The organism is Mycolicibacterium elephantis DSM 44368 (assembly GCF_004014805.1).
Lineage (GTDB): Bacteria > Actinomycetota > Actinomycetes > Mycobacteriales > Mycobacteriaceae > Mycobacterium > Mycobacterium elephantis.
In genome coordinates this window covers 56411-111116 of record NZ_ATDN01000056.1, presented here as the reverse complement: position 1 = coordinate 111116, position 54706 = coordinate 56411, and the positions used below count along the sequence as shown (strand labels likewise).

General features: G+C 68.4%; 61 protein-coding genes, 1 tRNA gene and 1 pseudogene (2 of these 63 cut by a window edge). 27 read left to right on the top strand and 36 right to left on the bottom strand.

Annotated features, from left to right (window positions below; translation table 11 throughout):
- Positions 1-559, bottom strand: partial view of an aminodeoxychorismate lyase gene (locus tag MELE44368_RS23390; RefSeq protein ID WP_128110670.1) — the 5' portion only. The gene continues 323 nt to the left of window position 1, outside the view; 559 of the gene's 882 nt are visible here — the first part of the coding sequence; the start codon lies at positions 557-559; its stop codon lies off the left edge, out of view.
- Between the two features lie 33 nt (positions 560-592).
- Between MELE44368_RS23390 and ygfZ the strand changes: the two genes are divergently transcribed.
- Together ygfZ and MELE44368_RS23380 are read left to right on the top strand one after the other, a co-directional pair.
- Positions 593-1666 carry a CAF17-like 4Fe-4S cluster assembly/insertion protein YgfZ gene (gene ygfZ, locus MELE44368_RS23385; RefSeq protein ID WP_128110669.1) on the top strand — a complete coding sequence of 358 codons (1074 nt, stop codon included), beginning with the start codon at positions 593-595 and terminating at the stop codon, positions 1664-1666.
- Between the two features lie 126 nt (positions 1667-1792).
- Complete coding sequence (locus MELE44368_RS23380; protein ID WP_082933132.1) at positions 1793-1960, top strand: DUF3073 domain-containing protein; 168 nt, start codon at positions 1793-1795, stop codon at positions 1958-1960.
- A 4-nt stretch (positions 1961-1964) separates the two neighbouring features.
- Here MELE44368_RS23380 and purM read toward each other — a convergent pair whose 3' ends face one another.
- The gene (gene purM, locus MELE44368_RS23375; protein WP_046754394.1) at positions 1965-3038 is read right to left on the bottom strand and encodes a phosphoribosylformylglycinamidine cyclo-ligase; all 1074 of its coding nucleotides are present in this window, start codon (positions 3036-3038) and stop codon (positions 1965-1967) included.
- 93 nt (positions 3039-3131) lie between these two features.
- On the opposite strand from purM, the gene MELE44368_RS23370 reads away from it, so the two are divergent.
- The gene (locus MELE44368_RS23370; protein WP_128110668.1) at positions 3132-3575 is read left to right on the top strand and encodes a cupin domain-containing protein; all 444 of its coding nucleotides are present in this window, start codon (positions 3132-3134) and stop codon (positions 3573-3575) included.
- 25 nt (positions 3576-3600) lie between these two features.
- A complete protein-coding gene (locus tag MELE44368_RS23365; protein ID WP_128110667.1) occupies positions 3601-4557 on the top strand; it encodes an NAD(P)H-binding protein in 957 nt (318 codons plus the stop codon).
- On the opposite strand, the gene purF is transcribed toward MELE44368_RS23365, so the two are convergent.
- Together purF and MELE44368_RS23355 are read right to left on the bottom strand one after the other, a co-directional pair.
- Positions 4558-6075 (bottom strand): amidophosphoribosyltransferase, encoded by a 1518-nt coding sequence (purF, locus tag MELE44368_RS23360; RefSeq protein WP_128110666.1) that lies wholly within the window; start codon positions 6073-6075, stop codon positions 4558-4560.
- 168 nt (positions 6076-6243) lie between these two features.
- Complete coding sequence (locus MELE44368_RS23355) at positions 6244-6630, bottom strand: sterol carrier family protein (RefSeq protein ID WP_128110665.1); 387 nt, start codon at positions 6628-6630, stop codon at positions 6244-6246.
- 16 nt (positions 6631-6646) lie between these two features.
- Between MELE44368_RS23355 and MELE44368_RS23350 the strand changes: the two genes are divergently transcribed.
- The gene (locus tag MELE44368_RS23350; protein WP_128110664.1) at positions 6647-7852 is read left to right on the top strand and encodes an MCE family protein; all 1206 of its coding nucleotides are present in this window, start codon (positions 6647-6649) and stop codon (positions 7850-7852) included.
- A gap of 38 nt (positions 7853-7890) precedes the next feature.
- On the opposite strand, the gene MELE44368_RS23345 is transcribed toward MELE44368_RS23350, so the two are convergent.
- The 3 genes from MELE44368_RS23345 to purL are packed head-to-tail and all read right to left on the bottom strand — an operon-like array spanning position 7891 to position 12574.
- Positions 7891-8556: an Rv0804 family intramembrane glutamic endopeptidase gene (locus MELE44368_RS23345; RefSeq protein WP_206613843.1), complete on the bottom strand. Its 666-nt coding sequence runs from the start codon at positions 8554-8556 to the stop codon at positions 7891-7893.
- Positions 8553-10283, bottom strand: a complete 1731-nt coding sequence (locus MELE44368_RS23340) for an alpha/beta hydrolase (RefSeq protein WP_206613842.1) — start codon at positions 10281-10283, stop codon at positions 8553-8555. Before MELE44368_RS23340 ends, MELE44368_RS23345 begins: the two co-directional genes overlap by 4 nt.
- Positions 10280-12574 carry a phosphoribosylformylglycinamidine synthase subunit PurL gene (purL, locus tag MELE44368_RS23335; RefSeq protein WP_128110663.1) on the bottom strand — a complete coding sequence of 765 codons (2295 nt, stop codon included), beginning with the start codon at positions 12572-12574 and terminating at the stop codon, positions 10280-10282. The genes MELE44368_RS23340 and purL overlap by 4 nt, the downstream gene beginning before the upstream one ends.
- Before the next feature lie 107 nt (positions 12575-12681).
- On the opposite strand from purL, the gene MELE44368_RS23330 reads away from it, so the two are divergent.
- Entirely contained in the window at positions 12682-12912 is a 231-nt protein-coding gene (locus MELE44368_RS23330; RefSeq protein WP_128110662.1) for a hypothetical protein, read from the top strand.
- 6 nt (positions 12913-12918) lie between these two features.
- Here MELE44368_RS23330 and MELE44368_RS23325 read toward each other — a convergent pair whose 3' ends face one another.
- Positions 12919-13269 (bottom strand): VOC family protein, encoded by a 351-nt coding sequence (locus tag MELE44368_RS23325; RefSeq protein WP_128110661.1) that lies wholly within the window; start codon positions 13267-13269, stop codon positions 12919-12921.
- Positions 13270-13335: 66 nt separating this feature from the next.
- Here MELE44368_RS23325 and MELE44368_RS23320 point away from each other — a divergent pair, with 66 nt between their 5' ends.
- Entirely contained in the window at positions 13336-13725 is a 390-nt protein-coding gene (locus MELE44368_RS23320) for a nuclear transport factor 2 family protein (protein ID WP_128110660.1), read from the top strand.
- Between the two features lie 6 nt (positions 13726-13731).
- Here the strand turns inward: MELE44368_RS23320 and MELE44368_RS23315 are convergent, their stop codons facing one another.
- The gene (locus tag MELE44368_RS23315) at positions 13732-14994 is read right to left on the bottom strand and encodes a M18 family aminopeptidase (RefSeq protein ID WP_128110659.1); all 1263 of its coding nucleotides are present in this window, start codon (positions 14992-14994) and stop codon (positions 13732-13734) included.
- A gap of 43 nt (positions 14995-15037) precedes the next feature.
- On the opposite strand from MELE44368_RS23315, the gene MELE44368_RS23310 reads away from it, so the two are divergent.
- Together MELE44368_RS23310 and MELE44368_RS23305 are read left to right on the top strand one after the other, a co-directional pair.
- Positions 15038-16069, top strand: coding sequence for a Dyp-type peroxidase (locus MELE44368_RS23310; protein ID WP_128110658.1), 1032 nt, complete (start codon positions 15038-15040; stop codon positions 16067-16069).
- Positions 16066-16869, top strand: coding sequence for a family 1 encapsulin nanocompartment shell protein (locus MELE44368_RS23305; protein WP_128110657.1), 804 nt, complete (start codon positions 16066-16068; stop codon positions 16867-16869). The genes MELE44368_RS23310 and MELE44368_RS23305 overlap by 4 nt, the downstream gene beginning before the upstream one ends.
- Before the next feature lie 80 nt (positions 16870-16949).
- Here MELE44368_RS23305 and purQ read toward each other — a convergent pair whose 3' ends face one another.
- The 3 genes from purQ to MELE44368_RS23290 are packed head-to-tail and all read right to left on the bottom strand — an operon-like array spanning position 16950 to position 18562.
- Entirely contained in the window at positions 16950-17624 is a 675-nt protein-coding gene (purQ, locus tag MELE44368_RS23300; RefSeq protein WP_128110656.1) for a phosphoribosylformylglycinamidine synthase subunit PurQ, read from the bottom strand.
- Positions 17621-17860, bottom strand: coding sequence for a phosphoribosylformylglycinamidine synthase subunit PurS (gene purS, locus MELE44368_RS23295; RefSeq protein ID WP_128110655.1), 240 nt, complete (start codon positions 17858-17860; stop codon positions 17621-17623). The genes purQ and purS overlap by 4 nt, the downstream gene beginning before the upstream one ends.
- A 36-nt stretch (positions 17861-17896) precedes the next feature.
- On the bottom strand, positions 17897-18562 hold the full coding sequence (locus MELE44368_RS23290; RefSeq protein WP_128110654.1) for an ATPase: 666 nt from the start codon (positions 18560-18562) through the stop codon (positions 17897-17899).
- A 30-nt stretch (positions 18563-18592) separates the two neighbouring features.
- On the opposite strand from MELE44368_RS23290, the gene MELE44368_RS23285 reads away from it, so the two are divergent.
- Entirely contained in the window at positions 18593-19246 is a 654-nt protein-coding gene (locus tag MELE44368_RS23285; RefSeq protein WP_128110653.1) for an MBL fold metallo-hydrolase, read from the top strand.
- On the opposite strand, the gene MELE44368_RS23280 is transcribed toward MELE44368_RS23285, so the two are convergent.
- The 3 genes from MELE44368_RS23280 to MELE44368_RS23270 are packed head-to-tail and all read right to left on the bottom strand — an operon-like array spanning position 19243 to position 21997.
- Positions 19243-20877: an FAD-binding dehydrogenase gene (locus MELE44368_RS23280; protein ID WP_128110652.1), complete on the bottom strand. Its 1635-nt coding sequence runs from the start codon at positions 20875-20877 to the stop codon at positions 19243-19245. The two genes, MELE44368_RS23285 and MELE44368_RS23280, sit on opposite strands and share 4 nt — an antisense overlap.
- Before the next feature lie 54 nt (positions 20878-20931).
- Positions 20932-21429 (bottom strand): glutathione peroxidase, encoded by a 498-nt coding sequence (locus tag MELE44368_RS23275; RefSeq protein ID WP_128110651.1) that lies wholly within the window; start codon positions 21427-21429, stop codon positions 20932-20934.
- Positions 21430-21439: 10 nt separating this feature from the next.
- Positions 21440-21997, bottom strand: a complete 558-nt coding sequence (locus MELE44368_RS23270; protein WP_128110650.1) for a TetR/AcrR family transcriptional regulator — start codon at positions 21995-21997, stop codon at positions 21440-21442.
- Between the two features lie 84 nt (positions 21998-22081).
- Here MELE44368_RS23270 and MELE44368_RS23265 point away from each other — a divergent pair, with 84 nt between their 5' ends.
- Positions 22082-22534 carry a DoxX family protein gene (locus tag MELE44368_RS23265; RefSeq protein WP_128110649.1) on the top strand — a complete coding sequence of 151 codons (453 nt, stop codon included), beginning with the start codon at positions 22082-22084 and terminating at the stop codon, positions 22532-22534.
- Here MELE44368_RS23265 and MELE44368_RS23260 read toward each other — a convergent pair.
- Both MELE44368_RS23260 and MELE44368_RS23255 read right to left on the bottom strand, forming a co-directional pair.
- Positions 22490-24598, bottom strand: coding sequence for a S9 family peptidase (locus MELE44368_RS23260; protein WP_164890207.1), 2109 nt, complete (start codon positions 24596-24598; stop codon positions 22490-22492). The genes MELE44368_RS23265 and MELE44368_RS23260 overlap by 45 nt on opposite strands.
- Positions 24595-25500: a phosphoribosylaminoimidazolesuccinocarboxamide synthase gene (locus tag MELE44368_RS23255; protein ID WP_128110647.1), complete on the bottom strand. Its 906-nt coding sequence runs from the start codon at positions 25498-25500 to the stop codon at positions 24595-24597. Before MELE44368_RS23255 ends, MELE44368_RS23260 begins: the two co-directional genes overlap by 4 nt.
- 30 nt (positions 25501-25530) lie before the next feature.
- Here MELE44368_RS23255 and MELE44368_RS23250 point away from each other — a divergent pair, with 30 nt between their 5' ends.
- Complete coding sequence (locus MELE44368_RS23250) at positions 25531-26154, top strand: hypothetical protein (RefSeq protein ID WP_128110646.1); 624 nt, start codon at positions 25531-25533, stop codon at positions 26152-26154.
- Between the two features lie 8 nt (positions 26155-26162).
- On the opposite strand, the gene MELE44368_RS23245 is transcribed toward MELE44368_RS23250, so the two are convergent.
- Genes MELE44368_RS23245 through MELE44368_RS23220 form a run of 6 tightly spaced genes read right to left on the bottom strand, consistent with a single transcriptional unit; the run spans position 26163 to position 32469 of the window.
- A complete protein-coding gene (locus tag MELE44368_RS23245; RefSeq protein WP_128110645.1) occupies positions 26163-26753 on the bottom strand; it encodes a DUF1707 SHOCT-like domain-containing protein in 591 nt (196 codons plus the stop codon).
- On the bottom strand, positions 26740-27717 hold the full coding sequence (locus tag MELE44368_RS23240) for a tellurite resistance/C4-dicarboxylate transporter family protein (protein ID WP_128110644.1): 978 nt from the start codon (positions 27715-27717) through the stop codon (positions 26740-26742). Before MELE44368_RS23240 ends, MELE44368_RS23245 begins: the two co-directional genes overlap by 14 nt.
- Complete coding sequence (locus MELE44368_RS23235) at positions 27714-28952, bottom strand: cytochrome P450 (protein WP_128110643.1); 1239 nt, start codon at positions 28950-28952, stop codon at positions 27714-27716. Before MELE44368_RS23235 ends, MELE44368_RS23240 begins: the two co-directional genes overlap by 4 nt.
- Positions 28949-30367, bottom strand: a complete 1419-nt coding sequence (purB, locus tag MELE44368_RS23230) for an adenylosuccinate lyase (protein ID WP_128110642.1) — start codon at positions 30365-30367, stop codon at positions 28949-28951. The genes MELE44368_RS23235 and purB overlap by 4 nt, the downstream gene beginning before the upstream one ends.
- 39 nt (positions 30368-30406) lie before the next feature.
- Positions 30407-31828, bottom strand: coding sequence for an APC family permease (locus tag MELE44368_RS23225; RefSeq protein WP_128110641.1), 1422 nt, complete (start codon positions 31826-31828; stop codon positions 30407-30409).
- Between the two features lie 17 nt (positions 31829-31845).
- On the bottom strand, positions 31846-32469 hold the full coding sequence (locus tag MELE44368_RS23220) for a TetR/AcrR family transcriptional regulator (RefSeq protein WP_046754573.1): 624 nt from the start codon (positions 32467-32469) through the stop codon (positions 31846-31848).
- A 96-nt stretch (positions 32470-32565) separates the two neighbouring features.
- Here MELE44368_RS23220 and MELE44368_RS23215 point away from each other — a divergent pair, with 96 nt between their 5' ends.
- Positions 32566-33387 (top strand): alpha/beta hydrolase, encoded by an 822-nt coding sequence (locus MELE44368_RS23215; protein WP_128110640.1) that lies wholly within the window; start codon positions 32566-32568, stop codon positions 33385-33387.
- 105 nt (positions 33388-33492) lie between these two features.
- Here MELE44368_RS23215 and purD read toward each other — a convergent pair whose 3' ends face one another.
- Entirely contained in the window at positions 33493-34761 is a 1269-nt protein-coding gene (gene purD / locus MELE44368_RS23210) for a phosphoribosylamine--glycine ligase (RefSeq protein ID WP_128110739.1), read from the bottom strand.
- 63 nt (positions 34762-34824) lie between these two features.
- Here purD and MELE44368_RS23205 point away from each other — a divergent pair, with 63 nt between their 5' ends.
- Genes MELE44368_RS23205 through MELE44368_RS23195 form a run of 3 tightly spaced genes read left to right on the top strand, consistent with a single transcriptional unit; the run spans position 34825 to position 37216 of the window.
- Entirely contained in the window at positions 34825-36054 is a 1230-nt protein-coding gene (locus MELE44368_RS23205) for a cytochrome P450 (RefSeq protein WP_128110639.1), read from the top strand.
- A gap of 14 nt (positions 36055-36068) precedes the next feature.
- Complete coding sequence (locus MELE44368_RS23200; protein WP_128110638.1) at positions 36069-36665, top strand: TetR/AcrR family transcriptional regulator; 597 nt, start codon at positions 36069-36071, stop codon at positions 36663-36665.
- Between the two features lie 44 nt (positions 36666-36709).
- The gene (locus tag MELE44368_RS23195) at positions 36710-37216 is read left to right on the top strand and encodes an EspA/EspE family type VII secretion system effector (protein ID WP_128110637.1); all 507 of its coding nucleotides are present in this window, start codon (positions 36710-36712) and stop codon (positions 37214-37216) included.
- Here the strand turns inward: MELE44368_RS23195 and MELE44368_RS23190 are convergent.
- The 5 genes from MELE44368_RS23190 to MELE44368_RS23170 form a co-directional block, all read right to left on the bottom strand.
- Positions 37213-38439: a hypothetical protein gene (locus tag MELE44368_RS23190; RefSeq protein WP_128110636.1), complete on the bottom strand. Its 1227-nt coding sequence runs from the start codon at positions 38437-38439 to the stop codon at positions 37213-37215. The genes MELE44368_RS23195 and MELE44368_RS23190 overlap by 4 nt on opposite strands.
- The gene (locus MELE44368_RS23185) at positions 38429-38881 is read right to left on the bottom strand and encodes a carboxymuconolactone decarboxylase family protein (RefSeq protein ID WP_128110635.1); all 453 of its coding nucleotides are present in this window, start codon (positions 38879-38881) and stop codon (positions 38429-38431) included. The genes MELE44368_RS23190 and MELE44368_RS23185 overlap by 11 nt, the downstream gene beginning before the upstream one ends.
- A 5-nt stretch (positions 38882-38886) precedes the next feature.
- Entirely contained in the window at positions 38887-39738 is an 852-nt protein-coding gene (locus tag MELE44368_RS23180; RefSeq protein ID WP_128110634.1) for an NAD(P)-dependent oxidoreductase, read from the bottom strand.
- Positions 39735-40487 carry an SDR family oxidoreductase gene (locus MELE44368_RS23175; protein ID WP_128110633.1) on the bottom strand — a complete coding sequence of 251 codons (753 nt, stop codon included), beginning with the start codon at positions 40485-40487 and terminating at the stop codon, positions 39735-39737. Before MELE44368_RS23175 ends, MELE44368_RS23180 begins: the two co-directional genes overlap by 4 nt.
- 89 nt (positions 40488-40576) lie before the next feature.
- Positions 40577-42043 carry an aldehyde dehydrogenase gene (locus MELE44368_RS23170; RefSeq protein WP_128110632.1) on the bottom strand — a complete coding sequence of 489 codons (1467 nt, stop codon included), beginning with the start codon at positions 42041-42043 and terminating at the stop codon, positions 40577-40579.
- Between the two features lie 141 nt (positions 42044-42184).
- Between MELE44368_RS23170 and MELE44368_RS23165 the strand changes: the two genes are divergently transcribed.
- The 10 genes from MELE44368_RS23165 to MELE44368_RS23120 all read left to right on the top strand — a co-directional run bounded on the left by MELE44368_RS23165 (position 42185) and on the right by MELE44368_RS23120 (position 49901).
- On the top strand, positions 42185-42793 hold the full coding sequence (locus MELE44368_RS23165; protein WP_241566745.1) for a TetR/AcrR family transcriptional regulator: 609 nt from the start codon (positions 42185-42187) through the stop codon (positions 42791-42793).
- A complete protein-coding gene (locus tag MELE44368_RS23160; protein ID WP_409366150.1) occupies positions 42790-44001 on the top strand; it encodes a cytochrome P450 in 1212 nt (403 codons plus the stop codon). Before MELE44368_RS23165 ends, MELE44368_RS23160 begins: the two co-directional genes overlap by 4 nt.
- A gap of 13 nt (positions 44002-44014) precedes the next feature.
- On the top strand, positions 44015-44839 hold the full coding sequence (locus tag MELE44368_RS23155; RefSeq protein ID WP_128110631.1) for an SDR family oxidoreductase: 825 nt from the start codon (positions 44015-44017) through the stop codon (positions 44837-44839).
- Complete coding sequence (locus tag MELE44368_RS23150; RefSeq protein ID WP_128110630.1) at positions 44836-46188, top strand: lanosterol 14-alpha demethylase; 1353 nt, start codon at positions 44836-44838, stop codon at positions 46186-46188. Before MELE44368_RS23155 ends, MELE44368_RS23150 begins: the two co-directional genes overlap by 4 nt.
- 9 nt (positions 46189-46197) lie before the next feature.
- Positions 46198-46407: a ferredoxin Fdx gene (locus MELE44368_RS23145; protein ID WP_128110629.1), complete on the top strand. Its 210-nt coding sequence runs from the start codon at positions 46198-46200 to the stop codon at positions 46405-46407.
- 3 nt (positions 46408-46410) lie between these two features.
- The gene (locus MELE44368_RS23140) at positions 46411-46956 is read left to right on the top strand and encodes a nuclear transport factor 2-like protein (RefSeq protein ID WP_128110628.1); all 546 of its coding nucleotides are present in this window, start codon (positions 46411-46413) and stop codon (positions 46954-46956) included.
- 92 nt (positions 46957-47048) lie between these two features.
- The gene (locus MELE44368_RS23135; RefSeq protein ID WP_128110627.1) at positions 47049-48176 is read left to right on the top strand and encodes an NDMA-dependent alcohol dehydrogenase; all 1128 of its coding nucleotides are present in this window, start codon (positions 47049-47051) and stop codon (positions 48174-48176) included.
- A gap of 4 nt (positions 48177-48180) precedes the next feature.
- Positions 48181-48612, top strand: a complete 432-nt coding sequence (locus tag MELE44368_RS23130; RefSeq protein WP_128110626.1) for a nuclear transport factor 2 family protein — start codon at positions 48181-48183, stop codon at positions 48610-48612.
- 7 nt (positions 48613-48619) lie between these two features.
- Positions 48620-49468 (top strand): SDR family NAD(P)-dependent oxidoreductase, encoded by an 849-nt coding sequence (locus MELE44368_RS23125; RefSeq protein ID WP_241566744.1) that lies wholly within the window; start codon positions 48620-48622, stop codon positions 49466-49468.
- A gap of 28 nt (positions 49469-49496) precedes the next feature.
- Positions 49497-49901 carry an HIT family protein gene (locus MELE44368_RS23120; protein ID WP_128110624.1) on the top strand — a complete coding sequence of 135 codons (405 nt, stop codon included), beginning with the start codon at positions 49497-49499 and terminating at the stop codon, positions 49899-49901.
- Between the two features lie 51 nt (positions 49902-49952).
- On the opposite strand, the pseudogene MELE44368_RS23115 reads toward MELE44368_RS23120, so the two are convergent.
- Positions 49953-50180 (bottom strand): annotated as a pseudogene (locus MELE44368_RS23115) (response regulator); the annotation flags it as partial.
- A 92-nt stretch (positions 50181-50272) separates the two neighbouring features.
- Between MELE44368_RS23115 and MELE44368_RS23110 the strand changes: the two are divergent.
- Complete coding sequence (locus MELE44368_RS23110; protein ID WP_128110623.1) at positions 50273-51091, top strand: hypothetical protein; 819 nt, start codon at positions 50273-50275, stop codon at positions 51089-51091.
- An 85-nt stretch (positions 51092-51176) separates the two neighbouring features.
- Here the strand turns inward: MELE44368_RS23110 and MELE44368_RS23105 are convergent, their stop codons facing one another.
- The 6 genes from MELE44368_RS23105 to MELE44368_RS23080 all read right to left on the bottom strand — a co-directional run.
- The gene (locus MELE44368_RS23105; protein ID WP_128110622.1) at positions 51177-51584 is read right to left on the bottom strand and encodes an HNH endonuclease; all 408 of its coding nucleotides are present in this window, start codon (positions 51582-51584) and stop codon (positions 51177-51179) included.
- Positions 51585-51616: 32 nt separating this feature from the next.
- Positions 51617-51692: transfer RNA gene (locus MELE44368_RS23100), tRNA-Thr, on the bottom strand.
- Positions 51693-51791: 99 nt separating this feature from the next.
- Entirely contained in the window at positions 51792-52055 is a 264-nt protein-coding gene (locus MELE44368_RS23095) for a hypothetical protein (protein ID WP_241566743.1), read from the bottom strand.
- A gap of 26 nt (positions 52056-52081) precedes the next feature.
- Entirely contained in the window at positions 52082-53308 is a 1227-nt protein-coding gene (locus MELE44368_RS23090) for a Dyp-type peroxidase (protein WP_128110621.1), read from the bottom strand.
- Entirely contained in the window at positions 53301-53822 is a 522-nt protein-coding gene (locus tag MELE44368_RS23085; protein WP_128110620.1) for a copper chaperone PCu(A)C, read from the bottom strand. The genes MELE44368_RS23090 and MELE44368_RS23085 overlap by 8 nt, the downstream gene beginning before the upstream one ends.
- On the bottom strand, positions 53815-54706 hold the 3' portion of the coding sequence (locus MELE44368_RS23080) for a PepSY-associated TM helix domain-containing protein (protein WP_128110619.1). 485 nt of this gene lie beyond the right edge of the window; the window shows 892 of its 1377 coding nt (coding positions 486-1377); the start codon falls outside the window, past its right edge; the stop codon is at positions 53815-53817. The genes MELE44368_RS23085 and MELE44368_RS23080 overlap by 8 nt, the downstream gene beginning before the upstream one ends.

Below are 54706 nucleotides of genomic sequence, written 5' to 3'. Positions count from 1 at the left end.
CCTCCAGCACCAGCCCGTCGGAGCCGACGAAGATCACGTCGCCGGCGCCGTTGCGTTCGGCGTGCCGCAGTGCGGCCATGTTCACCGCATACGACAGCGTCTTGGCCCCGGCCAGCAGCCACGGCATCTCGGCGGTGCCCTCGGCGGGCAGCCCGCGCGCGAGCGTCAGCGCGGCCAGCCCACGTGCCCGCACCTCGGCGACCCGGGCGGGCAGCGGGGCGATCGTGGCGAACGCCGTCGGCGCCGAACCGCTCTCCCGGCCGCGGGTGTACACCAGGCGCAGCGCGGCCTCGCCGCCGTCCCACGCGTCGACGGCGACCGCGACGGCGTCGCGCCAGCGCGCCAGATCGGGTTCGGGCAGATCGGTCATCCGCGCGGACTGGGTCAGCCGGGCCAGGTGCGCCTCCAGCAGGCACGGATGGCCGTCGCGCACGAGCAGCGTCTCGAAGATCCCGTCGCCCCGCACCGCGGCCAGGTCGTCGGCGTACAGCAGCGGTTCGGCCGGGTCGTGCAGCTCGCCGTCCAGCGTCACGACGACGGCGGCGTTTTGGCTCGCCATGGCCAAGAAGCGTAGCGCCGTAAAGTTGAAGACATGTCAGCCGTTTCCGCACCCGAGACCGGACCCGACGCAGGCGCCGTCTGGCACTACGGCGATCCGTTGGGCGAACAACGTGCCGCGGCGACCGAGGCCGTGGTCATCGACCGCTCGCACCGGGCCGTGATCACGCTCACCGGGGCGGAGCGCAAGACCTGGCTGCACAGCCTTTCGACGCAGCACGTCAGCGACCTGCCCGACGGAGCGGTCACCGAGAACCTGAGCCTGGACGGTCAGGGCCGTGTGGAAGATCACTGGGTCCAGACCGAACTCGACGGCGTCACCTATCTGGACACCGAGGCCGCGCGCGGCGAGCCGCTGCTGACGTACCTGCGCAAGATGGTGTTCTTGGCCGACGTCACCGTCGACACCGCCGACCTCGCGGTGCTCTCACTGCTCGGGCCCCGGCTGGCCGATCCCGCGGTGCTCACCGCGTTGGGCGTGGGTTCGCTACCGGCTGAAGCCACCGCGACGGCCCTTCCCGAGGGCGGTTTCCTGCGCAGGCTGCGCGGGCCGGGGCTGGAACTGGACCTGGTGGTGCCGCGCGAGCAGGCCGCCGCGTGGCGGCAGCGGCTCGTCGACGCCGGGGTCCGGCCTGCCGGGGTGTGGGCCTTCGAGGCGCACCGGGTGGCCGCGCGCCGCCCCCGGCTCGGTGTGGACACCGACGAGCGGACCATCCCCCACGAGGTCGGCTGGATCGGCCCGGCGGTGCACCTGGACAAGGGCTGCTATCGCGGGCAGGAAACCGTCGCTCGGGTCCACAACCTGGGTAAACCGCCCCGCATGCTGGTGTTGCTGCACCTCGACGGCTCCTCGGACCGACCCGCCACCGGCGACCCGGTACTGGCCGGTGGCCGTCCCGTCGGGCGCATCGGCACCGTGGTCGAGCACGTCGACGAGGGCCCGATCGCTCTTGCGCTGCTGAAGCGCGGCGTGCCCGCCGACACCGAGTTGGTCACCGGAGGGGAGTCGGCCGTCGCGGCGGTGATCGACCCGGATTCGATGCCGCCCGCCGATACCGTCGGCGCGGGCCGACGCGCCGTCGAACGGTTACGCAGCGGGAACCGTTGACCGGATGACACCCTGCCAGCACGTCGCAGCCAGGCACGGTAAAGTGTGGGCAGGACGATAAACGACATTCAGACCGGAGCCGCCTCAAAATTGGGCCGCTCCGTTATTGCGCGAGGGGGTTCCCCCATGGGCCGCGGCCGGGCTAAGGCAAAGCAGACCAAGGTTGCTCGTGAGCTCAAGTACAGCTCTCCACAAACCGACTTCGAACGGCTTCAGCGAGAGCTGTCGGGAGCACCCGACGACGACCACCTCAACGGTGACGACTGGGCCGACGAGGACGAATGGCGCCCGTAGCCGCCTAAAAGCGCGGGTGACGCCCGACGAGCTTGGCTCGCGGAGCGTCCTTCCCACCCTTCTTGATGGTTCCTAGCGTCCAGCAGGTCAGGTGGCGGGCGGTCAGAACCGCCAGCGCGCGGTCGGTGTCCTCCGGCGCGACGATGGCGGCCATGCCGACACCCATGTTGAACGTCTTCTCCATCTCGGCCCGCTCGATGCGGCCGCGCTGAGCGATCATCCCGAACACGGGCGCGGGCGTCCAAGTGCCCCGGTCGATTTCGGCGACCAGCCCGTGCGGGATGACCCGTTCCAGGTTTCCCGCCAGCCCGCCACCGGTGACGTGGCAGAACGTGCGGACCTGGGTTTCGGCGGCCAATGCCAGGCAGTCCTTGGCGTAGATGCGGGTCGGCTCGAGCAGCTCCTCACCGAGCGTGCGGCCGAACTCCTCGACGTGGCCGGCCAGGTTCATCCGGTCGATCTCCAGCAGCACCTTGCGGGCCAGCGAGTAACCGTTGGAGTGCAGCCCGGTGGAGGCCATCGCGATGATCACGTCGCCCGGTTTGACCCGGTCGGGGCCCAGCACGTCGTCGGCCTCCACCACGCCGACGCCGGTGGCGGAGACGTCGTAGTGGTCGGGGGCCATCAACCCGGGATGTTCGGCGGTCTCGCCGCCCAGCAGCGCGCAGCCGGCCATCACGCACCCGTTGGCGATGCCGGTGACCAGCTCGCTGATCCGCTCGGGCACCGTGCGGCCGACGGCGATGTAGTCCTGCAGGAACAGCGGTTCGGCGCCGCACACCACGAGGTCGTCGACCACCATCGCGACCAGGTCGATGCCCACGGTGTCGTGCTTGTCCATCGCCTGCGCGACGGCGAGCTTGGTGCCGACCCCGTCGGTTGAGCAGGCCAGCACCGGTTCGCGGTAGCCGCCGCGCAGGGCGAAGAGCCCGGCGAAACCGCCCAGCCCGCCCCGGACCTCGGGTCTGGTGGCCTTTTTGGCCAAGGGTTTGAGAAGTTCGACGGCGCGCTCCCCGGCTTCGATATCCACCCCGGCAGACGCGTAAGAGATGCCGACAGGTTCGGCGCGTTCGGTCATCGAGAGCAAGGCTACCGTCGCGGCCCGCGGCGCGGTAACCGCCTTCACAGATCGCCTCGCCCGCGTCCGACCGGCGAAACCACCTGACTGTTCATGACAAGAGTTCGCTCGGGCGTGGTCTCCGCAGCCCTCCTCTCGGCGGCGACCCTGGCGCCGTTGCCCAGCGCCCCCGCGGCTGTCGCCACCCCGTCGGTCGGCGTCGAGGCGATGACCATCTCCGAGGCCACCGTCGACGGCGTCGATTACGTCACCCGCGAGATCACCATCGCCCCCGGCGGCAGCACCGGCTGGCACTACCACGACGGCCAGGTCTTCGGCGTGATCCGGGAAGGCACGCTCACCCACGACACGGCGCACTGCACCGTCGACGGGATCTATCCGCCGGGTGCGCCGATCAGCGAGGCCCGCGGCCCCGGCCACGTCCACATCGGCCGCAACCTGGGCCCGGACCCGTTGGTGATGGTGGTGGTCTACATCCAGCCGCCGGGCACTCCGCTGTCGGAGGACGCCCCCGATCCCGGTTGCGGGTTTGCCTGACGCCGAAAGCGGCGATCCCGCAGGGGTGTCTGACTCGATTCACTGCCTGGTGACCGGGGCTACCGGCTACATCGGTGGCCGCCTGGTTCCCCGATTGCTCGACCGCGGATGCGCCGTGCGGGCGTTGGCGCGCAACCCCGACAAACTCACCGGCGTCGGCTGGCGCGCTGACGTCGACGTGGCCCGTGGGGACCTCGACGACGCCGAGTCGTTGCGCGCCGCATTCGACGGCATGGACGTCGTGTACTACCTCGTGCACTCGATGGGCACCTCGTCCGACTTCGTGGCCGCCGAATCCCGCGCGGCCCGCAACGTGGTGGACGCGGCGCGACGGGCCGGGGTGCGGCGCCTGATCTACCTGGGCGGCCTGCACCCGGCCGGAGTCGAGCTCTCCCCCCATCTGCGCTCGCGCACCGCGGTCGGCGACATCCTCATCGAGTCCGGTATCGAGACGGTGGTGTTGCAGGCCGGCGTCGTAATCGGTTCCGGCTCGGCATCCTTCGAGATGATTCGTCATCTCACCAACCGCCTGCCCGCGATGACCACGCCGAAATGGGTGCACAACAAGGTGCAACCGATCGCCCTCGACGACGTGCTGCACTACCTGGCCGAAGCGGCCGACGCCGAGGTGCCGACGTCACGCACCTGGGACATCGGCGGCCCGGACGTCCTCGAATACGGCGAGGCGATGCAGGTGTACGCCGCTGTGGCCGGGCTGCGACGGCGGCTGATCGTGGTGCTGCCCTGGCTCACCCCGTCGATCGCGAGCTGGTGGATCGGGCTGGTCACCCCGATGCCCGCCGGGCTGGCGCGCCCGCTCGTCGAATCGCTCGAGTGCGACGCCACCATGTCCGAGCACGACATCGACAGCGTGATCGAACCCCCGGCGGGAGGTCTCACCGGCTACCGCGAGGCGGTGGCACGCGCGTTGGAGATCGGTCCACTGCCCAGCGATCCGCGCTGGGCCCACGTCGGCCGGTAGTCAGGGCCTGCGCAGCGCCGAGGCGTTGTCGTTCTCGGCTTGCACCGGCACCCCGGTACGCGCCGCGGTGGCCAACATGTGCTCGATGACGTTCTTGCCCAACGCCGTCTCGCCGGGCAACTCGATCGGATAGTTGCCGTCGAAGCATGCGCTGCACAGCCGCGAGGCGGGTTGTTCGGTGGCGGCGATCATGCCTTGTTGGCTCACGTAGCCCAGGGTGTCCGCGCCGACGGCGTGACGCACCGCCTCGAGCATCTCCTCCTCGGACTCGACCGCGTTGGCGATCAACTCGGCCGGGGTGGCGAAGTCGATCCCGTAGAAGCACGGCCACTTCACCGGTGGCGAGGCGATGCGCACGTGCACCTCGACGGCGCCGGCCTCGCGCAGCATGCGGACCAACGCCCGCTGGGTGTTGCCGCGCACGATCGAGTCGTCGACGACCACCAACCGCTTGCCGCGGATCACTTCCTTCAACGGGTTGAGTTTGAGCCGGATTCCGAGCTGACGGATGGTCTGCGACGGCTGGATGAACGTGCGCCCGACGTAGGCGTTCTTGGTCAGCCCTTGGCCGAACGGAATGCCGGACTCCTGCGCGTAGCCGACCGCCGCCGGGGTGCCCGACTCCGGCACGCCGATGACCAGGTCGGCGTCGACGGGATGCTCGCGGGCCAACGCTCGGCCGATGTCGACCCGGGTCTTGTGCACCGAGCGGCCGACCAGCGTGCTGTCCGGGCGGGCCAGGTAGACGTACTCGAAGACGCAACCCTTGGGTTCGGGGTTGGCGAACCGGGTGGAGCGCACCCCGTCGGCGTCGATGGCCAGCAGCTCGCCGGGTTCGATGTCGCGGACGAACGAGGCGCCGACGATGTCGAGGGCCGCGGTCTCGGACGCGACCACCCACCCGCGGTCCAGCCGGCCCAGCACCAGCGGCCGCACCCCGTACGGGTCACGGGCCGCGTACAGGGTGTTCTCGTCGAGGAACGTCAGGCAGAACGCGCCGCGCACCGTCGGCAGCAGCTCGAGCGCGGCCTGCTCCAGCGTCGCGTCGGCCGCGCCGTGCGCCAACAGCGCGCCGAGGATGTCGGAGTCGGTGGTGGCGGTGGGCGCCCCGCGGGTGTCCAGCAGCCCGGCCTCGCGGGCGCGGCCCGCCAGCTCGGTGGCGTTGACCAGGTTGCCGTTGTGCCCGAGCGCGACGCCGGTGCCCGCCGAGGTGTTGCGGAACACCGGCTGGGCGTTTTCCCAGGTCGTGGACCCGGTGGTGGAGTAGCGGCAGTGCCCGATCGCGACGTGGCCTTCCATCGCGGCCAGCGTCTGCTCGTCGAAAACCTGGCTGACCAGCCCGAGATCCTTGAACACCAGCACCTGCGAGCCGTCGGCGACGGCGATTCCCGCAGCTTCCTGGCCGCGGTGCTGAAGCGCGTACAGCCCGTAGTAGGTCAGCTTGGCGACCTCTTCACCGGGCGCCCAGACACCGAATACGCCGCACTCTTCTCTTGGCTCGGGTTCTGGGCCAGTCACGATAGGGCTGCTCCATCGGGGCGTGGGGTGACATCACCAGCTTACGGGCTACTTCGGCCAAAATCGGCATCGCGGCCGAGTGTCACCGGACACATCGCGCCCTCCGAGGGGCCCAGCGCTCATCCTGGTCCGTCTTTGCGGCCCGAAACCGCACGACGATGCGCGCGCTCACGAGGGGGCCAGCGGCAGCCACTGCCCGATCTCGGCGGCCCGCGCCCCCGACAATCGCAGCGTCCCGCTCGCGACGGCGTCGGCGACGCCGAGCATCCCGGTGGCCAACAGCAGCCAGGTGCGCGGATCGGTCTCCACGACGTTGGGCGGGTTGCCTCGCCGGTGGGCGGGGCCCGGAATGCACTGCACCGCAACGAACGGCGGCACTCGGACTTCCACGCTCGACCCCGGCGCCGTCGCCGCCAGCGTGCGGGCGGTCAACCGCACCGCCTCCGCGAGCTCGCCGCGCGCCGGCGCCGGTCGGGATTCGTCGCGCAGCCAGTCCAGTACCGCCGCCACGGCGGCACGCGTCTTCGCAGGATCCACACCACGACGGCCGGCCATACCCTAGATTCTCAAAGTGTCCATCGACCGCCACAATCGGCCGTACAAGGTGGCGGGTGCAGGTCTGTTGGTGGTCGCCGCGATCGCGGCAAGCTTCATCTATCTGCAGTTTCGTGGCGACCTGACGCCGAAGGCCGAGTTGACCCTGGTCTCGGACCGGGCGGGCCTCGTGGTCGAGCGTGGCGCGAAGGTGACCTACAACGGGGTCGAGATCGGCCGGGTCGGTCGCATCGGCCTGGTCGACGACGGCGGCGCACGCGCAGCCGGCCTCACGCTCGACGTCGACCCCCGCTACCTCGACGTGATTCCGGTCAACGTGCACGCCGAGATCCGCGCGACAACGGTGTTCGGCAACAAGTACGTGTCGTTGGCAGCACCGAAAAACCCTTCCAGCGAACGGCTTTCGGACCACGACGTGATCGCGGCCGCCGCGGTGACCACCGAGTTCAACACGCTGTTCGAAACGGTGACCGAGATCTCCCAGCAGGTCGATCCGGTCAAGCTGAACCAGACGCTGGCCGCGACGGCCGGGGCGCTCACCGGCCTCGGTCAGCGGTTCGGCGAGTCCCTTCTCGACGGCAACGACATCTTGGCCGACCTGAACGCCCGGATGCCGCAGATCCGCGACGACGCCCGCCTGCTCGCCGACCTCGGCGAGGTGTATGCCGACGCGTCGCCGGATCTGTGGGACGGCCTGGAGCACGCCGCGACGTCGGCGGCGACGGTCAACGCCCATCGCAACGACCTGGACGCTGCGCTGATGGCCACCCTTGGGTTCGGTGACGTCGGCGCGAACACCTTCGAACGCGGCGGGCCGTACCTCGTGCGCGGCGCCGCCGATCTGGTGCCGACCACCAAACTGCTCGACGACTACCGCGGCATGCTGCTGTGCACCATCCGCACCTTCAACGAGATGCAGGGGGTGGTGGCCAGAACGCTGGGCGGCAACGGCTACTCGTTGGCGACCTCCTCGGGCACCATCGCCGGCGGGGCGAACCCCTACATCTATCCCGACAACCTGCCGCGGGTGAACGCGCGCGGCGGGCCCGAAGGGCGGCCCGGTTGCTGGCAGAAGATCTCGCGGGAGCTGTGGCCGGCGCCGTATCTGGTGATGGACACCGGCGCCAGCATCGCCCCCTACAACCACCTCGAGCTCGGCCAGCCGATGTACATCGAGTATGTGTGGGGCCGCCAGGTCGGCGAACTCACCATCAACCCGTAGCCCTTCCCTCCGGCGAGCAGACGTGAAAACCCCCTTTTTCACCGGTTTTTGGGGGTGTTGGCGTCTGCTCGCGCCCGCCGGGCACGCGCCGAACGCTGCACCGACAACGCCGCCACCGCGCCGGCCTCGTTGATCGCCAGGTGCGCGAGCATTGGCGCCAGCAGGCTGCCCGTTCGGTCGTGCAGCCACCCGAACAGCCAGCCGGCGGCACCGGTCACCAGCGCGGTGGGCAGCACGGGCATGCCGGTGCTGCGCGCGTCGGCGATGTGGGACAGCCCGAACGCGGCCGACTGCAGCAGACTCCCGCCGGTCGGCCCGAACGCGCCGGCGGCCACGGTGCCGAGCGTCCCCCGAAAAGCCGCCTCCTCCGACCACACCGTGCCCAGCGGTATGCCCAGCAGCAGCCAGCGCAGCACCCCGGCGGGCAACTCGCGGCCGTCAAGCTCGTTTCGCGCCCTCGGCAGCGCGGTGGTCACGGCGACACCCGCGGCGACCGACGAGGCCGTGGCCGCGCCCAACCGCAGCCCCGACCACACCTGCGGCGGCCTCAGCCCCAGCGGGGCGCGGCTGAGCAGCGCGAGCGCGGTCGAGACGACGGCCTGCGGCACGGGATGCCAGCGCGACGGGAACCGGGGCACCACCAGACTCCACCCGACCAGCCCGGCGGCCAGACCGAGCGCTGCGGCGCGCTTGTCGGCACTCACTTCACGAGATCTTCGGCCCTCGCGATGGCCTTGCGCAACGCGATGCGGAGTCGTTCGGTGTCCTCGGACGTCCAGCCCTCCGGCGGGGCCACCGCCACCCAACCGTCGAGGATGTCCTCGCCGTAGTTGTGGCCGTGCCCTTCCGGTACCGAACTCGCGTTGGTCATATCGGCGGCGACCTGCCAGAACGTCACGATCGGATACCACCGCATGGATGGGCTGCGGCCGATGCCCGGCGGCTCCTTGAGCCAGTCCGGCCGGGTGAACAGCAGGTCCTCGGACCACCACACGATCGGGTCGGAGGGATGCTGCAGGAACAGCACCCTGGTGCCCTCCCACGGTTCCTCGGTGACCTTGGCGATCTGAGCGGTGTCGGTGGCCTGCGAGAACCGCACGGTGCGGGCGTTGTCATAGCGCGGCTGCACCTCGGGTGTACCGGGATCGCGCCGTTCGATCAGCGCCTTCCACAACGGGCTGGCGTTCGGCGGTCCCACCCACAGCACCGACGAGAAACCGATTCGCGAGATGTCGGGCAGCCAGCCGAACGCGCCCTGGCCCGCCATCGAACCCAGGCTCTCCCCGTACAGCATGAGTTTCGGCCGCCGGTCCGGTGGCAGCTGCGCCCACCGCTTGTGCACGGCGTCGATCATCATGCGTCCGGACTCGACGGACTTCTGCTGGTCGCCGAGAAACGAGATCCAGCTCGGCAGAAAGGAATACTGCGACGCGACCAGCGCGGTGTCGCCGTTGTACATCATCTCCACCGCCCGCGCGGCGATGGGGTTCACCCAGCCGGTGCCGGTGGTGGGGATGATCACCAGCACTTCGCGGTCGAAGGCGCCGGTGCGTTCGAGTTCGCTCATCAGCACCGCCATCCGCTGCTCGTCGGTGTCGGCGGTCTGCAGCCCGACGTAGACCCGGATCGGCACTTGGGCCGGGGCGCCGTTGAGCTGCGTCAGCTCATCGACGTCCGGTCCGGTGCCCACGAAGTTGCGGCCCTGATACCCCAACGTGTCCCACGGGGCGAAAGAATCTGGGCTGCCTGACCTTTCGGGTTCCAGCGGCTGGGTGATGCCCTCCCTGGTGGTGGTGTTCTGCGGCTGGAACACCCGGTTGGCCCCGGCCAGGAAGCCGCGGATGAGCACGCCGTTGACCAGCAGGATGATCAGCACGACGACGATGGCGGTACCGATGAACAGCGCGACTTCGTCGTTGAGGCGCCAGCGCCGGATGAAGAACCGCGCCATGGTCTTGATCACGTCGAGCACCACCCGGGACGCGGCCACCAGCACGGCGCTGGCGAGCACCGCCGCCGTCAGCGTGCGCAGGTAGGCCGGTGTCTCGGGTCCTTCGATCCCCATCACCGCCGAGATCTGTCGCTGCCACGCCGCCGCGGGAATCAGCATCAGCAGGCAGGCGGCTGCCGAACCGACCACGACCACGGTCTTGAGCGCCCACAGCACCCGCTTGGGCGGCGGCCACCACGATCGGCGCCGCAAGAAGAAGCGCCGCACCATGCTTCCGATGAACACCCCGATGCCGTAGCCGATCGCGGCGTTGAGGCCACCGATCAGACCCTGAAACAGCCAGTCGCGCGGCAGCAACGACGGCGTCAGCGACAGGCAGAAGAAAAGCGCACCGAACGCGATGCCGACGAAGTCGAGCCGGACCAGACGCCAGGCCCAGACGTATACCGGATGTCGTTCGCGATCGGTGCGCGATGTCACCCGAACAACCCGGGAAGCACACTTTCCGAGGTGCTCCGCAGGTCCTCCAGACTGACTGTGAACAGGCCCTGCACGTCCACGTCCTGGCTGCCCTGGTCGACGACCCCGATCCGGGTGGCGGGCAACCCGCGGGCCTCACACATCGCCCGGAATCGGCTCTCCTCGGTGCGCGGCACCGCGACCAGCACCCGTCCCGCCGACTCGGAGAACAGCGTGACGAAGGGATCTGCGCCTTCGGGAAGCACGATGCGGCAACCGGTTTCCCCGGCCAGCGCGGACTCCACCACGGCCTGGATCAGCCCGCCTTCGGACAGGTCGTGGGCGGCCGACACCAGCCCGTCGCGCGACGCGGCGGTGAGCACCTCGGCGAGCAGCTTCTCGCGTTCCAGGTCGATGCGCGGCGGCCGTCCGCCGAGGTGGTCGGCGGTGACCTGCGCCCAGATCGACCCGTCGAACTCGTCGTAGGTGTCGCCGAGCAGGATCAGCGTTTCACCGGGCTCGGCGCCGAATGCAGTCGGAAGACGTCGGCTCACATCTTCAATGACGCCGAGCACGCCGACCACGGGCGTCGGCAAGATCGCCGTCGAGCCGGTCTGGTTGTAGAAGCTGACATTGCCTCCGGTGACCGGAATCCCAAGCGCGACACAGCCGTCGGCCAGACCGCGTACCGCCTCGCTGAACTGCCACATGACGCCGGGGTCCTCCGGCGAGCCGAAGTTGAGGCAGTTGGTCACCGCGATGGGGGTGGCGCCGGTGACGGCGACGTTGCGGTACGCCTCGGCCAGCGCGAGCTGCGCACCGGTGTAGGGGTCGAGCGCGGTGTAGCGGCCCGACGCGTCGGTCGACACCGCGATGCCGCGACCGGTCGCCTCGTCGACGCGCAGCATGCCACCGTCGGCGTTCTCGGCGAGCACGGTGTTGCCCCGCACGTAACGGTCGTACTGCTCGGTGATGAACGCGCGGCTGCACAGATGTGGACTGCCCAGCAGCGCAAGCAAAGTCGCCTTCAGCTCCTCACCCGTGGACGGGCGCGGCAGCTTCGCGGTGGTGTCGGCGTTCAGCGCGTCCTGGGTGTCGGGGCGCTGTACCGGGCGTTCGTAGACCGGGCCCTGGTGGGCCACCGTGCGTGGGGGCACGTCGACGACGGTGTGGCCGTGCCAGGTGATCTTGAGCCGGTCGCCCTCGGTCACCTCGCCGATGACGGTGGCCAGCACCTCCCACTTGCGGCAGACCTCGAGGAACTTCTCCACGTTCTCCGGCGCGACGACAGCGCACATCCGTTCCTGCGACTCGCTGGACAGGATCTCCGCCGGGGTCATGTTGGCCGTGCGCAGCGGCACCTTGTCCAACTCGACAGTCATCCCGCCGTCGCCGGCTGACGCGAGTTCAGAAGTGGCGCAGGACAATCCGGCGCCCCCGAGGTCTTGGATGCCGACCACCAGGTCGTTGGCGTACAGCTCCAGGCAGCACTCGATGAGCACCTTCTCCATGAACGGGTCGCCCACCTGGACGCTGGGCAGCTTCTTGCGGCCGGGACCGCTCTCGTCGCCGCCGAAGGTCTCGGAGGCCAGCACCGACACCCCGCCGATTCCGTCGAGGCCGGTACGCGCGCCGAACAGGATGATCTTGTTTCCGGTGCCGGAGGCGAACGCCAGGTGCAGGTCCTCCTTGCGCAGCACCCCGACGCACAGCGCGTTGACCAACGGGTTGCCCGCGTAGGAGGCGTCGAACACCGTTTCACCGCCGATGTTGGGCAGGCCCAGCGAATTTCCGTAACCTCCGATGCCGCGCACGACGCCGTCCAGCACGCGGCGGGTGTCGGGCGCGTCGGCGGGACCGAACCGGAGCTGGTCCATCACCGCGACCGGCCGCGCGCCCATCGCCATGATGTCGCGGACGATGCCGCCGACGCCGGTGGCCGCACCCTGGTACGGCTCGATGTAGGAGGGGTGGTTGTGCGATTCGACCTTGAAGGTGGCCGCCCAGCCGTCGCCGATGTCCACCACGCCGGCGTTCTCCCCGATCCCGGCCAGCATCGCCGCGCGCATGTCCTCGGTGGTGGTCTCGCCGAAGTAGCGCAGATGCACCTTCGAGGACTTGTAGGAGCAGTGTTCGCTCCACATCACCGAGTACATCGCCAGTTCGGCGTCGGTCGGCCGACGGCCCAAAATCTCGCGGATCCGCTGATATTCGTCGTCTTTGAGGCCGAGTTCGCGGAACGGCTGCGGGTGTTCTGGGGTGGCGGCGGCGTGGTCGACGGTGTCGACCTCAGGAGAGAGCCCGGACGTCACGCCACCAGTCTAGTTTGGGGCGCCACCGGCAGCCTTCCGACATGGGTTTCCGCACGGGCTCGGCGGGTAGCCCCATCACGTCACGGAAAAAGGAAGGAAGGTGACACATGACCACGATGTCCGAGTCCGGCCACGTGACCGGCACCAAAGACAAGGACTACAACCTCATCTGGTTCACCGAGCAGTGCCTGCGCAACGCGTTGAAGATGGAGACGTTCATCGAAGACGCCAAGCGCGACGGCGACAACGCGGTGGTGGAGCTGTTCTTGAAGGCCCAAGCCGACAGCCGCAAGGGCGCCGCGATGGCCAAGGAACTGCTCGCACAGCGGCTCGGCTGACCTGGGTCAGCCTGCCGCGCCGATACAGAACGCGTTGCCCGCGGGATCGGCGAGCACCACCCAGCTGAAGTCTTCACCGAAGCTGTGCCTGCCGGTTTCGCGGGCACCCAACCCGACCAGCCGCTTCACCTCCGCTTCCACGTCGGCCGCGGTGAAGTCGATGTGCATCTTGTTCTTGCCCGGCGTCGGATCGGGCACCCGCTGAAAGCCCAACACCGGCGCGCCGGCGCGGGTGACCGCCACGAATTCGCCTGGCGCGAAAGCCGTTACTTCGCCATCCACCGCCTGCGCCCACCACCGGGCCAGCTCGTCGGGATCGTCGCAGTCCAGCGTGATCATCTCCACGTTGAGGGCCATGCGCGAAACCCTACGATTACCTGCCGCGTAATTGAAACGCCCCCGGCGCGCCCGCAGGCTGATGCCATGACAGCTACACACACTCCACCGAAGTTCAGCGCCGACATGTGGGCGGCCTTCTGGGCCGCGCCGAACCCGTCGGCGATCCAGGACATCCTGGCCGACGACATCGTCGGGTACTGGCAAGGCGACCCGACACCGGTGCGGGGCCGGGAGGCCTACGCCGGCAAGATCGCCGAGCTGGTGGCCGCCATTCCCGATCTGCGGCTGCAGCTCGTCGACAGCGCGACCGTGCCGGGCGCCGCCGATGGCGAACAGCTGGTGTTCCTGCACTACACCGGCCAGGGCACCGGACCCGACGGCCCGTTCGTGATCCGGGGACTGGACCGGGTACGCACCCGCGACGGGATCGTGGTGGAAAACGTCATCCGCTACGACGAGGTCGACGCCGCCTGACCCGGATCAGGCCGGCGCCAGAAACGCCTGCAGCGCCGCGGAGTAGGCCGCGACGTCCTCGGCGCCCATCACCTCGCGCGCCGAATGCATGGCCAGCTGCGGTGCGCCCACGTCGACGGTCGGGATGCCGGTGCGCGCCGAGGTCATCGGCCCGATCGTCGATCCGCACGGCAGATCCGCGCGGTGTTCGTACCGCTGCAGCGGCACGCCGGCCTGTGCGCACGCCAGCGCGAACGCCGCGGCCGTGCGCCCGTCGGTGGCGTAGCGCAGGTTCGGCTGCACCTTGAGCACCGGTCCGGCGTTCACCTCGATGAGGTGCCCGGGCTCGTGGCGTTCGGGGTAGTTGGGGTGCGTGGCGTGGGCCATGTCGCCGGAGGCCACCAACGACCCCGGCAGCCGCCGCAGGAACTCCTCGCGTCCGCCGCCCTCGCTCAGCGTGATGCGCTCCAGCACGGTGAGCAGCAGATCGGACTGGGCGCCGTGCGCGGACTGCGAGCCGACCTCCTCGTGGTCGAACAACACCAGCACCGGCAGGTATCCGTTCGGCCCCGCCTCCGCCGCGGCCAGAAGCGCCTCCAGCCCGGCGTAGCAGGACGCCTGGTTGTCCAGCCGCGGCGCGCTGAGCAGCTCGCCGTCGGCGCCGATCAGCCGTGACGGCGTCAGATCGTGGGTCATCAGGTCCGCGCCGAGCACATCGGCCGGGTCGACGCCGGCGCGCTGCGCGACATAGCCGAGGAACGACCGCGGCTCCCCGCCCACGCCCCAGACCGCGTTGACGTGGCGCTGCGGGTCCAGCGCGACGGCCTTGCGGTCCTCGGCCAGGTGGATGGCCAGCTGCGGCACCCGCAGGATCGGCTCGTCGATCCGGACCAGCGAGTGCACCAGCCGGTCCCCGTCGTACACCGACAGCCGGCCGCTGATGCCGAGGTCGCGGTCCAGCCACGAGTTCAGCCACGCGCCGCCGTAGGGCTGCAGCGCGACCACCTGCCAGCCCGCGACGACCCGGTCGGGGTGCTGTTTGACGCGCAGGTTGGGGCTGTCGGTGTGGGCGCCGACGATGCGGAACGGCAGGCCGGGCTCACCGGTCTGCCACGCGATCAACGAGCCCGCGCGCACGCTGAAGAAACGTCCCTGCGCGGGCCAGGCGTCGTCTTCTGCCAGTTCGCGAAACCCGGCCGCGCGCAACCGCTCGGCCACCGTCGCGCAGACGTGGTACGGCGACGGCGACGCGTCGATGAACTCGCACAGGCCCTGCGGACTTGCAGACATAGTTATCCATCTTCGCCGACGCGACCACGTTAAGGTCAAACACGTGCCCGATCCCCTACCGCAACCCGTACTGGCGCCGCTGACACCGGCGGCCATCTTTCTGGTGGCGACCATCGAGGAAGGCGGCGAGCGATCGGTGCACGACGCGCTGCCCGACATCTCGGCTCTGGTGCGCGCGATCGGATTTCGCGACCCGACCAAGAACCTGTCGGTGGTGACGTCGATCGGCTCCGACGCCTGGGACCGGTTGTTCTCCGGCCCTCGGCCTGCCGAGCTGCATCCGTTCATCGAGCTCGACGGCCCCCGCCACCACGCCCCGTCGACCCCCGGAGACATGTTGTTCCACATCAGGGCCGAGTCGATGGACGTGTGCTTCGAGCTGGCGAGCCGGCTCATCGACGCGGCCGACGGTGCGCTCAACGTCGTCGACGAGGTGCACGGTTTCCGGTTTTTCGACAACCGCGACCTGTTGGGGTTCGTCGACGGCACCGAGAATCCCGACGGCCCGCTGGCCCGAAGCGCGACGCAGATCGGCGACGAGGACCCCGATTTCGCCGGCGGCTGCTATGTGCACGTGCAGAAGTACGTGCACGACATGGACGCCTGGAACGCGCTGCCCACGTCCGAGCAGGAACGGGTCATCGGCCGCACCAAACAGGACGACATCGAGCTCTCCGATGCGATGAAGCCGGCGAATTCCCATGTGGCCCTGAACGTCGTCGAGGACGACGAGGGTAACGAGCTCAAGATCGTGCGGCACAACATGCCGTTCGGAGAGGTCGGCAAGGGCGAGTTCGGCACCTACTTCATCGGTTACTCCCGCACGCCTGAGGTCACCGAGCAGATGCTGCGCAACATGTTCCTGGGCGATCCGCCCGGCAACACCGACAGGATCCTGGACTTCTCCACCGCGGTGACCGGCACACTGTTCTTCACCCCGATCGTCGATTTCCTCAACGATCCACCGCCGCTTCCGGATTCACCGGCGACCGAGGAGGTTCGACCTGCTGAGGTGGTAAGCCCGGTCGACTATGACGGCTCACTCGGTATCGGCAGCCTGAAAGGAACCCCATGAACAACCTGTATCGCGACCTCGCTCCGATCACCGAGGTCGCCTGGGCCGAAATCGAACTGGAGGCAAGCCGGACCTTCAAGCGGCACATCGCCGGACGGCGCGTCGTCGACGTCAGCGAGCCGGGCGGCCCGGTGGTGGCCGCGGTCAGCACCGGGCACCTGCGCGACGTGGCGCCACCCGGGGAGGGTGTGGTGGCCCATCTGCGGGAGAGCCAGCCGCTGGTACGGCTGCGGGTGCCGTTCACGGTGACACGATCGGCGATCGACGACGTCGAGCGCGGATCGCAGGACTCCGACTGGGATCCGGTCAAGGAGGCCGCCCAGAAACTGGCGTTCGTCGAGGACCGGGCGATCTTCGAGGGCTACGAGGCGGCGTCCATCGAGGGCATCCGCAATTGCAGCTCCAATCCGGCGCTCGCGCTGCCCGACGACCCCCGCGACTTCGCCGACGTCATCGCCCAGGCCCTGTCGGAACTGCGGCTGGCCGGCGTCGGAGGCCCGTATTCGGTGCTGCTGTCGGCGGAGGCCTACACCAAGGTCAGCGAGACCACCGAACACGGCTATCCGATCCGCGAACATCTCAACCGGCTGATCGGTGGCGGGGACATCATCTGGGCGCCCGCCATCGACGGTGCGTTCGTGCTGTCCACTCGCGGGGGCGATTTCGATCTGCAGATCGGCACCGACGTGTCGATCGGCTACCTGTCGCACGACGCCGGGACCGTGCAGCTCTACCTCGAGGAGACGCTGACGTTCTTGTGCTACACCTCGGAGGCCTCGGTCGCCCTGAGCGCCGACTGACTCACATTGCGCCGAGCGTGCGAGTCTGAGGGCGACACGCCGACAGAATTCGCGACTCTATGCACGCTCGCGCGCCAGGCTCAGGCGGCCAGCACCGCGTCCAGCGCGGAGTAGAAGATGCCGAGCCCGTCGTCCGACGGGCCGGTCAGCGCCTCGGTGGCGTGCTCGGGGTGCGGCATCAACCCGACCACCCGCCGGTTGGCCGAGCAGATCCCCGCGATGTCGCGCTGCGAGCCGTTGGGATTGTCGCGGTAGCGGAACACCACCCGATCCTCGGCCTCGAGCTCGTCGAGCACGTCCTCGCTGGCGACATAGCGGCCCTCGCCGGACTTCAGCGGAACCAGGATGTCGGCGCCGCGCTCGTAGCGCGACGTCCACGCCGTCGTGTTGGTCACCACCTGCAGCCACAGGTCACGGCACACGAAATGCAAACCCACGTTTCGGGTCAGCGCGCCCGGCAGCAGACCCGCCTCGCAGAGAACTTGAAATCCGTTGCAGATTCCCAACACCGGCATACCGCGCTCGGCGGCGGTGATCACCTCACCCATCACCGGCGCGAACTTCGCGATCGCGCCCGCGCGCAGATAGTCACCGTAGGAGAACCCGCCGGGGACCACGACGGCGTCCACGTTCTTCAGGTCGGGGTCGGCGTGCCAGAGGTTCACCGCCTCACCGCCGGCGAGGCGCACCGCCCGCGCGGCGTCGACGTCGTCGAGGGTGCCGGGAAATGTGATCACGCCCACACGCGCGCTCACGCTTGCTCCCTGGTCACGAACCAGTCCTCGATGACGGTGTTCGCCAACAGCGATTCGGCGATCTCAGCCAACATGTCATCGTCGATGCTGTCATCGACTTCAAGTTCAAATCGCTTGCCCTGCCGTACATCTGAGACGCCGTTGAAGCCCAGACGGCCCAGCGCGCCGACGATCGCCTGCCCCTGCGGGTCCAGAATCTCCGCCTTGGGCATCACGTGCACCACCACCCTTGCCACGGCGACAACTGTACCGGCGAGTTCAGCCGGTGCGCCTCACCGGCACGATCCGACGTACGCCTGGCAGAGCGGGGCCGCCATGGCGTCGAAGACCTGCGCGTCGGCGACCGGTGACCAGGGCACCCGCGGTGGCACCGTCGACCACAGGGCCAGCTCGACGACGCTGCTGCTGTCCGGGTGCGCCAGCAGGTACTGGTGCATCACCCGCTGGCGGGCCGCGCTGATCACCGCGGCGACCCGGTCCGGTTCGTCGACGGTGATCGACGGCGACACGAACGGCGCCGTCAGCTGGCAGGTGCGTATCCGGGTCTTGGCGAGCTGGAGGGTCTGCGCCGCCGTCGGGCCGCCCTGCGCGGTGGGCCCCCGCCAATGCACCACCTGCGCCTGCAGCTGCCAGTCGCCGGGCGGGTTGGGCACCGTCGCGCGTGCGGCGACGGCGTAGTCGCGGGGGTCGGGGACGACGGGCGGGCTGGCGCAGGCCTGCTCGAAGGCGAACCGCGGCGCGGTGGCGGTGACGGCCACTCCGGCCAGTCCCGGCCAGCGGTACACCGGGTACAGGGGGATCGCGGTGGACACCATCCAGGCCGAGTCGGGGACGGCGTCGCAGGCCGGCGGGCAGATCCCCGGCACGGCGTGCGCGGGCGGACCTGGCACGACGGCCAGACCGCACGCCGCGAGCACGATCGCGAGCATCATCCGCACGCTTCAACCACCCCCCGCCACAATATAGGTATGGAATTGACGCATTTCGGCCATTCATGCCTACTCGCGAAGTTCACGAATGATTCCGGCTCCGACACCACCGTTCTCTTCGACCCGGGCGTCTTCTCGCACGGATTCGAGGGCATCACGGGCCTCTCGGCGATCCTGATCACCCATCAGCACCCCGACCACGCCGACACCCAACGGCTGCCCGCGCTGCTGGACGCCAACCCGCAGGCCGCGTTGTACGCCGACCCGCAGACCGCCGCCCAACTCGGGGAGCCGTGGCAGGCCGTGCACGTCGGCGACGAACTGCAGATCGGCCATCTGACCGTACGCGGCGCCGGGGGTCGGCACGCGGTGATCCACCCCGAGATCCCCGTCATCGACAACATCTCCTACCTGGTCGGCGACGGCACCCATGCGGCGCGCCTGATGCACCCCGGCGACGCGCTGTTCACGCCGGGCGAACCGGTCGACGTGCTGGCGACACCCGCGGCCGCGCCGTGGATGAAGATCTCCGAGGCGGTGGATTACCTGCGTGCCGTCGCGCCGACGCATGCGGTGCCGATCCACCAGGCGATCATCGACCCGAGCGCCCGCGGCATCTTCTACGACCGGCTCTCGGAGATGACCGACACCGATTTCCAGGTGCTTCCCGAGGAGGACGGGGTCGCCTTCTAGGAGGCGGCCGCGCGGCCCGCGGCCCGCCCGGAGAACACGCAGCCGCCGAGGAAGGTGCCCTCGAGCGAGCGGTAGCCGTGCACCCCGCCGCCGCCGAACCCGGCGGCCTCCCCCGCGGCGAAAAGCCCGTCGAACACGGTGCCGTCGGGCTTGAGCACCCGCGAATCCAGGTCGGTTTCCAAGCCGCCCAACGATTTCCGCGTGAGGATATGCAGCTTGACCGCGATCAGCGGGCCGGCCTTCGGGTCAGTGAGCCGGTGCGGGGCGACGACGCGGCTGACCCGGTCGCCCAGATAGTTGCGCGCCACGCGGATCGAGGCGATCTGCATGTCCTTGGTGAACTTGTTGGCCACCTCGCGGTCGCGGGCGGTGACTTCGGCTTCCACCGTTGCGTACTCCAGCGGCAGCACATCGGGCACGTCGTTCATCGCAGAAACCAAGTCGCGCAACGTATTCGCGCTCACGAAGTCCACACCGCGGTCGACAAAGGCCTGCACAGGTGCCGGCGCGCCCTTTCGCGCCCGGCGCAGCACGTCGCGGATGCTGCGGCCGGTCAGATCGGGGTTCTGCTCCTGACCCGACAGCGCGAATTCCTTGGCGATGATGCGCGCGTTGAGGATGAACCAGGTGTAGTCCTGGCCCGTCCGTGCGATGTGCTCGAGCGTGCCGAGTGTGTCGAACCCGGGATACAGCGGTGCGGGCAGGCGGCTTCCGTGCGCGTCCAGCCACAGCGACGACGGGCCCGGCAGGATGCGGATGCCGTGCATGGGCCAGATCGGGTCGTAGTTGGTGATGCCCTCGGTGTAGTGCCACATGCGGTCGCTGTTGATGACACGCGCGCCCGCGGTCTCGGCGATGCCGATCATCCGCCCGTCGACATGCGCGGGCACACCGGACAGCAGTTGGCCGGGCACCCGGCCCATCCGCTTGGGCCAGTTCTGCCGCACCAGGTCGTGGTTGCCGCCGATGCCGCCGCTGGCGACCACGACGGCGCCGGCGCGGAACTCGAAGTCGCCGACGACGTTTCGCGACGACGCAACACCGCGGGCGGCATCCGACGGATCCAGCACCGCCCCGCGCACCCCGACCACCGCGCCGTTCTCGACGATCAGCTCGTCGACGCGGTGGCGGTGCTTGAACGTCACCGCGGGTGATCCGAGCAGCCGACGCGCGAAGATGTCGACGATCGCCGGCCCCGTGCCCCACGTGATGTGGAACCTCGGCACCGAGTTGCCGTGCCCGCGTGCGTCGTAGCCGCCGCGTTCCGCCCATCCGACGAGCGGGAACGTCTGCAATCCGCGTTCGCGCAGCCAGCTGCGCTTCTCGCCGGCGGCGAAGTCGACGTAGGCGTGCGCCCATTGCCGCGGCCAGTGGTCTTCGGGCCGGTCGAATCCCGCCGTGCCGAGCCAATCCTGCAGCGCCAGCTCGTGGCTGTCCCGGATCCCGAGCCTGCGCTGCTCGGGGCTGTCGACGAAGAACAGCCCGCCGAACGACCAGAACGCCTGTCCGCCCAGGTTGTTCGCGTTCTCCTGGTCCACGATCAACACGCGACGGCCGCGTTCGGCGACTTCGCACGCCGCGACCAGCCCAGCCAGCCCGGCTCCTACGACGATGACGTCAGCATCTGCCATGGCCGCCACGTTAGCGGGCCGGGGCTATGCCGCGGGCACCAGTTGGTCGCCGATTCAGTGCGCCAAGACCTCTTCGATCGCGGCGATCACCTCGGGCGCGTCGGGCTCGGTGCGGGGCCGGAACCTCTTGGCCACCTTGCCGCCCGGGGCGAGCAGGAACTTCTCGAAGTTCCACTGGATGTCGCCGGCTTCACCGTCGGCATCGGGCGTCTTGGTCAGCTGCTCATACAGCGGATGGCGCTGGGGGCCGTTGACGTCGGTCTTCTCCAGCAGCGGAAACGTCACGCCGTAGGTGGTCGAGCAGAACTCCTGGATCTCCTCGGCGGTGCCGGGTTCCTGGCCCATGAACTGGTTGCACGGCACCCCGATCACGGTGAGCCCGCGGTCGCGGTAGTCCTTCGCCAACTGCTCCAGGGCCGTGTACTGCGGGGTCAGGCCGCACTTCGAGGCGACGTTGACCACCAGCGCGGCGCCGTCGGCCAATTGCCCGAGCGTGGTGGGCTTGCCGTCGAGTGTGGTCAGCGGGATGTCGGTCAGCGGTGTGTCGGTCATGACGGGCACGCTACTCGTTCTTGAACAGCATCCCCGCGACGCGGTGCACCAGCGCGATCGGATCGTCGTCGGTGTCGATGGCCTTGTTCAGCCACAGCAGCGAAAACCCGTGCACCAGAGACCATGCCGCCAGCGCCGCAGCCTGCGGATCGGCGATCGCCCTGTCGTCGCCGAGGGTGCCGACACCCTGTGCGAGTTCGCGTCCCGCCGCCGCGATCGCGGCGACCAGTTCCGGATCCTCGGGGTTGACCAGCGACCGGTCGAACATCACCGCGTAGTGACCGGGATGCGCGAGCGCGAACCGCACATACGCCAGCGCGGCGTCGATGAACTCCGGTCTCGCATCGGCGAGCTCGACCGCCAGCAACCGCCAGCCCTCGGCCGCCAGCGCGGTGAACAGCCCGCGCCGGTCGGTGAAGTGATGCGCGGGTGCGGCATGGGAGACGCCGGCCGCGCGGGCCAGCTCGCGCAGCGAGACGCCGTCGGCGCCGCGCTCGGCGACGAGCTCGGCGGCGTGCGCCAGGATGACGGCCCTCAGATCGCCGTGGTGGTAGGACGCCTTGGTCACCCGGCCATCATAGCGCGCAATCTTGACAATGCCTAGATTAGGCTCCTATCCTGAACTTGCCACTGTCAAGATTGGAGTTCGCAAATGATCGTTGTCCTGACCCTCGTCCTCGGCACGCTCGCCGCCCGGCTGGCCGGTTGGCTGGGTGTCGGCTACCTCGACAGCTGGCCGTCGGCGATCGCCGTGGGCCTGGCCGCGATGTTCGTGCTCACCGGTGTCGCGCACTTCGTCAACCCGCTGCGCCGCGACATGATCGCGATCGTCCCGCCGCGGCTACCCGCACCCGCGCTGCTGGTGACGGTCACCGGCGTGCTCGAACTGGTCGGCGCCGCCGGGCTGCTGTATCCACCGACCCGGGTGGCTGCGGCGGTCGGCCTGTTCCTGCTTCTGCTGGTGATGTTCCCCGCCAACGTCTACGCCGCGCGGATGCCCAACGCGCCGAAGTCGATGACGACCCGGTTGGACCTGCGCACCGTCGAGCAGGTGCTGTTTCTAGGCGCCGCCGCCGTCGTGGTCGGCCTTGGCGGCATCCAGTAGCCAGGCGTACTGGAAGGCGGTTTCCTTCCAGCGCTCGTAGCGCCCGCTGATTCCGCCGTGGCCCGCGTTCATCTCGGTCTTCAACAGCACCGGCTCGTTGTCGGTCTTCGTATAGCGAAGCGCGGCCACCCATTTGGCCGGTTCCACGTAGTAGACCCTGGTGTCGTGCAGCGACGTCATCGCCAGGATCTTCGGATACCGTTTGGCCTCGACGTTCTCGTACGGCGAATAGGACTTCATGTACTCGTATACAGCCTTGTCCTCCAAGGGGTTTCCCCACTCGTCCCATTCGGTGACCGTCAACGGCAGCGACGGGTCCAGGATCGTGGTGAGCGGGTCCACGAACGGCACCACGGCCAGAACCCCGGCGAACAGCTCGGGTGCCATGTTGGCCGCCGCGCCCACCAGCAGCCCGCCCGCGCTGCCGCCGTGCGCCACCAGGTTCTCCGGGCGCGTGACGCCGGTCTGCACGAGATGCTCCGCGACGGCGATGAAGTCGGTGAAGCTGTTCTTCTTTTTCAGCATCTTGCCGTCTTCGTACCAGCGCCTGCCGAGCTCCCCGCCGCCGCGAACGTGGGCGACCGCGAACACCATTCCGCGGTCGAGCAACGACAGCCGCGCGATGGAGAACCGCGGGTCTTCACACATCTCGTAGGCGCCGTAGCCGTACAGCAAGGTCGGAGCCGGAAACTGCAGGCCGATCCGGTGCACGATCGAGATCGGGACACGGACGCCGTCCGGCGCCACGGCCCAGTCACGGCGCTCCACGTAATCCTCCGGGTGATAGTCGCCGAGCACCGGCTGCTCGCGCAGCAGCGTGCGCTCGCCGGTCTGCAGGTCGAGATCGTAGATCCGTACCGGCGTCACGAAGGAGGTGACACCGATCCGCAGCTTCGGCGAGCTCCAGTTCGGGTTGCCGCCAAGTCCCGCCGACGCCAGCTCGGATTCGAACGTGATGTCCTGCGGATGCCCGTAGCTGCCGTCGGCGTGCACGGGCCACAGCTGGATCTTCGGCAACGCCTCACTGCGGTACCCGACCACCAGGTGTGCTTCGAAGGCGTCCACCGAGTCCAGCCGCACGTCGTCGCGGTGTTCGATCAGCGTGCGCGTCGAGGTGGGGTCGGCCACCGGAGCCTCCACGAGCGTGAAGTTCTCCGCGCCGTCGTTGTGCAGGATCAGGAACCGGTCTTCGCCGCCGACGACGGCGTGTTCGACGGAGTACTCGACGAGTTCGCGGCGCGGCCACACAGTGCCGAACTCGGCTTCCGGATCGTGGGCGTCGGCGTAGCGAATCTCGGAGGTGACGGCGCTGCCCGCGGCGATGAGGATGTACTTGTCGCTTCGCGTCCGGCCGACCGCGAGCCAGAACCGTTCGTCGGGTTCGTGATAGGCCCGTTGATCCGGCAGCCCGGAGCCGAGGCGGTGCCGCCAGACGGTGTCGGGACGCCATGCTTCGTCGACGGTCGTGTAGTAGACGGTGCGATTGTCGGCAGCCCACGTCACGCCGGCGGCGATCCCGGTGATCTCGTCGTCGTACAGTTGGCCGGTACGTAAATCCTTGAACCGCAACGTGTAGCGTTCATCGCCCTTGACGTCCACCGAATACGCGAGGATGTTTCCGTCGAGGCTCACCGACGCTGCGCCCAGCGCGAAGAACTCATGCCCGTCGGCTTCGAGGTTCTCGTCGAGAATCACCTGTTCGCCGGGAATCTCGGTGTTCTCGTCAAGCACCGGCGGTGTCCAGTCGTCGGGGTCGTCGACCGGGCAGCGGCAGTGCACGCTGTACTGCTTGCCCTCGAAGCTGCGGGCGTAGTACCACCAGTTCAGGCGCCTGGTCGGCACGGAAAGGTCGGTCTCTTTGGTGCGGGCCTTGATCTCCTCGAAGATCTTCTGCCGCAACGGGGCCAGGTGTGCGGTGACGTGTTCGGTGTAGGCGTTCTCGGCGTTGAGGTGCTCGATGACTTCGGGGTTGGACTTGTCGCGCAGCAATTCGTAGGGATCGATGAAGACGTCGCCGTGATGCTCGCGACGATGCTCGATGCGTTTGGCTTCTGGTGGATTCACGAGGCGGGTCCGATCCAGTCGTCGAACTTGCGGCCCGAAATGCGTTCGTAGGCCTCGATGTAGCGTGCCCGCGTCGCGTCGACGATGTGCTGCGGCAGGGGCGGCGGCGGTGCGTCACCGTGGCGGTCCCATCCGGACTCGGCGCTGGTGAGCCAGTTGCGGACGAACTGCTTGTCGAAGCTCTGCTGCACAACGCCCTCTTGCCAGTCGTCGGCGCGCCAGTACCTGCTCGAGTCGGGTGTGAACACTTCGTCGGCCAGCCGCAGGGTGCCCTCGGCGTCCACGCCGAACTCGAACTTCGTGTCGGCGACGATGATGCCTTTGGTGAGCGCGTAATCCGCGCCCTGCCGATAGGTCCGCAGTGTGCATTCGCGCACCTCATGCGCGCGCTCGGCGCCGATCAGGTCGACCACCGCGTCGAACGAGATGTTCTCATCGTGCTGCCCCAATTCGGCTTTGGTGGCGGGAGTGAACAGCGGCTCGGGCAACTTGCTGGCCTCGCGCAGGCCGGGTGGCAGCGGGATGCCGCACAGCGCGCCCGTCTTCTGGTAGTCGATCAGACCCGATCCGGTCAGATAGCCGCGGGCCACCGCCTCCACCGGCAGCATCTCGAGCTCCTGCACCACCAACGCGCGGCCGAGCACGTCCTCGGGGATGCGTTCGTCATCGGGCGGACCGGCCAGATGGTTCGGCACAGCAGCCGACCGGCTCAAGAAGTCGAAGAAGAACACGCTCATCGCGGTCAGAATGCGGCCCTTGTCGGGGATCTGCGAATCCAGGATGTAGTCGTAGGCGGAGATGCGGTCGGTGGCGACGAACAGCAGCGTGTCGTCGTCGACGCGGTACAGCTCGCGGACCTTGCCGCTGGCCAGATGTTGGTAGTCGGACAGAGCGGGGCGCATCGGGCCAGCCTATCGGGCAGCATCAACACCATGAGTTCGCGGTTTGTCCCCTACGCCACCACGCCCTCGCGCTTCGTCGGCCAGTTCATCAGCGACATCATCGTGCTCGGCTGGACCATCGTGTGGTTGTCGGTCGGCGCGGCCGTCCACTCGGCGGTGTCCACGATCGCCACGGTCGGCCGCGAGGTCGAGGCCGGGGCCAACGGCATCGCCGGCAATCTCGACGCCGCGGGCGGCCAAGCCGATGACGTGCCGTTGATCGGCCAGGCCCTGGCCGCGCCCCTGCGGGCGGCCAGCGACGCCGCGCTGGAGATCGCGGGCGCGGGGCACAACCTCGACACCACCGCGTCGTGGCTGGCGTGGGTGCTGGCGATCGCCGTCGCGGCCCCACCGATCCTGTTCGTCGCGATGCCGTGGCTGCTACTGCGCGTGCGGTTCGCCCGTCGCAAGTGGACCGCGATCACGCTGGCCCGCACACCCGCGGGCGAACAGCTGTTGGCGCTGCGCGCGCTGGCCAACCGGCCGCTGGCGCAGCTGGCGCAGATACACGCCGACCCGGTGGGCGCCTGGCGCAGCTACGACGCGGTCGCGATCCAGGGACTCGCAGCGCTGGAGTTGCGCGCGGCCGGGGTGCAGCGGCTGCGCCGCTCTTGATTTCGCTGCTAGCCGAAGATGCGCCGCCACACCCGCCCATAGGAGTACCGCGCCGTCACCGACCCGAACCGCACCCGGCCACGCACGACCAGGTGCAGCTGCGGCGACCGGGGACCGTAGGGCACCTTCAACGTGGTGCTGCCCGCGAACGTGTCGACGCCGTTGAGGTCCGCGGTGGCGCCGTCGGGCAGGATCAGCTCGGTCGAGCTCAAGTAGTCGTCGATGTCGAGCACGACGGTCGGGCTCTGCAGGGTCGCGGTGGTGAAATCGAGCGTGGTGTCGCACATCCGGGTCTTCAACCGCAGATGCGGCGGCACCGTCCACTGGCCGCGCCGTGTGATCGTCGACATCCGGCCCTGCACCAGTTCGCCGCCGTCGGGGGTCACTGCCGGCGAGTGCGAGCGCGGCAGGTCGGCCTCGGGCAGATCGGCGAGCACCGCTCGGAGATCCCCGCGGGTTCTGGCGGTCAGCACCGTGTCAATGCGCTCGCTGAACTCGTCGAGCGTGAGCAGGCCCTGACCGACGGCGTGCTCGAGCAGTCGGCGCACGTGGGCGCGGTCATCGTCGGACACCCGCAGGTTCGCGTCACTTGGGTCCATGCCTCGAGGGTAGGTGCAGGCGCATCTGGCGTCCCAACCGCGACAGCCCCGCGACCGCCACGATGGCCCAGCTGGCGAACGCAATCCAGAAGACCACGTGCGAAATCTTTGTCAGCGCAGTCCAACCGGTTTCCGTCGACGTGGTGTCGGTGGCCACCGAGTACATGCCGAGCGGGAACACCATCGCCCACCAGACCCCGGCGAAGCGCAGCGCCTCGGGGCGTTGAGCGTGGCGCACGCCGAAGTACAGCAGCGGCGGAATCCACGCCGTTGCCGCAACCCACGTTCCGACGGTGACCAGCCACGCCGCTTCGGCGAGCCATCCGGCGGCGTCGTGGTGGATGTGGTCGCCGGCCAGCGTCGCGATGGCCAACCCGCCCATCAGGATCCACGCGTCGGGCTCGAACCCGTCGGGGTCGAGGCGGGCGGCGAACGCGCGGGCCAGGATCAGCCAGGTCATCACGGCATACACCGCCATCGCGAGCACCCACATCGCCACGGCAGCGAGCAGCAAGCTGGTCCAGCCGGTGTGACGCGCCAGCGCGACGGTGACGAGCGCCAGCCCGGACGTCCCGACACTGGGCAACTCCCATGCGCCACAGGCTCTTTCACGAAGATCTCGCCAACGGCAGACCGCGAGGTTGCGCACCAGTCGCACGCCGAGCACCAGCCACGTCGTCGCCGCCAGCAGGCTGAGCGTCCACAGCACACCGGGGGTCGACGTGAACCTGCTGTCGAGCACCGCGCACGCCGCCACGAACGTGAACAACCGCACAGTGACGTCGACATCTGTCGGGTCCGGCGGCTGCCTCGACCACGAGATCGCCGCCACCACAACCAGAATCACCAATCCAGCGACGGCGAGCGCTCCCAGCCCGTCGCTGAGCGCCCGGTAGCCGTGGTCGGCCGCGGCGATCGACACGATGCCGATCGCCATGACGGCGGCAAACGCGTCCGGCTTCACCCGCGCAGCTCGACCACCAAATGTCGGATACCGGTGTGCCGATTGCTGCGAGTCCACTCCACCGGCTTGACCAGCCGCGCCGACGAGAACCGGGTCAGCAGTTCCTCGAACAGCACGCGAAGCTCCAGCCGGGCCAGGTTTGCGCCGAGGCAGTAGTGCACACCATGCCCGAATCCCAAGTGCGGATTGGGTTTACGGGTGATGTCGAACGTGTCGGGTTCGGTGAACACCGCCGGGTCCCGGTTCGCCGAGCCTTCCCATACCTGCACCTTCTGCCCTGCGCTGATCTCGATGCCCGCGAGTTCGGTGTCACAGGTCGCGGTGCGCCGCTTCGACGGCGACGGCGATGTCCAGCGCACCATCTCCTCGACCGCTGTGGGCAGCTGGTCCAGATCGGCGCGCAGCGCCGCGAACTGGCCGGGATGGTCGATCAACGCGAGCAGCCCGCCCGCCACCGCGTTGCGGGTGGTCTCGGCGCCCGCGCTGAACAGGAGGCTGAAGAACAGATACAGTTCGAGATCCGACAAGCCCTCGTCGAGCGTGGCGTTGGCGACGACGGACAGCATGTCGTCGGTGGGCTCGGCACGCTTGGACGCGATAAGCTCCTGGCCGTAGGCGTACATCCGGGAGCCGGCTTCCTCGGCCGACATCTGCCCGACCTGCCCCAGTTCGGCGCGGCGGGCCTGCCCGAAGTCGAACTGCGGCTCGATGGCGTGAAACAGCCAATGCCGTTCGGATTCGGGAACTCCCAGCAGAATGCAGATCATCTGCATCGGCAGTTCGGCGGCGATGTCGACGAGGAAGTCAAGCGGCTCGCCCGGCACCACCGCGTCCAGCAACCGCCGGGCCCGCGCACGCAGATCCTCCTCGACGCGGCGGATCATCCGCGGGGTGAGACCCGAGCTGACCAGCCGCCGGACCTCGGCATGACGCGGGTCGTCCATCATGTTGAGGACCTGCCCGGCGATCGACAGATCCTGCAGCAGCGTGCCGCCGTACGGCCGGTCACCGCCGGTCACCGACGAGTACGTCACCGGATCACGCAGTACGGCAAGGGTTTCGGCGTGAGTGGCCACCGACCAGAAGCCTTCACCGTCGGGAGTGTGCTCGGTCGGTTCGTGCCAGTACACCGGTGCCTCACGCCGGTGCACCGCGAACAGGTCGTGCGGAAAGCCGTTGGCGAAGTTGTCCAGATCGGTGAAGTCGATCCGGGCCAACTCCGGACTCGACGTCACAGGATGGCACCCGAGGTGTACTTGGCGGCCTCGGGGTAGCGGCTGACCAACTCGTCGACCGCCTCGACGACCCGGTCGACCTGGTCCCCGGCCGCACCGGTGAAGGCCTGCTTGTCGGCCAGCGCGGCGTCCAGCGCGGGCCGGTCCAGCGGCAGCCGAGGATCGGCCGCGAGGCGATCGAGCAGGTCGGGTTCGGCGCCCCTCTCCCGCATGGCGAGCGCGACGGCCACGGCGTGCTCCTTGATCACCTCGTGCGCTGCCTCGCGGCCCATTCCGGCACGCACCGCGGCGATCAGGATCCGGGTGGTGGCCAAAAACGGCAGATAGCGGTCGAGCTCACGCTGGATCACGGCCGGGTAGGCGCCGAACTCGTCGAGCACGGTCAGGAACGTCTCGATCTGCCCGTCGATGGCGAAGAACGCGTCGGGCAGCGCCACCCGGCGCACCACCGAGCAGAACACGTCGCCCTCATTCCATTGGGCGCCAGCCAGTTCGGCTGCCATCGACGCGTAGCCGCGCAGCACCACCTGCAGCCCGTTCACCCGCTCACACGACCGGGTGTTCATCTTGTGCGGCATGGCCGAGGAGCCCACCTGTCCCGGCGCGAACCCCTCGGTCACCAGCTCGTGGCCCGCCATCAACCGGATGGTGTGCGCCAGCGAGGACGGCCCCGCTCCCAGCTGCACCAGCGCCGACACCACATCGTGGTCCAACGACCGCGGATACACCTGCCCGACACTGCTGAAAAGCTCGGTGAATCCCAGGAATTCGGCGACGCGACGCTCCAGGTCGGCCAGCCGGGAGGTGTCCCCGTCGAACAGATCGAGCATGTCCTGCGCGGTGCCCATCGGGCCCTTGATCCCCCGCAGTGGATAGCGCTCGATCAACCCGCGCAGCCGCTGCAGCGCGAGCAGCATCTCTTCGGCGGCCGACGCGAACCGCTTGCCCAGCGTGGTGGCCTGCGCCGCGACGTTGTGGCTGCGCCCGGCCATCACCAGGTCGCGGTAGCTGATCGCCCGCTCGGCCAGCCGGGCCACCACGGCGACGCCGTGCGCATGCACCAACTCCAGGGAGCGGCGGATCTGCAGCTGCTCGACGTTCTCGGTGAGGTCGCGGCTCGTCATGCCCTTGTGCACGTGCTCGTGGCCGGCCAGCGCGTTGAACTCCTCGATGCGCGCCTTGACGTCGTGGCGCAGCACCCGTTCCCGCGCCGCGATCGACGAGAGGTCGACGTCCTCGAGCACCCGCTCGTAGTCGGCGAGGACCGAGGGTGGCACGTCGACCCCCAACTCCATCTGTGCCCGCAGCACCGCCAGCCAGAGCCGACGCTCCGCGACGATCTTGGCCTCCGGCGACCAGATGGCCACCATCTCCTCGCTGGCGTACCTGCTGGCCAGCACGTTCGGGATCGTCACAACCACACAGCTTACGGTCCGGTCACCGTGGGCAGCAGGCTAGTCCGGCGCGTCGGCCAGATGCGCCTCGGTGTACAACCCCGCGTCCTTCACACCCATCCGGCGGTTGATCAGCATGGTGACGAAGAACAGCACGATGCCGACCCCGACGAGAACCAACGCCAGGATGTACTGCTGGGCCGGCCGGCCCGACAGCGGCGTCACCAGATACAGCGACGTGACGAAGCCGATGACCGGCAGCGCCGTCGGTGTCCGGAAATGACCTCCTCGGCGCTCGTCGCGCCGCAACACCAGCACCGCCACGTTGACCATCGCGAACACCGCGAGCAACAACAACGACGTGGTGCCGCCCAACACGGAGATCGCGGTCGAGCTGGCGAACACCGACACGTAGAAGATCAGCCCGAACGCGATCGTCGTGGTGAACACGATCGCCACCCAGGGCGTGCGGGTGCGCGGATGCACGACTCCCAGCACCTGTGGCAGCACCCGCTGACGCGCCATGCCGTAGATCAGTCGGCTGGCCATCAACATGTTGATCAGCGCGGTGTTGGACACCGCGAACATCGAGATGAACGGAAAGATCTCCTCGATTGGCAGGTTCGGCGCACCGGCCCTGACGACGTCCACCAGCGGGGTGTCGCTCGCGGCCAGCGTGCCCACCGGCACCAGCGCCACCGCGACGATCGACACCAGGATGTAGATGACTCCGGCGATCGTCAGGCCCGAAAGCAGCACCTTCGGAAAGACGTTCACCGGATCCTTGGTCTCCTCGGCCATGTTCACCGAGTCCTCGAAACCGACCATCGCGAAGAAGGCCAGCGACGTCGCGGCGGTGACGGCCATGAACGCGTTCTTGTCGGTCGCGGTCTCGAACGCGACCACCCTGCCGAAGTCGACGTCGAGCCCGCGGGTGAGCGCCCACAACCCGACGAACAGCACCAGCATCAGCCCGGTCGCCTCGACGAACGTCAGCGCGACATTGAGTTTCACGCTCTCACCGACACCGCGCAGGTTGACCATCGCCAGCAGCGCCATGAACAGCAGTGCGATGACGGCGATCCCGAGCTTGCCCCAGCCCAGCCCGAACCCGGTGTCGAAGTTGGCGGCGAAGAAGCTCGACGCGGTGGACGCCGAGGTGATACCGGAACACATCACGACGAACGCCACCAGGAACGTGATGAACTGGATGCTAAAAGCCTTGTGCACGTAGAGCGCAGCGCCGGCCGCCTGTGGATATTTGGTCACCAGCTCCAGGTAGCTGAACGCGGTGATGGTCGCGATGACGAACGCGACGAGAAACGGAAGCCACGCGGCCCCACCGACTTCGCCTGCGACATCACCCGTCAGCGCGTAGACGCCGGTGCCCAGGATGTCGCCGACGACGAAGATCAGCAACAGGCCGGGGCCCATCACTCGTCGTAGTTCCGGTTGCTGTTCGGTGGTGTCCGGTGCGCCCATCGTCCGCGGGCCCGCTGCTACGCGATCCGCTCGTCGACCGGCGCCAGCACGTCGATCACATCGATCAGCGTGGCGCGTGCCGACGCGCGCGGGCCTTCGCCGTCACCGACGAGGGCCGCCACCACCGCCCCGTCGACGGCGTTGACCAAAGCGGTGAGGTACTCGGCACGGACCGACCGGCCGGACCGCTCGATGACCTCGATGACGGCGTCGGTGCGTTGCCGCAGGATCTGCCGTTGGATGTCGCGCAGCATCGGCTGGCGAGCGCATGCGATGTAGCGCTCGTACCGCGAGATCAACCGTTCGCTGACCCGCTGCCCGACCGCATCGTCGACCAGCAGGTCGACCAGGATGGCGGCCGTCGACTCCGCACCGCGACGGCGCCGCGGCAGCATCGCCACCCGGGCCCGCAACTGCTCGGTCTCACGCTCACCGACGTGCTCGACGGCCTTGGCGATCAGGTCGTCCAGCGAGGAGAAGTAGTACGTCGTCGACGCCAGCGGCAACCCGGCGCGCCGGGCCACCGCGCGGTGCCGCACCGCGTCGAAGCCACCTTCGCACAGCAGATCGGCAGCGGCGCTGACCAGCGCGCACCGCCGACGTTCTCCCTTGGGAGTGACTGCTGCCGTCACCTTTAGCATGCTGCCAGCCCGGGCGGTCTCCCAGTGCCATTTCGGCCAATCAACAGGCTTTACTCAGATAACTCACTCGAATCGCGCTCCCGCGGCGGTGGCATGATGGCCGCCATGCCCGAACTGAGCCGCCGCGCGCTGCTGCGTCTCGGCGTCGGTGTGACAGGCGTGGCCGCTGGGGTGGCCGCGTTTTCGGCGCCACCCACCGCGCGCGCCGCGCCGACGTACGTCGAAGGGTCGTTCGTCTCGGCGGCCCGCGGCGGCGCGGCCACCAACTGGGCGATCGCGCGCCCGCCGGGACAGACCGGTGCGCTGCGGCCGGTCATCGCTCTGCACGGCAAGGGCAGCGACGCCGCGACCGTGATGGCAGGCGGTGTCGAGCAGGGGCTGTCCCAGGCGGTGGCGGCGGGCCTGCCGCCGTTCGCGGTCGTCGCGGTCGACGGCGGCGGAAGCTACTGGCACAAGCGCGCATCCGGTGAGGACTCGGGGGCGATGGTGCTCGACGAGCTCATCCCGATGCTGGGCGAACACGGGATCGACACCTCGCGGGTCGCGTTCCTCGGCTGGTCGATGGGCGGCTACGGCGCGCTTCTGCTCGGCGCCCGGCTGGGCCCGGCCCGCACGGCGGCCATCTGCGCGGTGAGCCCGGCGCTGTGGACCTCCGCGGGCGCGGCGGCGCCGGGGGCGTTCGACAGCGCCGAGGACTACGCGGCCAACAGCGTGTGGGGCCTGCCGCAACTCGGCCGGATTCCGATCCGGATCGATTGCGGCAACAGCGATCCGTTCTATTCGGCGACCAAGCAGTTCATCGCCCAGCTGCCCAGCCCGCCGGCGGGTGGGTTCTCCCCCGGCGGGCACGACGCCGGGTTCTGGAGTTCGCAGCTGCCTGCCGAGCTGACGTGGATCGCGCCGCTGCTGGTCGCCTGAGGGCACCTACACACCTCAACCGCTCAACCGCGAGCAGACGCCAATACCCCCAAAACCCGGCCTCTCAGGGGGTGTACGCGTCTGCTCGCGCGGGAGGGTACCCGCCTAAAGGGTGATCCGGCCTTCGGCTGCGGCCAGCCCGATGTCGGTGCGAAAGTGGCTGCCGGGCAATCGGATCGACTCGATCAACGCGTACGCGGCGGAGCGGGCAGCGGCCAGGTCCGGCCCGGTGCCCACCACCGACAACACCCGGCCGCCGCAGGACACGATCGCGCCGTCCTCGCGGCGGGCGGTGCCCGCGTGCAGCACACCGTCGGCCTCGGAACCGACGATGACGTCGCCCACCCGGGGACGGCTGGGATAGTTCTCCGCCGCCAGCACAACCGTCACCGCGGCACCGTCGCGCCACTTCAGCGGCGGCACCTCCGCCAGCGTCCCGGTGGCCGCGGCGCGCAGCAGCTGACCCAGCGGGCTGTCCAGCAGGGCCAGCACCGACTGCGTCTCGGGATCGCCGAAACGGCAGTTGAATTCGACGACCGCCGGGCCCTGCGGGGTGATCGCCAACCCCGTGTAGAGCAACCCGGAAAACGGGCTGCCCCGGCGAACCAGCTCGGCGGCAACGGGTTTCACGATCTCGTCGACGATCCGGTCGACGACCTCGGAGGGTAGCCACGGCAGCGGCGCATAGGCGCCCATCCCGCCCGTGTTGGGCCCGGTGTCGTTGTTGCCGACGCGTTTGAAATCCTGGGCCGCCAGCAGCGGCACCACCGTCTCGCCGTCGACGACACAGAACAGCGACACCTCGGGCCCGTCGAGGAACGATTCGAGCAGCACCGGATGCCCGGCCTCCAGCAGGCTGGCCGCGTGGGCGCGGGCCACGTCGCGGTCGGTGGTCACCACGACGCCCTTGCCCGCGGCGAGCCCGTCGTCCTTGACCACCCAGGCCGATTCGCCGCCGGGCGGCCCGAAGCGGTCCAGCGCCGCGTCCAGCCGCGCCGGATTGTCCACGATCTCGCTGCGCGCGGTGCGCACGCCGGCCGCGGCCATCACGTCCTTGGCGAACGCCTTGGAACCTTCGATGCGCGCGGCCTCCTTGGTCGGCCCGAAGCAGGCGATCCCCGCTTCGCGCACGGCGTCGGCCACCCCGAGCACCAGCGGCACCTCCGGCCCGATGACCACCAGGTCGGCGCCGATCTGCCGAGCCAACTCGGCGACCGCCTCACCGGAGGTGATGTCGACGTCATGTTGTTCGGCGATCGCCGCGGTGCCGGCGTTGCCGGGGGCGATGGCCAGCGCCTCGACCTCCGGGTCTCGACGCAGCGCGAGCAGCAACGCATGTTCACGGGCTCCGGACCCGATCACCAGGACACGCACAAGCGCCAACTCTAAACGCTCGCCCACGGCCATACACTTGACACCTGGGTGTATGGTCAAGCCATGACGCAGAGCACATGCCCGTTCTCGCCGGGATGGGACTTCACCGACCCCGCCATCCTGCTCAAGGGCGTCCCCGTCGCCGAGTTCGCCCAGCTGCGCAAGACCGCGCCGGTGTGGTGGAATGAGCAGCCGGAGTCGATCTTCGACGACGGCGGGTACTGGGTGATCAGCCGCCATGAGGACATCAAGGCGATTTCCCGCGACAGCGACCGCTGGTCGACCAACCGCAAGGGCGTGGTCATGCGGTTGCCCGACGGCACCACCACCGAACAGCTGGAGCTGACCAAGGCGCTGCTGATCAACCACGACGCACCCGAGCACACTCGGCTGCGCAAGATCGTCTCGCGGCTGTTCACCCCGCGGGCGGTGGCGACCCTGGAGGAGAAGCTCGCCGTCGCGGCGCGCGAAATCGTCGCTGCCGCCAGGGAAAAGGAGACCGGAAACTTCGTCGACGACATCGCGATGGGCCTGCCGCTGCGGGCCATCGCCGACCTGATCGGCGTGCCGGAGGCAGACCGGCAGAAGTTGTTCACGTGGACCAACGCCATCATGAACACCGACGATCCGGACTACGAAACCGATTACGCGGCCGCCAACGCCGAGCTGATGGGCTACGCCTACGCGATGGCCGAGGAACGTCGCCGCTGCCCGGCCGACGACATCGTCACCCGGCTCGTCGAGGCGGACATGAACGGGGAATCCATGGAGGACGTCGCGTTCGCGTTCTTCGTCATCCTGTTGGCGGTGGCGGGCAATGAGACGACACGCAACGCGATGACCCACGGAATGAACGCGTTCTTCGAAAACCCCGACCAGTGGGAGCTGTTCAAGCGGGAGCGGCCGGAGACCACCGCCGACGAGATCGTGCGCTGGGCCACGCCCGTGCACTGCTTTCAGCGAACGGCGTTGGTGGACACCGAACTCGGTGGCGTCACGATCCGCGAGGGTCAGCGTGCCGGGATGTTCTACAGCTCGGCCAACTACGACGAATCGGTGTTCGAGTCGCCCTTCGAGTTCAACATCAGCCGCGACCCCAACCCGCATCTGGGCTTCGGCGGTCACGGCGCGCACTACTGCATCGGGGCGAATCTGGCCCGCATGGAGATCAAGCTGATCTTCAACGAGATCGCCGAGCAGATTCCTGACATCGCCAAACTGTCTGAACCGCAACGTCTTCGGTCAGGCTGGATCAACGGTGTCAAGGATCTGCAGGTGTCTTATCGCGGCTGAGTATGATTCTCGCCGTGCGTACCCACGGTTGGTCCGGATCCACGCCGGCGACCGACGACGAAGCCATCAGCCGGATCCTCGACGCCGCGGGCAAGGCGATCGACGCACGGGGCGCGGAGTTCTCCATCGCCGACGTCGCCCGCACGCTGGGGGTGACGCGGCAGACGGTGTACCGCTATTTCCCCAGCACCGACGCCCTGCTGCAGGCTTCGGCGCAACGCGCCGCCACCGACTTCCTCGACCGGTTGGCCGAGCACCTGCAGGGGCTCACCGATCCGCGGGAGGCGGTCGCCGAGGGCATCGCCACGGCGCTGGAGTGGATTCCCAAGGACAAACACATCGGCCTGCTGCTCATGCCGGGCAGGGCCAGCGACTTCAGCCAGACGGTGACGTCCGACGTGGCGCTGCGGTTCGCCGACTCGATGCTGCGCCGGTTCGACGTCGACTGGGCCGCGTTGGGGTTCGACGACGATGATCTCGACGACCTGGCCGAGCACCTGCTGCGGATCATTCAGTCGTTCGTCATCGATCCCGGCCGTCCACCGCGCCAGGGCGTCGAGCTGCGCGACTATCTGCGACGGTGGGTGGGGGCCGCGCTGCCTGCGCAATAATTTGGCGTTCGGTGGAGGGCTCGGGCGGCCATAGACTTGTGCTCGTGGGCGCCTTGGAGGGTTTCTTGACGACGTGGTCGCGTGCTCGCGCCACGTTCGGCGAGGGCGATCCGCACGCCGGCGCCGAGTTCGACCGGACCGCGCGGCTGCGGTCGTTACAGGCCGACGTGGAGTCGGCCGCCCCCGCCGCCGACTGGACCGGCACCTCGGCCGACGCGTACGCGGATGCCAACCTCCGCCACGGCCGGACCCTCGGCGCGCTGGCCGACCTGGACCAGCGGCTGGCCGCCGAACTCGACCGCGCCGCGGCCGTCGTCGCTGCCGGGCGGCGTGAGCTGGACGCCGTCAAACAGTGGGTGCTCGACGCAACGGCAAGCACATTCCCGTCAGATGGCCCCGAGCAGACGATCTGGTCCGCGGTCAGCAAGGGCGCCGGCGACGTCGCGGAGATCATTCAACGCTCGCATGAGGATCTCGGCGCGATCGCCGAGCGGATACGTGCGCTCGCCGGCGAGTATGAGGAACTGGGGAGCGGCGCCCGCGACGCCTAGAGCACGGTGAGCGGCAGGGACTTGCGCGGCTGGAACGCGAACGTCGCGCCGCCGCTCACCTTGGCCACCGAGACCTCGGAGAATTCCTTGGCGGCGGTGTCGGTTTCGACCACGCGCGCAGTCCAGTCCTGTGCCGCCCCGGCGATTTCCACGTCAAGGTGGGGATCGACGGCGGCGACGATCGCCTGTAGCGGACGCTTCTCGTCCGGTGTCACCAACGACGCCCACGCGCCGTCGTCGTGCGCGGCCGACCGTCGCAGATGCACGACGTCCGGGCCGAACTCGGCGTCGACGTAGGCGGCCGGGTTCAGCAGCGGATGCAACCGCAGCACCCGTACCGCACCCTCGATACCGCCGGGCAGATCCAGTGCCCGGTGGATGCGCTCGGCCCCCAATCCCGCGACGCCGATGAGTTGTTTGGTGCAGATCTCGGTGGCCAGTTCGGTGTCGGTGCCTGCGCGCTTGCCGACCGCGATGACGAACGAGAGGTTCAGCAGATGCATCTGCAGACACACCTCGTCGGCCATGCGCACCAGCGCCGAGCGGGAGAACGCCGAGAAGTCCAGATCCGACACCAGCGGCCCCGAGTAGTCCGCCTGCCCCTCGTCGTCGGCGTCGATCGGGTCGAGTTCGGTTCGCGCGGCACGGGTTCGGCGGACCACGTCGAGCGCCGGGTGGTCCTCGACGGGCGGATAGGACTCGTCGATGATCACGGTCCACGCGCAGTGTGGCTGCCGGTCGGCGGGCTCGCGCGGCGGTCGGTGGATGGGACGGATCTGCGCCTTGCGGTTGGTGGCGACGGCCGTGGCGTCGAAGGTGGGATCCTCGATGTCGTGGCACATGCCGCGCACGTAGTCCTCACCCATCGGTTCGACGTCGAGCAGCGCGCCGCAGTGGTCCAGCTGGAACTCGCCGTGCCAGCGGTCGTGCACCGTGTACCGGAAGTCCATGAACTGCGGTGGCGCGCCGATGTCGAGCTGCAGGCCCTTGAAGATGGTGATGACGTCGTCGCCCTCGTAGCTCAGCGCCTTCTGCATCCGCCTGGTGTAGATCGGGCTGGAGCCCATCCATTCCTCGATCGCGATCTGCAGCATCTCCTCGCGACCGAAATTGCTGATGCACCAGGCCATTCCGGACCGGTCGATCATCTGGCCGATCAGCAGCAGCTCCGGGACCAGCTTGGCCAGCTGGTCCCGCGACAGCTCGGCGTACCTACTTGTCATGCTTGTCGTGCACCGTGCCACCGGAGTGCATCTTCACCGCGGCGTTGACGTTGGCTTTCTTGTCTTCGCTTTGTCCTCTTGCGGCCGCCTTCTTGCGGTTCTTGACCACCTTGCTGACGGCCCCGTCCAGCTTCGAGCCCAGCGGGAACCCGAGGTAGTGGGTCAGAAAGACCGCCATCTCCTTGAGTTCGTCCTCGGTCATCTCGCCGTTGGCCAGCGCCGCGTTGGCCTGGATCTCGGCGAGGTCGGAGTTTCCGACGGCGGTCACCGCGGTCAGCGTCATGATCCGCTTGTCCCGCATCGACAGGCCGGGGCGGGTCCAGATAGTCCCGAAGAGATGGTCGACGGTGAGGTCGAAGTACGGATCGCCCTCGATGTTGGGCATCTCCCAGCCGTAGACCTCGTTCATCTTCTCGAGGCCCTTGCGGCGCAGCTCGTCCATCCGACTCACTCCTTCTTGTGGGGCACGCCGAGGCCGGCGGCCAGGTTCTTCAGCGCGACCTCGGCCAGCGGCAGGTCGACGCCGGTCTCCTTACCGAGCGCCAGCGCCAGCTTCAGGTCCTTCTCCCCGAGCCCGCGGGTGTGGACGAACGGGTCGTGCAGAAAGTGGTCCGGCGGCAGTGATTCGGTGTCGTCGCGGTACATGATCGCGCCGGGGCCGCCGCTCTGCGCGTCGCTGTGCCGCACCACCCGGCCCAGCTTCTGCAGATCGATCCCCGCCGCCTCGGCCAGCACCTGCGCCTCGCAGGCGGCGGCGAAACCGATGAACGTCAGCATGTTGCGGGCCAGCTTCATCCGGGTGCCCGCGCCGGGCTCGCCCGCGCGCACCACCAGCGACGCCCACTGTTTGAAGACCGGTTTGACCGCGGCGTACGCCTCGTCGTCGGCGCCGACCATAACGGCCAGCTCACCCTTGTCGGCCGCCCCGGCGCCCCCGCTGACCGGCGCGTCGACGATGTGAATGCCCTTCGGCCGCAACTGGTCCGCCAGCTCCGGTGCGGTGTCGGGCTCGATGGTCGAGTGGATCGCGATCACGGTGCCCGGCTTGGCGTGTTCGGCGAGTTGACCGACCACGTCGCGTACCTGCTCGTCGTTGAGCACCGTCACGCTGATGACGTCGGCCTCCGAGACTCCAGCGACATCCTCCGCCGGGCTGGCCCCCAACTCCACCAAGGGCGTCATCGCCTCGGCGCGCACGTCGAACACGATCAACCCGCCTGGCCACTCGACCAGCCGCTTGGCCATCGGCGCGCCTTGGTTGCCGAGGCCGATGTACCCGAGCTTGAGTTCGTCGCTCATGACCGGATTATCTGCCCGCCGTCGACGTTGAAGATCTGGCCGGTGATCCACTTGGCCTGATCCGAGAGCAGGAACAGGCACATGCCGACCAGATCGTCGGTCTGGCCCATGCGCGACAACGGAATTCCCTTCACGATGTCGGCGACCATCTCCTGCGGCGTGGTGGTGCGGTTGGCCTCGGTGTCGATCGGCCCGGGCGCGATCGCGTTGATGCGGATGTTCATCCCACCGAGCTCCCGCGACAGCTGCTGGGTCAGGCCGTTGACGCCGACCTTGGCCAGGCCGTAGAAGTTGGCGTACAGCCACGCGGCCGTCGACGACTGGTTCACGATCGCGCCGCCGCCGCGCTTGGCCATCTTCTTGTAGACCGCGCGGGTGCACACCAGCGCCCCGTCCATGTTCACGCTCATGAACTTCTTGTAGTAGTCCCAGTCCACGGTCAGCAGCAGATCGAGCTTCATGCCGCCGAAGATCGCGGCGTTGTTCACGAGGTAGTCGATGCCGCCGAACTCCGACAGCGTCTGTGCGGCCATCTCCTTGGCGGATTCCGGATCGGACACGTCGACGCGCACCGCGAGCGCGTTGCCGCCTTCGCCCTTGATGCCGTCGGCGACCTTCTCCGCGCCCTCGGTGTTGATGTCGGCCACCACCACCGCGGCGCCGTCACGGGCGAGCGCTTCGGCGTAGGCCTGGCCGATTCCGCCTCCGGCGCCGGTGACGATCGCCACCTTGTCGTCGAACTGCCCCATTTACCTATCCTCTCCTCTGCCGAGCGTGGGATTGATGCACGTTTTGCGCTCTTTCGCGTGCTGGTAATCCACGTTCGGCGGGTGAAAAGTCAGACCGCTGTCGCGATCGCCTTGATTTCCAGGTATTCCTCGAAGCCGGCCAGCCCCATCTCGCGGCCGATGCCCGACTGCTTGTATCCGCCGAACGGCATGTCGGCCGAGTACCAGACGCCGCCGTTGACGTTGACCGTGCCGACCCGCAGCCGGGCGGCGATGCCCGCGGCGCGTTCGGGGTCGGCGGAGAACACGGTGCCCGACAGGCCGTAGGGCGAGTCGTTGGCGATGCGCACCGCGTCGTCGTCGCCGTCGTGGGCGATCACGGTCAACACCGGACCGAAGATCTCCTCGCGCGCGGCCTTGGCGTTGTTGTCCAGGCCCGCGATCACGGTGGGCTCGATGAAGAACCCCTTGTCGCGGTCGGCGGGACGTCCGCCGCCAGCGGCGAACCTGCCGCCGTCGGCGATCGCCGAGTCGAGATAGTCCTGCACGCGGTCGCGCTGGCGCGCCGAGATCAGCGGTCCGCAAACGGTTCCGGCGTCGTTGGGATCACCCGGCTTGATTCCGGCCATGGTCGCCGCGGCGGCGTCGACGGCCTCGTCGTAGCGTTCCCGGGGCACCACCAACCGGGTGGTGATCGCGCATCCCTGGCCCGCGTGCATCGCCGCGGTGAACGCCGACATCGAGCAGGCGCCAGCCAGATCGGCGTCGTCGAGCACCACGAAGGCCGACTTGCCGCCGAGTTCCAGAAACACCTTCTTGAGCGTGGCCGAACCGTCGGCCATCACGCTTCGCCCCGTCGCCGTGGAACCGGTGAACGAAACCATGTCCACCCGTGGGTCTCTGGACAGCAGCGCGCCGACCCCGTGATCGCTGGAGGTGACGATGTTGACCACTCCGGCGGGGATGTCCGTGTGCTCGGCGATGATCTCCCCCAGCACGGCGGCGCACCACGGGGTGTCCGGCGCCGGCTTGAGCACGACGGTGTTGCCGGCCGCCAGCGCGGGCCCGAGTTTGGCCAGGTTGATCTGGTGCGGAAAGTTCCACGGGGTGATGGCGCCGACGACACCGACGGCCTCGCGCGCCAGCCTGCGGTGAGTCTTGATCCCCATCGGCGACGCGATGCCGAGATCGGTTGTCCATTCGTAGTTCTCGGCGGTGTCGGCGCAGAAGCTCAGGTCGGCGACCGGCCCTTCGAGCTGCGCGGCCGAGGTGAGCATCCGTGGCGCGCCCACCTCCGCGATCGTGATCTCTCGCAGTTCCTCGACGAGCTTGGTCATCGCCTGCTGCAGTTGGCGCACGCAGCGCACCCGCAGCTCGGTATTGGTCGACCAGTCGGTGTCGTCGAACGCCCGCCGCGCCGCCTCGATCGCGCGGTCCATGTCGTCGGCGTTCGCGTCGGCCGCGACGCCCAGCACCTCCTCGGTGGCCGGGTTGATCGTGGGGAATGTGCCTGCACTACCCGCGACGAGCTTGCCGTCGATGAACAACTGACTCTCGCGATTGGCTAGCAGTGCCATCCGGCCTCCGATCGAACGCTGCTGGACAACTGTCCGGAAGATATCTGTCGAACCATAGTCCCCTGTGATCGGGCCTGGCAAGCGGGACTTGTCCTACCAGCATGCTTGCCCGCGAACGCCCTCATCGGATAGCTTGGACACGTGTCCAGCGATCCAGCGCTTGCGGTCACCGGTACGCCCGCCGAGGCGGCCGGGGAGACCACGCGCAACCGGCGTCAGGAGGAGACCTTTCGCAGGGTGCTCGCCGCGGGGATGGAGATGCTGCGCGAGTCCTCGTACGCCGACCTGACGGTGCGCGGGGTCGCGGCTCGCGCCAAGGTCGCACCGGCCACGGCCTACACCTACTTCTCGTCGAAGAACCATCTGATCGCGGAGGTCTACCTGGACCTGATGCGTCAGGTCCCGTACTTCACCGACGTCAACGAAAGCCGGTTGGCCCGTGTGGAGAAGACGCTGCGCAGCATGGCACTGATGGTCGCCGACGAACCCGAAGTCGCCGCGGCCTGCACGACGGCCCTGCTGAGCAGCAACGATCCCGCGGTGCGCGGGGTGCGTGAGCGCATCGGTGCGGAGATCCATCGCCGCATCCGCGCGGCCATGGGCCCCGACGCCGACCCACGCGCGTTGTCGGCGCTGGAGATGACGTTCTTCGGCGCGCTGGTCAACGCGGGCAGCGGCGCCTTCACCTATCGCCAGATCGCCGACCGTCTCAGCTATGTGGTCGGCCTCATCCTGGGAGAAGAACAGTGACCGTGCCGACCAGCGACCTGGTGCTGGACCCCTACGACTACGACTTCCACGAAGACCCGTACCCCTACTACAAGCGGCTGCGCGACGAGGCGCCGCTGTACCGCAACGACGAGCTCGGGTTCTGGGCGCTGTCGCGGCACGCCGATGTGTTGGCCGGCTTCCGCAACAGCACGACGCTGTCCAACAAGTACGGCGTGTCACTGGATCCGGCCTCGCGCGGCCCCCACGCGTCGAAGACGATGTCGTTCCTGGCCATGGACGATCCCGCACACCTGCGGTTGCGCAGCCTGGTCTCCAAGGGCTTCACCCCGCGTCGCATCCGTGAACTCGAGCCCAGGGTCACCGAGATCGCGGTGCGGCACCTCGACGCCATGTTGGAGAAGGCCGGCTCCGGAACCGTCGACTACGTCGACGAATTCGCGGGCAAGCTGCCCATGGACGTCATCTCCGAGCTGATGGGGGTGCCCGAAGCCGACCGCGCCCAGGTGCGGGCGTGGGCCGACGGTGTCATGCACCGCGACGAAGGTGTCACCGACGTGCCCCCGGCGGCCGTGGAAGCCTCGATCAACCTGATCGTCTACTACCAGGACATGGTGGCCGAGCGTCGCAAGAAGCCGACCGACGACCTCACCACCGCCCTTCTCGAGGCCGAGATCGACGGTGACCGGCTCACCGACGACGAAATCCTCGGTTTCATGTTCCTGATGGTCATCGCCGGCAACGAGACCACCACCAAACTGCTTGCCAACGCGGCATTCTGGGGGCATCGGAACCCCGACCAGCTGACCCCCGTCTACGCCGATCTGGACCGCGTGCCGCTGTGGGTCGAGGAGACGTTGCGCTATGACACCTCCAGTCAGATTCTCGCTCGCACCGTGGTCGGCGATCTCACCGTGTACGACACCAGGATTCCCGACGGCGACGTCGTGTTGCTGCTGCCGGGATCGGCACATCGCGACGAGCGGGTGTTCGACGATCCCGACAAGTACCTGATCGGTCGTGACATCGGGTCCAAGCTCATGAGCTTCGGCAGCGGCGCGCACTTCTGCCTCGGGGCGCATCTGGCCCGCATGGAAGCGCGGGTCGCGCTGACCGAACTGTTGAAACGAATCGGTGGCTACGAGGTCGACGAGGCCAACTCGGTGCGCGTGCACTCGAGCAACGTCCGCGGGTTCGCCCACCTGCCCATCACCGTCGAAACCAGATAAGGGGAACGCGTACATGCCGCGCTTCGAACCACTTCCGGCTCGGCGCCCCGCCATCGTCGCGGGCGCGTCGTCGGGGATCGGCGAGGCCACCGCGCTGCAGCTGGCGGCACGCGGGTTTCCGGTCGCCGTCGGGGCCCGTCGGGTCGAGAAGCTCGACGAGCTGGTCGCCAAGATCCGCGCCGAAGGCGGTGAGGCCGTCGGGTTCCATCTCGACGTCACCGACGCCGACTCGGTCAAATCCTTTGTCGCCCAGTCGATCGAGGCGCTCGGCGAGATCGAGGTACTGGTCGCCGGCGCCGGCGACACCTTCTTCGGCAAGCTCTACGAGATCAGCACCGACGAGTTCGAGTCACAGCTGCAGATCCATCTGGTCGGCGCCAACCGGCTGGCCACCGCGGTGTTGCCGGGGATGATCGAGCGCCGGCGCGGTGACTTGATCTTCGTCGGCTCCGATGTCGCGCTGCGCCAGCGTCCCCACATGGGCGCCTACGGCGCGGCGAAGGCCGGTCTGGTGGCGATGGTCAACAACCTGCAGATGGAACTGGAGGGCACGGGCGTGCGTGCGTCGCTGGTGCACCCCGGCCCCACCAAGACCGCCATGGGCTGGAGCCTGCCCGCCGAGAAGATTGGTCCGGCCCTTGAGGATTGGGCCAAGTGGGGCCAGGCTCGGCACGACTATTTCCTGCGGGCATCGGATCTGGCCCGCGCCATCACGTTCGTGGCCGAGACTCCGCGCGGCGGGTTCATCGCGAACATGGAGCTTCAGCCCGAAGCCCCCTTGGCCACCGCGCCCGCAGAACGACAGCAGCTGAAGCTGAACGAGGAGGACCTGAAGTGACGACCGCGATCGTGCCCCGGGTATCCGGCGGCGAGGAAGAACACGGACACCTCGAGGAGTTCCGCACCGACCCTATCGGGCTGATGCAGCGCGTCCGCGACGAGTGCGGCGACGTAGGGTACTTCCAACTGGTCGACAAGCACGTCATCCTGCTGTCGGGCGCCGAGGCCAACGAGTTCTTCTTCCGTTCTGCCGACGAGGATCTCGACCAGGCAGAGGCGTATCCGTTCATGACGCCGATCTTCGGCAAGGGGGTGGTGTTCGACGCCAGCCCGGAGCGGCGCAAGGAGATGCTGCACAACTCCGCGCTGCGCGGCGAGCACATGAAGAGCCACGCCACCACCATCGAGGGCGAGGTCCGCAAGATGATCGCCGGCTGGGGCGACGAGGGCGAGATCGAACTGCTGGACTTCTTCGCCGAGTTGACCATCTACACCTCGACGGCGTGCCTGATCGGGCTGAAGTTCCGCAACCAGCTCGACCACCGGTTCGCCGAGTACTACCACGATCTGGAGCGCGGCACCGACCCGCTGTGCTACGTCGACCCGTACCTGCCGATCGAGAGCTTCCGGCGCCGTGACGAGGCGCGGCTGAAACTCGTCGCGCTGGTCCAGGAGATCATGAACCACCGGCTGGCCAACCCGCCCAAGGACAAGTCCGACCGCGACATGCTCGACGTGCTGGTGTCGATCAAGGACGAGGACGGCAACGCCCGGTTCTCCGCCGACGAGATCACCGGCATGTTCATCTCGCTGATGTTCGCCGGCCACCACACCAGCTCGGGAACCTCGGCGTGGACGCTGATCGAGCTGATCCGCCACCCCGAGATCTACGCCGAGGTGCAGGCCGAGCTCGACGAGCTCTACGCCGACGGCCAGGAGGTCAGCTTCCACGCCCTGCGCCAGATTCCCAAGCTCGACAACGTGCTCAAGGAGGCGCTGCGGCTGCATCCGCCGCTGATCATCCTGATGCGGGTGGCCCAGGGTGAGTTCGAGGTGGCCGGCTTCCCCATCCACAAGGGCGATTTCGTCGCCGCGTCGCCCGCCATCAGCAACCGCATCCCCGAGGATTTCCCCGACCCCGACGCGTTCCGGCCCGATCGCTACGACAAACCGGAGCAGGCCGACATCGTCAACCGCTGGACCTGGATCCCGTTCGGCGCGGGCAGGCACCGTTGCGTCGGCGCCGCCTTCGCCCAGATACAGATCAAGGCGATCTTCTCGGTGCTGTTGCGCGAGTACGAATTCGAGATGGCCCAGCCGCCGGAGACGTACCGCAACGACCACTCGAAGATGATCGTGCAGTTGCAGCGGCCGGCCAAGGCCCGTTACCGCAGGCGCACCCAGTAGGAGGCGCAGATGGGTTCCTACCGAATCGAAGTCGACCTCGACCTGTGTCAGGGGCACGCGATGTGCGAGGTCGAGGCGCCCGACTACTTCCGGGTGCCCAAACGCGGTCAGGTCGAGATCCTCGACCCCGAACCTCCTGACGAGGCCCGCGCCGAGATCGAGAATGCCGTCGAGATGTGTCCGACCCGGGCACTGGTCATCAAAGAGCTAGGAGAGTAGACAATGCCGTCACTGCCCCGCGAAGCCCTCGACCAGTGGGTCGAGGAATGGCTGGAGGCCAACCGGGAGGCCGAGCGCAACGGCGACTGGAAGCCGCTGGCGGACTTCTACACCGAGGACGCCACCTACGGCTGGAACATCGGCCCCAAGGAAGACGTCATGTGCGTCGGCAAAGACGAGATCCGCGACGTGGCCCTCGGCCTGGAGATGGAGGGCCTGGAGAACTGGGTCTACGAATACCAGCGGGTGCTCATCGACGACAAGCTCGGCGAGATCGTCGGCTTCTGGAAGCAGATCGTCAACAAGTCCGACGGCACCCAGGACGAGATCTACGGCATCGGGGGCAGCTGGTTCCGCCTCGACGCCGACCTCAAGATCGAATGGCAGCGTGACTTCTTCGACTTCGGGCACGTGGCCAAGGGCTACGCGAAGCTCATCGAGTCCGGTGACCTTTCGGAAGGCATGCAGAAGCGCATCGAGCGGTCGCTGGCGGGCGAGAAGCTGCCGGGCTACTACCCGCTGGGACAGGCGCCGGCGCCCATCTGGTGAACCCGGCCAAGCAGTTGATTGGGGGTGCCTGTGACGCATCTAACTAATGGCTCTAGTCTATGGGCACAAGCTCAAACGGAAGGCACGTACGAATGAAGACAAAAGGCGCGCTCATCTGGGAGTTCAACCAACCGTGGTCGATCGAGGAGATCGAGATCGGCGACCCCGTCAAGGACGAGGTCAAGATCCAGATGGAAGCGTCCGGGATGTGCCACTCCGACCACCACCTGGTCACCGGCGGTATCCCGATGGGCGGCTTTCCCGTGCTCGGCGGCCACGAGGGCGCCGGCATCGTCACCGAGGTCGGACCGGGCGTCGATGACCTCGCCCCGGGCGACCACGTGGTGCTCTCGTTCATTCCGTCCTGCGGCAGCTGTCCATCGTGTCAGGCCGGCATGCGCAACCTGTGCGACCTCGGTGCCGGGCTGCTCAACGGCGCGGCGGTCTCCGACAACACCTTCCGGATTCAGGCCAAGGGCCAGAACGTGTACCCGATGACGCTGCTGGGCACCTTCTCGCCGTACATGGTCGTGCACAAGAGCTCCGTCGTGAAGATCGACCCGTCGATCCCGTTCGAGGTGGCCTGCCTGGTCGGGTGCGGGGTCACGACGGGCTACGGCTCGGCCACCCGCACCGCGGACATCCGCCCCGGCCAGGACGTCGCGGTGGTCGGTGTCGGCGGCGTGGGGATGGCGGCGCTGCAGGGTGCCGTCAACGCCGGCGCCCGGTACATCTTCGTGATCGATCCGGTCGAGTGGAAGCGTGATCAGGCACTGAAGTTCGGTGCGACGCATGTCTATCCGGACATCGAGACGGCGATGATGGGCATCGCCGAGGTCACCATGGGCCTGATGGCCCACAAGGTGATCGTGACCGTCGGCGAGCTGCACGGCGCCGACATCGACAACTACATGAACATCACCGCCAAGGGCGGCACCTGTGTGGCCACCGCGATCGGCAGCCTGCTGGACACCCAGGTCACGCTCAACCTGGCGATGCTCACGCTGATGCAGAAGAACCTGCAGGGCACGATCTTCGGCGGCGGCAACCCGCACTACGACATTCCGCAGCTGCTGTCGATGTACAAGGCGGGCAAGCTCAATCTCGACGACATGATCACCCGCCAGTACAAGCTCGAGCAGATCAACGAGGGCTACCAGGACATGCTGGAGGGCCGCAACATTCGCGGCGTCATCCGCTACACCGACGACGACCGGTGACACCATGACCGAAACCGTCGCGCAGACACCGGCGTTGGCCGCGTCGCAGAACTCGTGGCGCTGCGTGCACGCCCACGACAAAGAAGGCTGGCTGGCCCTGATGGCCGACGACGTCGTCATCGAGGATCCGATCGGCAAGGCGATCACGAACCCGGACGGAACCGGGATCCGTGGCAAGGAGGCCGTCGCGGCGTTCTTCGACGCCAACATCGCCTCCAATGACCTGCGCATCACCTGCGAGGAGACGTTCCCGTCGAGCTCGCCGACCGAGATCGCGCATATCCTGGTGCTGCGCAGCAAGTTCGAGAACGGCATGACCAGCACCGTGCGCGGCGTGTTCACCTACAAGGTCGACGACGACGGCCTGCTGACCAACCTGCGCGGCTACTGGAACATGGACGCCATGCAGTTCGGCCAGGTGGACGAGGGCAATTAGCGCGCCGTTGACCGGGCGCGGCGCCGTCGTCGTCGGCGGCACGCGCGGTATCGGGCTCGCGGTGGCCGAACTGCTCGCTGGACACGGCGCGGGCGTGGTGGTCAACGGGCGCGCCCCCGACGCGGTATCCGAAGCGGTCCAACGCATCCCGAATGCAGTGGGGATGGCGGGGTCGCCCGCCGAGCCGGAGTTGGCCGACGCGCTGATCGACAAGTGCGTCGACGAGTTCGGCCGCATCGACATCCTCGTCAACTGCGCCGGCACCGCGGGGCTGGCCGCCGAGTCGATCCTGAACATCACCAGCGCGCAGTTCCGTGATCTGCTCGACGCGCACCTCGGCACGGTGTTCGAGACGTGCCGCGCCGCGGCACCGCGGATGGTGGCCCAGGGCGGCGGGTCCATTGTCAACACCAGTTCGTTCGCATTCCTCGGCGACTACGGCGGGACCGGCTACCCGGCAGGCAAGGGCGGCGTCAATGCGTTGACGATGGCGCTGGCGGCCGAACTGAAGCAGCACGGCGTCCGCGCCAACGTGGTCTGCCCCGGCGCCAAGACCAGGTTGTCCACCGGGCAGGAGTACCAGGACCACATCGAAGCGCTGAACCGGCGCGGGCTGCTGGACGACGCCAGCACGCGGGCCGCGCTGGACGCCCCGCCACCGGAGTATGTGGCGCCCACCTATGCCTATCTGGCCGGCGACCTGGCCGAGGAGGTGACGGGACAGATCTTCATCGCCGCAGGTGGTTTCGTCGGACGCTTCGACCGGCCGGCCCCGGCCGTCATCGCCTACCGCGACCATCGGGACTCGCCGCCGTGGTCGGTCGACGAACTCCACGAGCTCATCCGGAAGGGGTAGCCGACCCGGCATCACTATGCTCTGACCCATGGCAACGGTCTTCACCAAGATCATCAACGGGGAACTGCCCGGCAGGTTCGTGTACGAGGACGACGAGATCGTCGCGTTCCTGACGATCGAACCGATGACGCGGGGGCACACGTTGGTCGTGCCGCGGGCCGAGATCGACCACTGGCAGGAGGTCGAGCCTGCGGTGTTCGGCCGTGTCATGGAGGTCTGCCAGCTCATCGGCAAGGCCGTCTGCAAGGCGTTCGGCGCCGAGCGGGCCGGCGTGATCATCGCGGGGCTCGAGGTGCCGCATCTGCACGTGCACGTGTTCCCGGCCTACAACCTGACCGACTTCGGGTTCGCCCACGTCGACCGCAACCCCTCACCGGAATCGCTGGACGAGGCGCAGGCCAAGATCAAGGCCGCCTTGGCCGAGCTGACCTGACACCACCCCACCCCGCCGAACGAGAAGGCAGGTGCGGCGGCGTAATTCGAGACGCAGCAGCCCGAACCCGTCCATGCCGGGCATCATCACGTCCAGGATGATCGCGTCCGGCCGCACTTCACGAGCCCGGTCCAGCGCGGCGGGACCGCTCGAGGCGGTGTGGACCTCGAACCCCTGGAACTTCAGGCTCACGGAGACAAGTTCGACGATGTTGGTCTCGTCGTCGACGACGAGGACCCTGGCTTCCGGGTTCGCCTCTGCGGCTGCGGGCATGGCCATTCCGCCACTGTCCTCGCTCCGCATGTAAGCAACCTGGACGAACCTGTGGGCTTCCTGTGAATTCGGTACCGCCGAGTCCCTAGACTGGTGCGATGAACCTCGGCAAAGCCGTGACGGACCTGGCGACGGCCCCGGTACGCGTCGGGCTCGCGATGGCCGACGCGGGGATCTCCATGGCCAGCGGTGCGATCGGCATGGCGCAGCGATCGCTTGGCGATCCGGGTTCGGCGGCGCGCAACGCCTCGGTGGCGCACATGCTCGGCCTCGATGACGCGGTGGAACGCGCGAATCGGCTGGCCAGGCTGCTGGACGACGACGCCCCGCTGGGTCGTGCTCTGCGGCCCAACGGCCCGATCGACCGCCTGCTGCAGCCCGGCGGCATCGTCGATCAGCTCACCGAGGAGGGCGGTCTGCTGGACCGGGTGACCGCGGAGAACGGGCCCGTGGCCCGGGCGTTGGCGCCCGGCGGGTTGGTGGATCAGATCGCCTCGGAAGGCGGCCTGATCGACCGGATGACCACCGAGGACGGCGCGCTGTCGCGGGTCATCGCGCCGGGCGGGCTGGCGGATCAGCTGCTGGCCAACGACGGCCTGATCGAGCGGGTCCTGCGCGAGGACGGGGTCGCCGACCGGCTGCTGGCCGAAGGTGGCCTGCTCGACACGTTGACCGACCCGGACGGGCCGCTGCTGAAGTTGGCCGATGTCGCCGACACCCTCAACCGGCTGGCGCCGGGGCTCGAGGCGCTGGGGCCGACGATCGACGCCCTGCACGAGGCCGTCGTCACGCTGGCCCAGGTGGTCAATCCGCTGAGCAACATCGCCGACCGGATCCCGCTGCCGGGGCGCCGGCCGCGCGCGCGGACGACGTCGCGGACCGTGACCTCACAGCGCATCATCGAAGCTGAGGAGTGACATCCGGCGTCGCTTCGAGGCTGTCGACAATGACAGGAACCCGAACCGGCAACCCGACAAACGCAGCTCTCAGTCGGCGGCAGCGTCAGTAGGACTGGCCGTCGGCGTACCGCTGTCGTCGGTAATAACGACCGCTACCGCGATTCCTCGCCTTGTACGTCGACAACTGGCTGTCACAGTCGGGACATACCAGCCGCAGATTCTCACGACGGTTGTTGGTTGCGTCGCCGTCGATATGGTCGATGATCATCGCGAGCGGCAGGCCATTCCACTCGCCGTTGAATCCGCAGATCGCACAGCAGCCTCCCTGCTGTTCATGTAGGAAGTCTCGAACGTAGTTGCCCTGGTATGAGGTGCGACCACAGACGCCGGTCTCGAGCCAGGCATCCAAGAGTAATCGCCGCCGGTATGACTGCTGACATGCGTTGGAGCAGAACACTTTTTGTTGACGACCTATTAGGTCTCGGCCGCATCCCAGACAAGTCATCGCCATACCGAGACGCTAGCCTCGAGGGCCGACAAGAATGGAGCCGCGTGAGAGACTCGAACTCTCGACATTCGCCTTACAAGGGCGACGCTCTACCAACTGAGCTAACGCGGCAGGCTCGGTAAGCCAGGGCCATACTACGACGAGCCGATGACTCCAGACTCGAGCACCACCTCGGCGGAGTTCCTTTGTAGGACGCCGGGTGGTGGGGAGCTAGTTCGTCACCGTCGGGCTGTGGCCGACGATCGCCTGCGGCTTCTTGGGCACCGGCTGATTCTGCGCGAACGAGAAGCACACCCCGTAGTGCCCGCCCACGCACGGGATTCCGTTCATAGTCGGCACGGGCCCACCGGACCTGTTCGTCGGGACGCCGTTCGCGTCGGTGTCCGGATACGTGACGGGATCGGCCGCGCTGACGGGCGCGGCAGCGATCGCCGCGGCACACACCGCGCCGACGATCGCCGCACGTGACCACATAATCCCAGGCTACGCCCCGGTGATCATCACGACCCGGCCTCCAAGAGGCGCTGCCCCAGGTATTCGCCGTCGTCGACACCCGGCAGGATCGCGAACACCGCGGAGCCGATCGTGGTGATCCACTCGTTGAGCGCGTCTGCCTCGGCCAGGCGCTGCTGCACCGGAACGAACTGCTCGGCCGGAGCGCGTTGGTATGTGACGAAGATCAGGCCGCTGTCGGTGGTCAGCCCGCTCGGCGGCGGGTCGTCGTAGTTGTAGGGCCGACGCAGGAACTGCTCGGCCTCGGTGCGCGGTCGGGCCAGCGCGACATGGGAGTTCGGTGGGATCACCGGAATCCCGTTGACGCTGGCGGTGAGATCGGGCTCGTCGAACTCCTGCTCACCGGTCAGCGGTGCTCCGTTGTCGAGCCGACGACCGACGGCGAGTTCCTTACTCTCACGGTCGATCTGGTCCCAGGTATCCATTTCGGCGCGGATCCGTCGCACCACCGCGATCGTGCCCCCCGCGAACCACGGCTGTTGAGCGCCGTGATCCCAGACGTGGCGGTCGAACGCCGCCTCGTCGGTCAGGTTCACGGTTCCGTCGACCTGTCCCATCAGGTTGCGCATCGTCGCGCCCGACGCATCCGATCCGCGCGCACCGCGAAAACCGCTCTGGCGCCACCGCTGTGTCGTCATGGTGCGTACGTTCTTGAGCAGGACACGGGCGGCGTGCGCGACGACAACGGGGTCGTCGGCACAGATCTGCAGCAGCAGGTCGCCGCCGCACCAGCCCGAATCGAGCCGGTCGGTGCGGAACCGGGGCAGGTCGGTTGCCGTCGCCGGGCGCAGGTGCGCCAACCCGATGCGGTCGAACACCGCCGGGCCCACACCGACGGTGACCGTGAGCCGTGCCGGCCGGTGGGCGAGTTCGGGTTCGGTGTCGGCCAGCGCGGGACGGCCCTGGGTGAGCCGGGCGGCGTCGGCGGTCCACAGCCGCAGGATCGCCGCGACGGTCTCACGCGGCGTCCGCCCGGTCTGCGGTTTCAGATCCAGCGCGACGAACAGCGCGTGCGCCTGCGGTGTGGTGGCGATACCCGCTTGATGCCTTCCATGGAACGGCTCTGACTCGGTGCCGAAATCAGCCTGATCCGCGGCGGGCTGGCCCCTCGCACACTGCGTGAGCGCGGCACTGCCCGCCAACGCGGCGGCACCTCCGGCGAGGAGGCGCCGCCTGCTGACCGTGAACCGGCCGCGCCCAGACCGCTCAACCATGGTCATGCGGGGTGGCCGGCTCGGAGGGCTGGTAGTCCTCGTCGGCACCTGCGAATTCGCGGACCTGTGCGGTGAAGGGCAGTGTCGAGCCGTCCTCGAACACCACGGTGACCGCGACATCCGCGCCGGGCTGCAAGGGCTCGCGCAGGTCCATCAGCATCACGTGGTCGCCACCGGGAACCAGCTCGCGCGTTCCGCCCGCGGGAACGACGAACCCGTCGTCCTTTTGGCGCATCGTCTTCGTGCCGGAGGCGTCGGGTGTCACCTCGTGCAGCTCGACGCGGCCCGCCACCGATGACTCGCCGGAGACGATGTGCGCGTCGTGGTGGCCGGTGTTGGTGAATGTGCCGAAGACCGCGGCCATTCCGGCGTCCGCCGCGCTGGCCCACTGGTCGGCCATGGTGACCGTCTCGGCCATCGGCGGCTCTTCGTGGGTCTGCGACGTGCAGCTCGACGTCAACAGTGCGACTACGGCAAGCGTGGCACCAAGCACCCCTGATCCTGAGTTATGCATCCGAGAACTCCTTCTGTTTGTCGGCGGCAGCGCGCCGTTGTTTGACCGCGCCGATCAGCAGATCGACGACCACGAATGCCGCCAGGCTCAGCCCGAACAGCGGCAGAAACCAACCGAGCACTCCCGCGGCGACGACGACCGCGACAATCACCGCCGGCGGCAGACCGCGGATCGCTCCGCGAAGCGGCGGGCGGCCGACTGCCCACGCGGAGCCCCGCGTCGGACGGCGTTGCCACCACATCCGGTAGCCACGGATGACGATCGCGATGAGCCCGATCGCGGTGAGCGCCAAGACAATCTGGTTGGGCCATCCGAAAAGCACACCCATGTGCGCATCGATGGCCCAGTCGGTGAGCTTGGCCAGAACCGGCCAGTCCACGAAGTTCACCCGGTCGGTGACGGCGCCGGTGTCCGCGTCCACCGCGATGGCGTCGTGGCGAGTCGGCCAGTCGCGCTTGTTCTCCTCGACGCGCCAAGCCTGCCCGTGCTCGGCAGGCGGGTACATCCAGACCGGTCCGATCAGCCCAGCCCGCTCGGCGGAGCGCATCACCGTGTCGACGCCGCGCAGCAAGCTGTCGCCCGCGGCTCCGTGCCGGTGTGCTGCCGAGCCGCCGCGCTGACCCAGCGCGGTGTCCACGGTGGGCGCGGCGGTGTTCAGGCTCCGCTGGATGAGGTCGACGGATGCGCCGCCGTAGCGCGACCACGTGATGCCGGTGACCGACAGCCCGAGCAGCGCGACCAGGATCCAGACCCCGACCGCGCCGTGCCAGGAAAGCGTGCGACGACGGCCCTTCTTGTCGCGGTCGGGCGTGGCCAGCCGGCGCAGGCGCCCGGTGTCCCGGCGGTGGAGGTACCAGAGCACCAGCCCGGCAAGCGAAATCACC

Bases quoted from the DNA above. Each gene is read 5' to 3' on its own strand.
- MELE44368_RS23120 (WP_128110624.1), top strand. From the start codon at position 49,497: ATGGCAACGGTCTTCACCAAGATCATCAACGGGGAACTGCCCGGCAGG.
- MELE44368_RS23280 (WP_128110652.1), bottom strand. From the start codon at position 20,877: ATGGCAGATGCTGACGTCATCGTCGTAGGAGCCGGGCTGGCTGGGCTG.
- MELE44368_RS23155 (WP_128110631.1), top strand. From the start codon at position 44,015: ATGCCGCGCTTCGAACCACTTCCGGCTCGGCGCCCCGCCATCGTCGCG.
- MELE44368_RS23245 (WP_128110645.1), bottom strand. From the start codon at position 26,753: ATGGACCCAAGTGACGCGAACCTGCGGGTGTCCGACGATGACCGCGCC.
- MELE44368_RS23180 (WP_128110634.1), bottom strand. From the start codon at position 39,738: ATGAGCGACGAACTCAAGCTCGGGTACATCGGCCTCGGCAACCAAGGC.
- MELE44368_RS23205 (WP_128110639.1), top strand. From the start codon at position 34,825: ATGACGCAGAGCACATGCCCGTTCTCGCCGGGATGGGACTTCACCGAC.
- MELE44368_RS23215 (WP_128110640.1), top strand. From the start codon at position 32,566: ATGGCCGCCATGCCCGAACTGAGCCGCCGCGCGCTGCTGCGTCTCGGC.
- MELE44368_RS23355 (WP_128110665.1), bottom strand. From the start codon at position 6,630: ATGGCCGGCCGTCGTGGTGTGGATCCTGCGAAGACGCGTGCCGCCGTG.
- MELE44368_RS23135 (WP_128110627.1), top strand. From the start codon at position 47,049: ATGAAGACAAAAGGCGCGCTCATCTGGGAGTTCAACCAACCGTGGTCG.
- MELE44368_RS23265 (WP_128110649.1), top strand. From the start codon at position 22,082: ATGATCGTTGTCCTGACCCTCGTCCTCGGCACGCTCGCCGCCCGGCTG.
- MELE44368_RS23325 (WP_128110661.1), bottom strand. From the start codon at position 13,269: ATGGCCCTCAACGTGGAGATGATCACGCTGGACTGCGACGATCCCGAC.
- MELE44368_RS23190 (WP_128110636.1), bottom strand. From the start codon at position 38,439: ATGACAAGTAGGTACGCCGAGCTGTCGCGGGACCAGCTGGCCAAGCTG.
- MELE44368_RS23145 (WP_128110629.1), top strand. From the start codon at position 46,198: ATGGGTTCCTACCGAATCGAAGTCGACCTCGACCTGTGTCAGGGGCAC.
- purM (WP_046754394.1), bottom strand. From the start codon at position 3,038: ATGACCGAACGCGCCGAACCTGTCGGCATCTCTTACGCGTCTGCCGGG.
- MELE44368_RS23380 (WP_082933132.1), top strand. From the start codon at position 1,793: ATGGGCCGCGGCCGGGCTAAGGCAAAGCAGACCAAGGTTGCTCGTGAG.
- MELE44368_RS23330 (WP_128110662.1), top strand. From the start codon at position 12,682: ATGACCACGATGTCCGAGTCCGGCCACGTGACCGGCACCAAAGACAAG.
- MELE44368_RS23175 (WP_128110633.1), bottom strand. From the start codon at position 40,487: ATGGGGCAGTTCGACGACAAGGTGGCGATCGTCACCGGCGCCGGAGGC.
- MELE44368_RS23305 (WP_128110657.1), top strand. From the start codon at position 16,066: ATGAACAACCTGTATCGCGACCTCGCTCCGATCACCGAGGTCGCCTGG.
- MELE44368_RS23170 (WP_128110632.1), bottom strand. From the start codon at position 42,043: ATGGCACTGCTAGCCAATCGCGAGAGTCAGTTGTTCATCGACGGCAAG.
- MELE44368_RS23185 (WP_128110635.1), bottom strand. From the start codon at position 38,881: ATGGACGAGCTGCGCCGCAAGGGCCTCGAGAAGATGAACGAGGTCTAC.
- MELE44368_RS23140 (WP_128110628.1), top strand. From the start codon at position 46,411: ATGCCGTCACTGCCCCGCGAAGCCCTCGACCAGTGGGTCGAGGAATGG.
- MELE44368_RS23090 (WP_128110621.1), bottom strand. From the start codon at position 53,308: ATGGTTGAGCGGTCTGGGCGCGGCCGGTTCACGGTCAGCAGGCGGCGC.
- MELE44368_RS23275 (WP_128110651.1), bottom strand. From the start codon at position 21,429: ATGACCGACACACCGCTGACCGACATCCCGCTGACCACACTCGACGGC.
- MELE44368_RS23370 (WP_128110668.1), top strand. From the start codon at position 3,132: ATGACAAGAGTTCGCTCGGGCGTGGTCTCCGCAGCCCTCCTCTCGGCG.
- MELE44368_RS23105 (WP_128110622.1), bottom strand. From the start codon at position 51,584: ATGGCGATGACTTGTCTGGGATGCGGCCGAGACCTAATAGGTCGTCAA.
- MELE44368_RS23255 (WP_128110647.1), bottom strand. From the start codon at position 25,500: ATGCGCCCCGCTCTGTCCGACTACCAACATCTGGCCAGCGGCAAGGTC.
- MELE44368_RS23085 (WP_128110620.1), bottom strand. From the start codon at position 53,822: ATGCATAACTCAGGATCAGGGGTGCTTGGTGCCACGCTTGCCGTAGTC.
- MELE44368_RS23320 (WP_128110660.1), top strand. From the start codon at position 13,336: ATGACAGCTACACACACTCCACCGAAGTTCAGCGCCGACATGTGGGCG.
- MELE44368_RS23225 (WP_128110641.1), bottom strand. From the start codon at position 31,828: ATGGGCGCACCGGACACCACCGAACAGCAACCGGAACTACGACGAGTG.
- MELE44368_RS23130 (WP_128110626.1), top strand. From the start codon at position 48,181: ATGACCGAAACCGTCGCGCAGACACCGGCGTTGGCCGCGTCGCAGAAC.
- MELE44368_RS23315 (WP_128110659.1), bottom strand. From the start codon at position 14,994: ATGTCTGCAAGTCCGCAGGGCCTGTGCGAGTTCATCGACGCGTCGCCG.
- MELE44368_RS23250 (WP_128110646.1), top strand. From the start codon at position 25,531: ATGAGTTCGCGGTTTGTCCCCTACGCCACCACGCCCTCGCGCTTCGTC.
- MELE44368_RS23285 (WP_128110653.1), top strand. From the start codon at position 18,593: ATGGAATTGACGCATTTCGGCCATTCATGCCTACTCGCGAAGTTCACG.
- ygfZ (WP_128110669.1), top strand. From the start codon at position 593: ATGTCAGCCGTTTCCGCACCCGAGACCGGACCCGACGCAGGCGCCGTC.
- MELE44368_RS23095 (WP_241566743.1), bottom strand. From the start codon at position 52,055: ATGTGGTCACGTGCGGCGATCGTCGGCGCGGTGTGTGCCGCGGCGATC.
- MELE44368_RS23220 (WP_046754573.1), bottom strand. From the start codon at position 32,469: ATGCTAAAGGTGACGGCAGCAGTCACTCCCAAGGGAGAACGTCGGCGG.
- MELE44368_RS23110 (WP_128110623.1), top strand. From the start codon at position 50,273: ATGAACCTCGGCAAAGCCGTGACGGACCTGGCGACGGCCCCGGTACGC.